At 49.7% G+C, this 57,353-nt stretch carries 55 protein-coding genes (2 of these 55 cut by a window edge); 26 read left to right on the top strand and 29 right to left on the bottom strand.

Annotated elements, in window-relative coordinates; genetic code table 11:
- On the top strand, positions 1–725 hold the 3' portion of the coding sequence (locus NT073_RS21145) for a caspase family protein (protein WP_297377414.1). Its footprint begins 139 nt before the window's first position; 725 of the gene's 864 nt are visible here — the last part of the coding sequence; the start codon falls outside the window, past its left edge; it ends in the stop codon at positions 723–725.
- A complete protein-coding gene (locus NT073_RS21140; RefSeq protein ID WP_297377412.1) occupies positions 703–2,061 on the top strand; it encodes a caspase family protein in 1,359 nt (452 codons plus the stop codon). Before NT073_RS21145 ends, NT073_RS21140 begins: the two co-directional genes overlap by 23 nt.
- Before the next feature lie 190 nt (positions 2,062–2,251).
- Here the strand turns inward: NT073_RS21140 and NT073_RS21135 are convergent, their stop codons facing one another.
- The 11 genes from NT073_RS21135 to NT073_RS21085 all read right to left on the bottom strand — a co-directional run bounded on the left by NT073_RS21135 (position 2,252) and on the right by NT073_RS21085 (position 11,888).
- Complete coding sequence (locus NT073_RS21135; protein WP_297377411.1) at positions 2,252–2,824, bottom strand: HipA domain-containing protein; 573 nt, start codon at positions 2,822–2,824, stop codon at positions 2,252–2,254.
- A complete protein-coding gene (locus NT073_RS21130; RefSeq protein WP_297377409.1) occupies positions 2,821–2,961 on the bottom strand; it encodes a hypothetical protein in 141 nt (46 codons plus the stop codon). The genes NT073_RS21135 and NT073_RS21130 overlap by 4 nt, the downstream gene beginning before the upstream one ends.
- A gap of 165 nt (positions 2,962–3,126) precedes the next feature.
- Positions 3,127–3,339 carry a helix-turn-helix transcriptional regulator gene (locus tag NT073_RS21125; RefSeq protein ID WP_297377407.1) on the bottom strand — a complete coding sequence of 71 codons (213 nt, stop codon included), beginning with the start codon at positions 3,337–3,339 and terminating at the stop codon, positions 3,127–3,129.
- A 122-nt stretch (positions 3,340–3,461) separates the two neighbouring features.
- On the bottom strand, positions 3,462–4,838 hold the full coding sequence (mnmE, locus tag NT073_RS21120) for a tRNA uridine-5-carboxymethylaminomethyl(34) synthesis GTPase MnmE (RefSeq protein ID WP_297377405.1): 1,377 nt from the start codon (positions 4,836–4,838) through the stop codon (positions 3,462–3,464).
- 48 nt (positions 4,839–4,886) lie between these two features.
- The gene (locus NT073_RS21115) at positions 4,887–5,981 is read right to left on the bottom strand and encodes an oxygenase MpaB family protein (protein WP_297377403.1); all 1,095 of its coding nucleotides are present in this window, start codon (positions 5,979–5,981) and stop codon (positions 4,887–4,889) included.
- Positions 5,982–6,084: 103 nt separating this feature from the next.
- Positions 6,085–6,846, bottom strand: a complete 762-nt coding sequence (locus NT073_RS21110; protein ID WP_297377401.1) for an MBL fold metallo-hydrolase — start codon at positions 6,844–6,846, stop codon at positions 6,085–6,087.
- Between the two features lie 110 nt (positions 6,847–6,956).
- Complete coding sequence (locus NT073_RS21105; protein ID WP_012927810.1) at positions 6,957–7,337, bottom strand: response regulator; 381 nt, start codon at positions 7,335–7,337, stop codon at positions 6,957–6,959.
- Positions 7,338–7,449: 112 nt separating this feature from the next.
- A complete protein-coding gene (locus NT073_RS21100; RefSeq protein ID WP_297377397.1) occupies positions 7,450–7,965 on the bottom strand; it encodes a GNAT family N-acetyltransferase in 516 nt (171 codons plus the stop codon).
- Positions 7,966–7,971: 6 nt separating this feature from the next.
- Positions 7,972–9,546 (bottom strand): serine hydrolase domain-containing protein, encoded by a 1,575-nt coding sequence (locus tag NT073_RS21095; RefSeq protein ID WP_297377395.1) that lies wholly within the window; start codon positions 9,544–9,546, stop codon positions 7,972–7,974.
- Between the two features lie 91 nt (positions 9,547–9,637).
- Positions 9,638–10,675, bottom strand: a complete 1,038-nt coding sequence (locus NT073_RS21090) for an SO2930 family diheme c-type cytochrome (protein WP_297377393.1) — start codon at positions 10,673–10,675, stop codon at positions 9,638–9,640.
- A 4-nt stretch (positions 10,676–10,679) separates the two neighbouring features.
- Entirely contained in the window at positions 10,680–11,888 is a 1,209-nt protein-coding gene (locus NT073_RS21085; RefSeq protein ID WP_297377391.1) for a parallel beta-helix domain-containing protein, read from the bottom strand.
- 281 nt (positions 11,889–12,169) lie between these two features.
- On the opposite strand from NT073_RS21085, the gene NT073_RS21080 reads away from it, so the two are divergent.
- Both NT073_RS21080 and NT073_RS21075 read left to right on the top strand, forming a co-directional pair.
- Positions 12,170–13,174, top strand: a complete 1,005-nt coding sequence (locus tag NT073_RS21080; RefSeq protein WP_297377389.1) for an NAD(P)/FAD-dependent oxidoreductase — start codon at positions 12,170–12,172, stop codon at positions 13,172–13,174.
- A 73-nt stretch (positions 13,175–13,247) separates the two neighbouring features.
- A complete protein-coding gene (locus NT073_RS21075; RefSeq protein ID WP_297377387.1) occupies positions 13,248–13,571 on the top strand; it encodes a 2Fe-2S iron-sulfur cluster-binding protein in 324 nt (107 codons plus the stop codon).
- A 109-nt stretch (positions 13,572–13,680) separates the two neighbouring features.
- On the opposite strand, the gene NT073_RS21070 is transcribed toward NT073_RS21075, so the two are convergent.
- A complete protein-coding gene (locus NT073_RS21070) occupies positions 13,681–14,310 on the bottom strand; it encodes a carbonic anhydrase (protein ID WP_297377385.1) in 630 nt (209 codons plus the stop codon).
- A 229-nt stretch (positions 14,311–14,539) separates the two neighbouring features.
- Here NT073_RS21070 and NT073_RS21065 point away from each other — a divergent pair, with 229 nt between their 5' ends.
- Complete coding sequence (locus NT073_RS21065) at positions 14,540–16,669, top strand: prolyl oligopeptidase family serine peptidase (RefSeq protein ID WP_297377383.1); 2,130 nt, start codon at positions 14,540–14,542, stop codon at positions 16,667–16,669.
- Between the two features lie 147 nt (positions 16,670–16,816).
- Here the strand turns inward: NT073_RS21065 and NT073_RS21060 are convergent, their stop codons facing one another.
- Positions 16,817–17,200, bottom strand: a complete 384-nt coding sequence (locus NT073_RS21060; protein WP_297377380.1) for a DoxX family protein — start codon at positions 17,198–17,200, stop codon at positions 16,817–16,819.
- A gap of 22 nt (positions 17,201–17,222) precedes the next feature.
- A complete protein-coding gene (locus tag NT073_RS21055; RefSeq protein ID WP_297377378.1) occupies positions 17,223–17,462 on the bottom strand; it encodes a hypothetical protein in 240 nt (79 codons plus the stop codon).
- 315 nt (positions 17,463–17,777) lie between these two features.
- On the opposite strand from NT073_RS21055, the gene NT073_RS21050 reads away from it, so the two are divergent.
- Positions 17,778–18,758, top strand: a complete 981-nt coding sequence (locus NT073_RS21050; protein ID WP_297377376.1) for a helix-turn-helix domain-containing protein — start codon at positions 17,778–17,780, stop codon at positions 18,756–18,758.
- 68 nt (positions 18,759–18,826) lie between these two features.
- Here NT073_RS21050 and NT073_RS21045 read toward each other — a convergent pair whose 3' ends face one another.
- From NT073_RS21045 to NT073_RS21035, 3 genes are all read right to left on the bottom strand, one after another.
- Complete coding sequence (locus NT073_RS21045; RefSeq protein ID WP_297377374.1) at positions 18,827–19,756, bottom strand: nucleoside hydrolase; 930 nt, start codon at positions 19,754–19,756, stop codon at positions 18,827–18,829.
- A 31-nt stretch (positions 19,757–19,787) separates the two neighbouring features.
- Complete coding sequence (bla, locus tag NT073_RS21040) at positions 19,788–20,537, bottom strand: subclass B1 metallo-beta-lactamase (RefSeq protein ID WP_297377372.1); 750 nt, start codon at positions 20,535–20,537, stop codon at positions 19,788–19,790.
- A gap of 99 nt (positions 20,538–20,636) precedes the next feature.
- A complete protein-coding gene (locus NT073_RS21035) occupies positions 20,637–21,707 on the bottom strand; it encodes a purine nucleoside permease (protein ID WP_297377370.1) in 1,071 nt (356 codons plus the stop codon).
- 252 nt (positions 21,708–21,959) lie between these two features.
- On the opposite strand from NT073_RS21035, the gene NT073_RS21030 reads away from it, so the two are divergent.
- The 4 genes from NT073_RS21030 (at position 21,960) to NT073_RS21015 (ending at position 25,340) form a co-directional block, all read left to right on the top strand.
- Positions 21,960–22,544: a Crp/Fnr family transcriptional regulator gene (locus NT073_RS21030; RefSeq protein ID WP_297377369.1), complete on the top strand. Its 585-nt coding sequence runs from the start codon at positions 21,960–21,962 to the stop codon at positions 22,542–22,544.
- 71 nt (positions 22,545–22,615) lie between these two features.
- Positions 22,616–23,041, top strand: coding sequence for a DUF4345 domain-containing protein (locus NT073_RS21025; RefSeq protein WP_297377367.1), 426 nt, complete (start codon positions 22,616–22,618; stop codon positions 23,039–23,041).
- Entirely contained in the window at positions 23,038–23,595 is a 558-nt protein-coding gene (locus NT073_RS21020) for a DinB family protein (RefSeq protein ID WP_297377366.1), read from the top strand. The genes NT073_RS21025 and NT073_RS21020 overlap by 4 nt, the downstream gene beginning before the upstream one ends.
- Positions 23,596–23,759: 164 nt before the next feature.
- Positions 23,760–25,340 carry a Na+/H+ antiporter gene (locus tag NT073_RS21015; RefSeq protein WP_297377364.1) on the top strand — a complete coding sequence of 527 codons (1,581 nt, stop codon included), beginning with the start codon at positions 23,760–23,762 and terminating at the stop codon, positions 25,338–25,340.
- 65 nt (positions 25,341–25,405) lie between these two features.
- Here NT073_RS21015 and NT073_RS21010 read toward each other — a convergent pair whose 3' ends face one another.
- The 4 genes from NT073_RS21010 to NT073_RS20995 all read right to left on the bottom strand — a co-directional run bounded on the left by NT073_RS21010 (position 25,406) and on the right by NT073_RS20995 (position 29,631).
- Entirely contained in the window at positions 25,406–25,594 is a 189-nt protein-coding gene (locus NT073_RS21010; RefSeq protein WP_297377362.1) for a hypothetical protein, read from the bottom strand.
- Positions 25,595–25,622: 28 nt separating this feature from the next.
- On the bottom strand, positions 25,623–26,558 hold the full coding sequence (locus NT073_RS21005; protein WP_297377360.1) for a hypothetical protein: 936 nt from the start codon (positions 26,556–26,558) through the stop codon (positions 25,623–25,625).
- A 100-nt stretch (positions 26,559–26,658) separates the two neighbouring features.
- On the bottom strand, positions 26,659–27,798 hold the full coding sequence (locus tag NT073_RS21000) for an amidohydrolase (protein WP_297377358.1): 1,140 nt from the start codon (positions 27,796–27,798) through the stop codon (positions 26,659–26,661).
- 288 nt (positions 27,799–28,086) lie between these two features.
- The gene (locus NT073_RS20995; RefSeq protein ID WP_297377356.1) at positions 28,087–29,631 is read right to left on the bottom strand and encodes a carboxypeptidase; all 1,545 of its coding nucleotides are present in this window, start codon (positions 29,629–29,631) and stop codon (positions 28,087–28,089) included.
- A 120-nt stretch (positions 29,632–29,751) separates the two neighbouring features.
- Here NT073_RS20995 and NT073_RS20990 point away from each other — a divergent pair, with 120 nt between their 5' ends.
- On the top strand, positions 29,752–31,026 hold the full coding sequence (locus NT073_RS20990; protein ID WP_297377355.1) for a M20/M25/M40 family metallo-hydrolase: 1,275 nt from the start codon (positions 29,752–29,754) through the stop codon (positions 31,024–31,026).
- Between the two features lie 288 nt (positions 31,027–31,314).
- Entirely contained in the window at positions 31,315–31,797 is a 483-nt protein-coding gene (locus tag NT073_RS20985; protein ID WP_297377353.1) for a hypothetical protein, read from the top strand.
- A gap of 392 nt (positions 31,798–32,189) precedes the next feature.
- Here NT073_RS20985 and NT073_RS20980 read toward each other — a convergent pair whose 3' ends face one another.
- Both NT073_RS20980 and NT073_RS20975 read right to left on the bottom strand, forming a co-directional pair.
- Entirely contained in the window at positions 32,190–32,627 is a 438-nt protein-coding gene (locus NT073_RS20980; RefSeq protein WP_297377351.1) for a hypothetical protein, read from the bottom strand.
- A 360-nt stretch (positions 32,628–32,987) separates the two neighbouring features.
- Positions 32,988–33,377 (bottom strand): hypothetical protein, encoded by a 390-nt coding sequence (locus NT073_RS20975; protein WP_297377350.1) that lies wholly within the window; start codon positions 33,375–33,377, stop codon positions 32,988–32,990.
- A gap of 186 nt (positions 33,378–33,563) precedes the next feature.
- Here NT073_RS20975 and NT073_RS20970 point away from each other — a divergent pair, with 186 nt between their 5' ends.
- Positions 33,564–34,475, top strand: coding sequence for an alpha/beta hydrolase (locus NT073_RS20970; protein WP_297377348.1), 912 nt, complete (start codon positions 33,564–33,566; stop codon positions 34,473–34,475).
- A gap of 43 nt (positions 34,476–34,518) precedes the next feature.
- Positions 34,519–34,974 (top strand): RidA family protein, encoded by a 456-nt coding sequence (locus NT073_RS20965; protein ID WP_297377346.1) that lies wholly within the window; start codon positions 34,519–34,521, stop codon positions 34,972–34,974.
- Positions 34,975–35,119: 145 nt separating this feature from the next.
- Here the strand turns inward: NT073_RS20965 and NT073_RS20960 are convergent, their stop codons facing one another.
- Entirely contained in the window at positions 35,120–36,217 is a 1,098-nt protein-coding gene (locus NT073_RS20960) for a GntR family transcriptional regulator (protein WP_297377344.1), read from the bottom strand.
- Between the two features lie 422 nt (positions 36,218–36,639).
- On the opposite strand from NT073_RS20960, the gene NT073_RS20955 reads away from it, so the two are divergent.
- Both NT073_RS20955 and NT073_RS20950 read left to right on the top strand, forming a co-directional pair.
- On the top strand, positions 36,640–39,066 hold the full coding sequence (locus NT073_RS20955; protein ID WP_297377342.1) for a TonB-dependent receptor: 2,427 nt from the start codon (positions 36,640–36,642) through the stop codon (positions 39,064–39,066).
- Positions 39,067–39,189: 123 nt separating this feature from the next.
- A complete protein-coding gene (locus NT073_RS20950) occupies positions 39,190–39,654 on the top strand; it encodes a 3-oxoacyl-ACP synthase (protein ID WP_297377340.1) in 465 nt (154 codons plus the stop codon).
- Positions 39,655–39,731: 77 nt separating this feature from the next.
- Here the strand turns inward: NT073_RS20950 and NT073_RS20945 are convergent, their stop codons facing one another.
- Positions 39,732–41,363, bottom strand: coding sequence for an amidohydrolase family protein (locus tag NT073_RS20945; protein WP_297377338.1), 1,632 nt, complete (start codon positions 41,361–41,363; stop codon positions 39,732–39,734).
- A 106-nt stretch (positions 41,364–41,469) separates the two neighbouring features.
- Between NT073_RS20945 and NT073_RS20940 the strand changes: the two genes are divergently transcribed.
- Both NT073_RS20940 and NT073_RS20935 read left to right on the top strand, forming a co-directional pair.
- Positions 41,470–42,858: a TolC family protein gene (locus NT073_RS20940; RefSeq protein WP_297377336.1), complete on the top strand. Its 1,389-nt coding sequence runs from the start codon at positions 41,470–41,472 to the stop codon at positions 42,856–42,858.
- 89 nt (positions 42,859–42,947) lie between these two features.
- Complete coding sequence (locus NT073_RS20935) at positions 42,948–43,640, top strand: YetF domain-containing protein (RefSeq protein ID WP_297377334.1); 693 nt, start codon at positions 42,948–42,950, stop codon at positions 43,638–43,640.
- Between the two features lie 6 nt (positions 43,641–43,646).
- Here the strand turns inward: NT073_RS20935 and NT073_RS20930 are convergent, their stop codons facing one another.
- Together NT073_RS20930 and NT073_RS20925 are read right to left on the bottom strand one after the other, a co-directional pair.
- Positions 43,647–44,744 (bottom strand): DNA topoisomerase IB, encoded by a 1,098-nt coding sequence (locus NT073_RS20930; RefSeq protein WP_297377332.1) that lies wholly within the window; start codon positions 44,742–44,744, stop codon positions 43,647–43,649.
- A 99-nt stretch (positions 44,745–44,843) separates the two neighbouring features.
- Positions 44,844–45,434 (bottom strand): hypothetical protein, encoded by a 591-nt coding sequence (locus tag NT073_RS20925; RefSeq protein WP_297377330.1) that lies wholly within the window; start codon positions 45,432–45,434, stop codon positions 44,844–44,846.
- A 162-nt stretch (positions 45,435–45,596) separates the two neighbouring features.
- Here NT073_RS20925 and sucD point away from each other — a divergent pair, with 162 nt between their 5' ends.
- The 8 genes from sucD to gldN all read left to right on the top strand — a co-directional run bounded on the left by sucD (position 45,597) and on the right by gldN (position 54,888).
- Positions 45,597–46,472 (top strand): succinate--CoA ligase subunit alpha, encoded by an 876-nt coding sequence (sucD, locus tag NT073_RS20920; protein ID WP_297377328.1) that lies wholly within the window; start codon positions 45,597–45,599, stop codon positions 46,470–46,472.
- 75 nt (positions 46,473–46,547) lie between these two features.
- The gene (locus NT073_RS20915; RefSeq protein WP_297377326.1) at positions 46,548–47,711 is read left to right on the top strand and encodes a DUF4271 domain-containing protein; all 1,164 of its coding nucleotides are present in this window, start codon (positions 46,548–46,550) and stop codon (positions 47,709–47,711) included.
- Positions 47,712–47,809: 98 nt separating this feature from the next.
- Positions 47,810–48,595 carry a uroporphyrinogen-III synthase gene (locus NT073_RS20910; RefSeq protein ID WP_297377325.1) on the top strand — a complete coding sequence of 262 codons (786 nt, stop codon included), beginning with the start codon at positions 47,810–47,812 and terminating at the stop codon, positions 48,593–48,595.
- Between the two features lie 189 nt (positions 48,596–48,784).
- A complete protein-coding gene (locus NT073_RS20905) occupies positions 48,785–49,759 on the top strand; it encodes a type IX secretion system membrane protein PorP/SprF (RefSeq protein WP_297377323.1) in 975 nt (324 codons plus the stop codon).
- Positions 49,760–50,022: 263 nt separating this feature from the next.
- Entirely contained in the window at positions 50,023–51,156 is a 1,134-nt protein-coding gene (locus NT073_RS20900) for an SUMF1/EgtB/PvdO family nonheme iron enzyme (RefSeq protein WP_297377321.1), read from the top strand.
- Positions 51,157–51,239: 83 nt separating this feature from the next.
- The gene (gene gldL / locus NT073_RS20895) at positions 51,240–52,058 is read left to right on the top strand and encodes a gliding motility protein GldL (protein WP_297377319.1); all 819 of its coding nucleotides are present in this window, start codon (positions 51,240–51,242) and stop codon (positions 52,056–52,058) included.
- 128 nt (positions 52,059–52,186) lie between these two features.
- Entirely contained in the window at positions 52,187–53,773 is a 1,587-nt protein-coding gene (gldM, locus tag NT073_RS20890) for a gliding motility protein GldM (RefSeq protein WP_297377317.1), read from the top strand.
- 56 nt (positions 53,774–53,829) lie between these two features.
- Entirely contained in the window at positions 53,830–54,888 is a 1,059-nt protein-coding gene (gene gldN / locus NT073_RS20885; protein WP_297377315.1) for a gliding motility protein GldN, read from the top strand.
- A 62-nt stretch (positions 54,889–54,950) separates the two neighbouring features.
- On the opposite strand, the gene uvrC is transcribed toward gldN, so the two are convergent.
- Positions 54,951–56,759 carry an excinuclease ABC subunit UvrC gene (gene uvrC, locus NT073_RS20880; RefSeq protein ID WP_297377313.1) on the bottom strand — a complete coding sequence of 603 codons (1,809 nt, stop codon included), beginning with the start codon at positions 56,757–56,759 and terminating at the stop codon, positions 54,951–54,953.
- 168 nt (positions 56,760–56,927) lie between these two features.
- Positions 56,928–57,353, bottom strand: the 3' end of a protein-coding gene (locus NT073_RS20875; protein WP_297377311.1) for a transglycosylase domain-containing protein. It continues 1,932 nt past the right edge of the window; 426 of the gene's 2,358 nt are visible here — the last part of the coding sequence; its start codon lies beyond the right edge, outside the window; it ends in the stop codon at positions 56,928–56,930.

Raw genomic sequence — 57,353 nt, 5'->3', positions numbered from 1 at the left:
TTCATAAGCTGACGGATGATATTGCCCGGTATGGAAATTACACCCAGCATCGGTATGAGTTTAGCGATAGTGCCGTTTTTACTCCGCAAATGCTGCGACAAACGCTGAGTAAATTCAAGCCGCAGTCGGCTGAGAATGACATGGTATGGTTGCACTATGCGGGTCGTGGGTACAGCGACGGACCTAAAGCCTGGCCTACACTCCAGCTGAACGGTGGCGACATACCCTTACGTGAACTGCTGGCCCTACTGCGCGCCAAACCTGTACGGACATTACTGGTGACCGTTGACTGTGGAAATCGGCCACGCCAAAAGATCGCATTACTTACTGATAGCAGTTCCGCAAACAAACCTGCTGCCCGCAGTACGGAAGTTGGGGCTTTAACGGCACAGGTCACCCGGTTGGCGCAGACAGACATACCGGATATGGCCATTGTTGACGCCTATAAGCGGCTGTTCAAAGCAGAAAAAGTGCAACAAATTATTGTCATGGCGTCTGCCGGTCTCAATGAGCGGGCCTATAGCGATCCGCAGCAGGGCTCAGTCTGGTTAACTGCGTTCACGAACACGATTGCCGAAGCGGTTCGTGAACAGGCTACCGTAACCACCTGGAAGCAGATTCAGGATACCGTTGTCCGGTTAACGCAAAAGCGCACCCGTAATCGTCAGACTCCTTTGTTCAACCGTCAAACCATCACCTGCTGTGAAACAGAAGTCTCTTATTAAAAAGATCGCTCGTCTGTCAGGTTATCAGGCGGTGGGGCTTATCATCTTCCTGTTTAGTTTTCAGCCTGCTTTGTATGCCCAGAATTTTCATCTGCTGGTGTTTGCCGATACAGATGACCCCGGCTTGTCGGCTCCCAACCTGATGAACATTTCCTTCCTGACTGAAATGTCGGAGACAGTCTGCCAGGCAACCGGCCTGAAAAACCGAATGGCAGTCTATAAAGGCAGCGATTTTCTGGCAACGCGCTGCGATCAGGTGCTAACTGCGCTTCGTCCTGAACCGAATGATGTTGTTTTCTTCTATTTCATGGGCCATGGCTGGAACAATTCTGAGACAGAAGAGCCCATGCTGTTATTTAAAGCTGCGGGACAAAATCCCGGCCCGGCCAATTCCCGGAACCTGAAAGCTGTATTTGAGCAACTACGCCGGAAAGGCAATCGCCTGACCCTGGCTTTTGGTGAGTCCTGCAACAGTGCCATCAATGACCGCTCGCGGGCTAAACCAGGTTCGGTACATGTCATGAATGTGTCGGTCAACAATCCTGAACAGCTAAAAAAACTGTTTCTCGAAAGCCGGATGTCCATTCTCCTGCACACGTGCAAACGGAATCAAAAATCGAACAGCAGCGAAGATGGGGGCTGGTTCTTTACCTCCTTCATGGAGCAATTTAAGCAGGTCGTTGCCAGACCCAGCCGACAGCCCGCTCAGTGGGAGTCTTTGCTACAGGCCTCGACGAAGGCCACTGTCGATTTCGCCCGTGAACAAGGGGCTGTTCAGGAACCGGTTTTTCACATACTTTCAGCCGGAACAGCCAGTGCGCCTACAGCCGTTAAGCCAAGTCGGCCTATGCCCGGTTCTGTAGCAGCAACTACTGCTTCAGGCACTTCCGCAGCGCCAGCTTCCGACAGAGACAATACAACTGGTGTTGTTGATCCGGCTAATGCGAGCGAATTGGGGAACACCTGTGCCATAAACCGTACGGCGTATAATGCCATGCGTAGTCACTTGTCTTTTCTGGAGAACTTCCGGAGTCGGGTAATGACGATGGATAGGGAGGCTGCTGCTGAAGAGTTTCGTAAGTACTACTCCACCGATCGAAAGGAGTTTTTTCACAATGCGCCCCAAAAATTGAACGTCGTTAATCTGGTTGCTTCGGAGGTAAAGTGGTTTACGGAGCGAAGTGATGAGACGGCTGAATTGCTGGATGATGTCGCCTACTATGTGAATGATGCTCAGTTCAAAACAACGGCCTACAGTCAACTTGCTATACCCATCGATAACCTTCGGAATACAGTTGAACGCGTTAAAGACCTGATCCGGCGCTGCAAAGAGTAAATGATCTCTTTGGAGCCAGCTCATGCCCACGCGCAAAGGGAAGCGTATTAAGGCCGGGCGATTCCAGCGGTAACGGAAATAAATCGGGAAAATAAGTAAGCCGTTACCAGACTTTTCGGTCAATCGCGTTTAGAAATGGTTAAGCCTAACCCATCAGCTACGTCCTTCTGCCCCCTATACATTTATTGATTCAGGTAGTTGCGTTTCGGATCAATAGCCCTATTTCCTCGTAGCTATAGGTGTACTTGAAGTTGGGGCCTGCGTTTTGGTGGGTCCGCCCCGATAAAGCCGCAAAGTCCACTACACCCCATTTGGTGCCGTCCGGTTTTACGTCGAAGCGTTTAGGCAGGTAAGCAGGGGAGCCATCCTGAAAGAAAATCAAGGCATTGGCCGCCGTGTTGATGCTATACACCTGCCGGGCAATCTGCACGGTGAGGTGTTCGTTGGCCGGTACCTGATCCACCTTTTTGACATCGCGGGGGATGGGCTTCAAAATGTAGGTTCCCTGTTCGCCCGGATGGGTGAGTCGTAAGCTGTTCTTTTCCAGCATCAGGCTTTCCTTTTCCTGCACTCCCGAGATGGAAATTCGTTTTCGATTTTCCATAAACAGCTCGGCAACGGTCTCGCTTTTCTGGGGCAGCTCGTAGGGTAGGACAGGGCTGACTTTGCGCCCATTAAATACTGTGCGCAAACAGAGGGGGCTGTAGTTGTTAAAACCTTCTGCCAGCGTAACGGGGTAATTTTTTATAACGGGTAAACTCATAAGTCAGCTGCCGGACGTAATGTGATGGCACCGATGGTATCGTATTGAGCGGTGGCCAGCAGCAGACCAAAGCTGTCGGCCTCATCTACCCGAAGCTGAATACTCTGTAACCGTCGATTCTCTCCTTCGCTCAGCATATTGAAAAAGAATGGGAACAGCTCATCACTCCGGTATTCCGATTGGGTTTATGCGGATCGGCAAGCCAACGCTCATCGTAGCGGAAAAGATAGTATCGGCGGCTTTCCTCGATGAGGTGGCCTGCTAGTTCGCCGTTTCGATAGACTGCTGCCTGACGCATGGTGTTACGGATTCGGTTGCTTAATGACCAGTGTCAATTCCATACCCAACACATCCGCCAATTCACCCAGTGTCTCGAGGGTTGGGTTGCCCTTTCCGGATTCGATCTCTTTAATGGTACGCAGGCTCACTCCCGAAATTTCAGCCAGATACTCCTGGGTAATGTGAAGGACGTTGCGACGGTTTTTGATACTGCTCAAAAGAGACGCATAGTGCATTGTTCTGCCCTTTTTTAGTAGAAGTAAGGAAAATATAGGCTAAAAAGATAACGATAGTGCAAAATAATGCACATACTGCTATTTTCTTTAGCTTGTTGTGAGGTGGTCAGGAGGTATACACCCTATTTTCCGATACAGAACTTACTGAAAATAGACGCCAGCAAATCGTCTGTCGTGATTTCTCCCGTCAACTCGCCCAAATGCTGCAGGGCTACGCGTAAATCCATGGCCAGCCAGTCGGGGGTGACGCCAGTGTCGAGGCCGTGGATGGCGCGGGCGAGGGCGTCGTCGGTGCCGGTGAGGTGGTTGTAATGGCGGGCGTTGGTGACTACGGCGCTACCCGTTTGTACGGCGGCATCGGTGCGGACACGAGACGAAAGAGCCGCTTTCAACTCGGCTAAATGCGTTTGCTTAGCCGCCGAAATCCAGACAACGGGTTCGCCCAGCATCGTTTCCAGCGACTCGCGGGTAACGTCGGTAATTGCGTCGAGTTTGTTGCCGACAAGCAGATACGGTTTGCCGGATGCCCGCACTTCGTCGACTGCCGTTAGCAAGTCGTCGGATGTTACATTTTTGGCGTCGAAGAGATAAACGACCAGGGCAGCATCGCGCATTTTTTGCTGAGTACGCTCAATGCCAATGGCTTCAATGCGGTCTGTGGCCTGCCGTAACCCGGCGGTGTCGATCAATCGAAAGCGAATACCATCGATAAAAAGCTCATCCTCAATCACATCGCGGGTGGTGCCGGGGATATCCGAAACGATGGCTTTTTCTTCGTTCAGCAGCGCGTTGAGCAGCGTCGATTTGCCCGCGTTGGGCTTGCCGACAATAACCGTCGGTACACCGTTTTTGATGGCGTTTCCGGTAGAAAAGGAGTCGATCAACGGGTGAAGCACCCGGCGGATATCGAGCATAAGCTGCCGCAGCCGGTCGCGGTGGGCAAACTCGACGTCTTCTTCACCGAAGTCGAGCTCCAGTTCAACTAGGGCCACAAAGTCGATCAGCTGCTGGCGAAGGTCTTTGAGTTGTCGGGAGAATCCCCCACGCAGTTGATTCAGGGCGGCCCGGTGGCTGGCGTCGGAGTCGGACGCAATCAGGTCGGCAACGGCTTCGGCCTGTACGAGGTCGAACTGACCGTTCAGAAACGCCCGTTGCGTGAACTCACCTGGTTGGGCCAGCCGAACACCTTCCTGTATGAGCCGACGCAGTATTTGCTGGATAATAAACTCGGAACCATGGCACGAAATCTCGACCACATCTTCTTTCGTAAAGGATTTTGGCGCCCGGAAAACGGTTGCCAGCACTTCGTCGATGATGCTGCCATCTTCATTCCGGAGAGTGCCGAAATGGGCGGTATGGCTGGACTGTTGCGTTAGGTCTTTTCCCCGAAAAAATCGGTTGGTGAGTTCTATAGCGCCTTCGCCCGATACGCGGACCACGGCAATGGCTCCGATGCCGGGTGCCGTAGCAAGAGCAGCAATGGGTTCTAATTGATACAAGTCTGTAGATTGTTATGAACGTCAGAAATCTTTACTGAACTGTATGAACTACAGACTCAATAACTGACGCTGGAAAATAGGCAGGCGATTTAATAACCCGGCCAGCCGCTTCTCAACGGGAACGTTTGGAATGCCCAGCCAGTCGGCGTATTCGTCGCCCATGAAGAAACGCATTTCACCGGCTGCGAGGTTCCGAATCGTTTCGGGGCCTATCGTTCCCTGTCGTGCTGGTGCTGCAAACTGGGCCGGGCCACCAGGTGTAAGCTGGCTGGACGATGCCGCTGCGGCTATCGCATTCAACAGCGAACGAGTTAACCCGACGCCGGCTTCGGATGGGGCAAATTGCCTGCGGGCAATGGCCGTACCAAGGTTATAGGCTTCGCGCATGTTCGTCGGAATAAGTGCTTCGGTAACGCCGTTGAGGTAGCCAATCACGTTGATATGATGCAGGTAATCCTCTTCTTCCTGCTCGGTCATGCTGACTTTCGCTTTTCGTAATCCCTGCAACACAATATAGGAAAACGACAGACTGGTACCGGCCATGTCTTCCTGATTGACGGGGTAGCCCCAGTCCATATTCCACCGACCGGAGTGTAGCGAAAACCAGCGGGCCCCGGCATGAATCAACCGGATTTTCTGAGTACGGCGAATGGCTGTTCCCCCGTTTGGGTTGGTTGTTTGCCCATTAAACGGCCACTCTCTGGCATTGTTGACCGCAAAAACCCACTCGCCGGTTTCCTGTAATCGGCGGGCAGTGTCGTTTTTGATGCGTTCGGTAAGCCACAGGACCTGCGCTCCATTAGCACCCAGGTAGGAATAGGGGAGGGAGAAAAAGCCGAGTGTCAGACCAATTTGCTGGGCGTGTTTCTTGAAAAAGGCCATACCCCGTTTCATCCGGTCGGGTTCTGCCCAGTCGGGTAAGTTGTTGTATTCAGCAAAGAAGGTCTGGATGGCAGGGGGCTGTTTCTCGGTCGAGAAATCGCTGGTATCGGCCAGCCACTGCATCAGCGAACGCAAGCCCGACGGGCCACTTGCCTCAACGACAGCCGCAATGGCCGAATCGGCGGGAGCATCGCCCTGCTGTCGGAACGTATCTAGGAGGGTATTCGAAAACGGGCGGGAGGGCTTTATCGCGGTCAGCATCGTGTATGTAAGAATCTACCGGAGTAACGATGCGTAGATGGAATTGGTTTGTCAGGCTGTAACAGGCCCTGGCTGTTGGCATTATCGTAACAGACGGGGCCTGTTACAGCCTGATCTGCAAGCCGTCGTAGCCTAGCCGGATGTTGTCTGGCAGTTCTTTTTCAACTTCCCGGTGTAAGCCAAGTTTATGGCTGATATGAATGAAGTAGGTCCTGTCGGCATTAACGCGTTTGGCAAGGGCAACGGCCTCGTCGAGCGTAAAGTGTGAAATGTGGGGTTTTACCTGAAGCGCATCGAGTACCAGGACCTTGGTGCCATAAACTTTTTCCAGTTCCTCATCGGAAATATAATTCAGATCGGTGAGATAGGTGAAATCACCAATTCGGAAGCCATAAACAGGTAGTTTATGGTGCATTACCTCAATGGGCGTGAAGCGAACGCCCAGCACGTCGAAGGGTTCGTTGGTCAGATTATGCAGTTGAACGTGGGGTGTTCCGGGGTATTTATTCTCGGCGAAAACGTACGCAAACTCACGCTGCAACTGCGCCAGTACGGTAGGACGTCCATACACGGGAATATCTTTTCCCGACCTAAAGTTATACGCCCGAATTTCGTCGAGCCCTGCCGTATGGTCTTTGTGTTCGTGGGTGAACAGAACGGCGTCGAGTTTTTGCAGGTTGAGCCGAAGGACCTGTTGCCGGAAATCGGGACCGGTATCGATAACGAAACTACGACCGTCTACGTCAATGTGAACGGAGGTACGGAGTCGTTTGTCCCGAAAGTCAACCGAACGGCACACTTCGCAGGTACAGCCAATAAGCGGCACCCCCGACGATGTTCCCGTACCGAGTAGGGTAATGACCATAGGTATTAGGTATTAGGAGTGGGGAGTGAGGAGTGAGGAGGGCTGGCGCGTCAGCAGTATACATGCGCCAGCCCTTCTCACTCCTCACTCCTCGTTCCTAACTCCTACTTTTATTTATCCGTCAGTTGATTTACTACTTCAACCAGGCGGTCGAAGTTGAGGGGTTTCACCAGTACATCGTTGAAACCGGCGGTTTTGAATTCTTCTTCGGTGTAATTTTTGGCGTTGCCGGTGATGGCTACAATAGGCACTGCGGCTTTTTCTTTTTCGGGAAGTGCCCGAACGCGCCGAACGCATTCCATACCATCCATCAGCGGCATGTTAATGTCCAGGAGAAGGATACTGAAATCTTCTTTCTCCAGAATTTGCAGCACTTGCTCACCGTTTTTTACGGCTGTGATATCGTAGTTCTGGAATTCAAGAATTTTGCGGGCCAGATTCTGGATAACAGAGCTATCTTCGGCAATCAGGACGCGTTTGGAAGCTGACATATGGCTTGAGGTATCGTGTTTTGTTTTACTGTGGTGAAATTATAGAGTTAAATCGGCAAACGCAAAAAGGGTTTACTCTCAAAACAGAATAAGAATCCTTTTCCCGTTCACGCTATACCTCCTTTTCCATAACGATGAACGCAAGCGGTTGTTTGGGTATACCGAAACGCGGGTCGTCGGGAAATGGCTGGGTTTCGCCGGTTGATCGGTAACCGCGCCGTTCGTACCAGGCAATTAGCTCGTGCCGCTGGGTGATGACCGTCATGGTCACGGCCCGGCATTTTTTTGCGATGGCTACGTTCTCTGCGGCCGTTAGCAAGTGCTTGCCAATACCGCCAGCCTGGGCCTCGGGCGAAACGGTAAGCATCCCCAGATACAGGTCGTCGCCTTTCTGCTCCAGGTAAACGCATCCCAGCAACCGGTCGGCCTGTTCGTATTTTAAAATCTGCGCGTTCGGGTTGCCTAAAATAGCCCGTAAAGACTCTTCGCTGGTGCGGATACCGTCGAGCAGGTCGGCCTCGGTGGTCCACCCTTTGCGCGAACTGTCGCCCCGGTAAGCACTATTGACCAGACGGTCCAGCGCCGGAATGTCCTGCTCCGTAGCGGTTGATGTAGTGAAAGCTGTCATGCAAAACTAGTTGGTCACTTCCCGGAAATCCAGTTGCTGGATCAGAGCGGGGTTTTCGGGGGTAAGGGTGAAAAATACGTCGATGCTGGCCTTTTCGCCCTCCATTACGAAATGGCCGCGCAACTGATTTTCGGGGATCAACTCGCCAATGCGTTTGATCGCACCGGCCTTGGCGTAAAGGTCCTGTACGGTTTTCCTGCGAATGGCGACCGAATTATCCGGGAAGAAGTTCTCCGCAAAAATGCCGCTTCGTTCCGCATTCGTCCAGTCGGGCAGGAGCTTTACCAGTTCGGCTTTTCGCTGGGCCAGAATGGGAGAAACGGGTAGCTGGCGAGGTTGTAATTTGGCCAGCGCAACCAGCGTATCGAGCACGGCAATGTTAACCCCACCCAATCCGGCATAAGTTACGTTGCCGTAGGAAATAACGCCAATGCCGTACTCTGGCAAAATGCGCCACTGGCTGCCAAAACCGGGCAATCCGCCACTGTGGCCCACACCAACCAGACCAGCACAGTTCTTATTCCAGCCCAGTCCGTAGCCATACCCACTCGTTACGGGACATACTTGCCCCGCCGGGTTTTTTGCCTGAGCAGCCAGACCCGAAAACGTCCAGGGTTGCTGCATTTCCCGAATGGAACTGCGTTTGACAGGCCCATTGTCGACATCATTCCGGGGTGGCCAGGCGGCTTCGTGAACGGCTACGTACTTGCTGAAATCCTCGATAGACGTAATCAGGCCTCCCATGGCTCCGTGCGACCCGTCGTGCAGCAGGGGTTCTTCGAGCCACTTGCCCGCTCCCGAACCATCTTCCTGCCAGCGATACCCAAGCGCGAGCCTGTTAGCCGGAACTTTGGTGTATTCCCATTGGGTATCGTTCATGCCCAGCGGTTTCAGAATGTTTTCGGTGATGTACTGTTGATAGGGTTTGCCGGACACCGTTGAGATAATGCGACCCAGCATGGCAAAGGCGAGGTTGCTGTATTCATAAGCAAAACTGGGTACGTTGGCGTTCGAGATGCCGCCTTTGATGAGCTTCGTCAGGTCGTCGTCGGTATCGGCTAGCTGACGGTCGCCCCAGGGGTTGTCTTCGGGAAAACCAGCGGAGTGTGTCAGGAGGTTACGAACCAGAATTTTAGGGGCGTCGGCGGTGAGGTATTTGTGCGACTTTAGTTCGGGGATGTAGTTTTCGGCGGGATCGTCGAGCCGGAGTTTGCCTTCGTCGCGGAGTTTCAGGACCGCCATCGAGGTCAGGCTTTTGGTCATCGACGCAATTCGAAACAGCGATTTAGGCGTTGCCGCTATCTTTTTGTCGACGTTGGTGTAGCCCAGCCCGCCGGAGTAAACCAGTTTACCGTCGAGTACAATCCCGAAAGCCATGCCCGGAATGTGCCGTTTTTCGGCAATATCGCGGAAGAGTTTTTCGACGATGGGGAAGGCCGGTTCCAGTTTTTTGAGTCGGTCGGCATCCGTAAAAACAGGGGGCTGATAAGTGGAAACATGCGCAACGGTACGACCCAATGGCGCTTGCTGAGCCAATGCCGACGAGGCTGCCAGCAGTAAAGCAGGGAGAAGGTATTTCATGAGGTAATTTGAGGCTGTATCGCGATGGTTTAGTGTTGGGGATTCGGCGGGTCAAACGCCCGCTAACTTACTAAATAACCGCTATTCTGCCTCATTTCATCGCCTTTATCCAGTCCCGCAGGAGGGCAATGCTTTCGGAATGAGTCGTTTTTCGACCGAGTTCGGGCATCATTTCGCCGGGGTCGGTTGAAGCAAGTCGGTAAATCAGGATGGATTCATCCGGTTTGCCGGGAACAATATCATACGGGTGCCCACCCGAGCCACGACCGGCGGCAACGGGTGTCTTTAAAATGCCCAGGGCGGTGGGGTCCGTTTCGGACAGGCTCAGATTCAGGCCCGAGGTCATGGCCGGGCCTTTGGGGTTATGGCAGTGGGCGCAGTTAATATCGAGCCAGATTCGTGCCCGGTCGTTTAGGGAGCCCGTTTTTGGGTCGTTCCAGACGGGGGCTTTGGGGCAGTTGGCCAACGACGGTAATCCGGTGAGCATTCCCGATTTCTGCCAGTGGGTAAGCTGGTTTTCTGCGCCGGTTGCGCCATAAGCCAGATCGCCGTTAAGCTGCCGGATCGACGGACCAATGGGCGTCATGACTTCGTTTCGGTTATGGCAGCCTTTGCATTGGTTCAGATTCGGAATAGTATACGGGTGCTGACGGGTTTGTCCACCAGCGTCTATATAACTAACGGTTTTAGTATCACCGGCTACTTCCAGAAAAGCATCGGTCTGCTCATCATTCCAGATGTAGTCCAAGGCTTTCCAGCCGTTTGCCTGATGAACCAGCAACCGGGTTTCCATCAGCCGTCGTCCTTTGGCCGGGTTTCGAAAATCGAGTGGGTAATAGAACGTCTTAATGAGTGTGGTGCCCTCCGGGAAGTTCAGTACGCTGGAGTCATTGTACGTTACCGACCGACCGGCAGGCAGTTTGACGAACCGCAACTTTTCGGCATAATCCGAAAACAAGGGCGTATTAAGCGAATAGGGGACAACCCCCGGTGCTGGTTTCTGCGCAGCCGGATTACCGGTAAAAAAGCCGTAGTCGGATAGTTTTTCGGGGATCGCATCCGACCGCCAGCTGGCCAGCGTGAGCCAGCCGACCAACAGTAAAAGCGACCAGATGATGTAAGTTCGCATACGGTTAACGGCCGTTACCAGCGGTTGTCTTCAGGGGAGCTAGCTGGCAATCGAAAGGTGCCGGGCTAAAGGAAACGTTTTTGAATTCACGCCCGGCGTCGAGGTTGACCAGGCTCTGGTTTTTATTGTTACGAATGCAAATGCGTTTGTCGGTCAGTTGTTTTCCGTCTTTGTCGAAGGTGGCGGGGTCAGCAATGCCGTCGTACAAAATGTGCGGCACTTGCTGACCTGCCTTCAGGATGGCATCGAATATTTTGCCGTAGCGGCCCCGCGAACTGGCCGGGCCGGGATTACGCTCGTAGACGTTATCGTGAATGGAAATGGCCGTCGAAAACGGGTAATAGCCTTTGTCGGTGATGGGTCGTTCGGTAATGAGGTAACTGATAATGCCGGTGCCGATAGTCTGATTACGGAGAAAGCGGTTGTTGAATACCTCTACGTTGTTGGCGGCCAGAATCAGCAGCCCAGTACCGTCCGATACACTGGCAACGATATTGCCTTCCGGGGCAAAATTCGGGAAGTTATTGTCGTGGATATAGTTGTTGAACACCCGCACATTACCGCCCTGTTTCTGAACCAGATCGGGCAGGTCGAACACCAGAATTCCGCCCGTATTTTCGTAGGATTCGTTATCGAAAACGTCGGCATTGCGGGAGTTTTCAATCTCGATACCCGCTACGTTATGGTAGGCTTTGCTGTTTTTGACGACAATGCCGCGTGACTGCCCAACGTAAATACCGGCGTCGGAAGCACCAATGGCGGTGCAACCGTCGATGAGCACATTGTCGCACTGCACCGGATACAGACCGTAGCCGCCATTTTCGGCTTTGGGTGGGCCGGTCCATTCTACTTTTACGTTTCGGAATGTGATGCCTTTCACGTTCATGGTCTTAATGCCATCGCCTTTCGAATCCTGAATGGTCAGGTTTTCGATCACTATATTTTCGGCATTGGACACCCGTAGACCTTCCGCACCGTCCGTCTGCCCTTTGAAACTAAGTATCGTTTTATCGACCCCTTTTCCCCGAATCACAATGCGTTTTTTGTCTTCCAGAGACAGGCTTCCTGTGAAGGTGAACGTACCGGCGTCGAGGTCGATCGTGCTGCCATCTTCGGCCATGATGAGCCGGGTCTGGTAGCGCTTCTGTACATCGGTTTGTGCCCATGCAGAATACGTTAACAGACAGGTAGCCAGGAGTAGAGAAAGTTTCATAAGGATAGGGATTTGGGTAAGGCTAGCCGTAAATATACTGCAAACGCTTACGTGAAAGTCGTTTTTTCATTTGCCGTGTAAACAGAAAGGCTATGCTCATTCCATTTACTAATACTTCATTACCAGATATGATTTACCTCCAGGGGGGGGCGGACTTACCTTTGTATCGCTTGCTGACCTGATTTTACTGAAAGATACTGGTCTTCAGGATGGTTCTGCCACTAGACAACACACAACCAAGACGAACGAAGACGGTAAGTCGGATTCGTTCACAACCCAACATGATAACAACCGATATGTGCATAATAGGCGCGGGGCCGGTGGGCCTGTTCGCCGTTTTTGAAGCTGGTTTATTAAAAATGCGCTGCCACCTGATCGATGCGTTGCCGCAAGTGGGCGGGCAGCTTTCGGAGATTTACCCGCAGAAGCCGATCTACGATATTCCGGGCTATCCGGCGGTGAATGCCCAAACGCTGGTCGATAACCTGATGGAGCAAATTGCGCCTTTCAATCCGGGGTTTACCCTGGGTGAGCGTGTCGATGGGCTGGAAAAACAACCCGATGGCTCCTACATCGTGACCACAAATGAGGGCACTGCTGTCCATTGCCAGGTGGTTGTCATTGCCGGTGGGCTTGGCTGTTTTGAGCCGCGTAAGCCGGAAATTGTGAATCTGGAGCGGTTTGAAGGGAAGGGCGTTGCGTATATGGTCAAGAATCCCGAGCAACTGCGCGACCGCCGGGTGGTGCTGGCCGGTGGGGGAGACTCTGCCCTCGACTGGACGGTTTTTCTGGCCAACATAGCCCGCGAAGTAACGCTGGTTCACCGAAGCGACACCTTTCGGGGGGCACCCGATTCGGCCGAGAAGGTGTTTCATTTAGCGAATCAGGGTAAGATCAATCTGGTGCTGCAATCGAACATTACCAGTATCAACGGAAATGGTCATTTGCAGGAGGTGAGCATTACGGCGAAAGATAAATCCGTAAAAACTATTGAAGCGGACCACCTGATTCCGCTCTTCGGCCTGACGCCCAAGCTCGGGCCCATTGCCGATTGGGGACTTACCATCGACAAAGCCGCCATCAGCGTTAACACGACAGATTACTCGACCGGTGTCGACCGTATTTACGCCATCGGTGATATTAATACGTATCCGGGCAAGTTAAAGCTGATTTTGTGCGGTTTTCACGAAGCCGCACTCATGTGCCAGAGTGCTTTCCGTCACGTACACCCCGACCAGAAGCTGAGTTTCAAATACACCACCGTAAACGGTGTTCCCACATTTTAATTGGCAAATGGCTGGTGCGAGTGTTGACCGCACCGGCGGCCCCGTGGCGTCAGCCATCTACCAACGTATAACCATGATCAATTTCACTATAGAAGATCGCAAGGGCGAGCGGCAGGACCTCGAAATTCCCGAAGGTATTAACCTGAGCCTGATGGAGGTGCTGAAAGCTTCCGATTACAAGATTCTGGCTACGTGCGGGGGCATGGCCCTCTGCGCAACCTGCCACGTTCAGGTACTAAATGGATTCGATGACCTGCCAGCCGCCCAGGATGCCGAACTCGACATGCTCGACACGTTACCCGACGCTGATTTCGATAGCCGACTGGCCTGCCAGATTCGGGTGAACGAAGCGATAGAAGGGGCTGTATTCCGAATCAAAAGCGATGAGCCCGACTGAAAATATAATAGTCCTGTAACAAGCCCGGTCGTCGCCTTGGCGTCAGGTTGAAGAAACTGACGCCAAGGCGACTTAGCTGACAGTAGCCCGTTTATAACGATCACTGTCGTTAATCCAGCCGGTATAACGCCAGTTCTTCCTTAAAGTTAGCCATGTTAATCTTCAGGTCGACAACGGTGCCTTGCGCAATATCATACACCCAGCCGTGAATACGGGGATAATCGCCCTTAGCTCTGGCCTTTTGTACGTACGACAGCTTCATGATGTTCAGGCATTGTTCCTGCACGTTTAATTCCACCAGCCGACGGAAGCGGGCTGCTTCATCGGGCAGGGCATCTAACTCCTGTCGATGCAGGCGATAGACATCGTCGATATTACGAATCCAGCTATTGAGCGCGCCCAAGTCTTTGTTGTCCAGAGCAGCCCTAACACCTCCGCAACCATAGTGGCCGCATATAATGATATGTTGCACCTGTAGATGCTGTACGGCATACTGTACCACCGAGTAAACGTTGGTATCGTTGTTCGGAACTAGGTTGGCAATGTTGCGGTGAACGAATACTTCACCGGGCTTGACACCCATGAAGTCTTCGGGTTGTACACGACTGTCAGAACACCCAATGTAGAGGAATTCCGGTTGCTGGCCGTCGGCCATGCGGTTGAAATAATCCGGGTCCAGTGCTAATTGGTCAGTAACCCACTGACGATTGTGGGCGAATACGCTTTCGTATAAATTCATAACGTCTCAAATTTTGTATTCAACTAATACACTTACCCGGATGTTTGGAGCCGATACCAATAAGTTGTCGAATCGTAAATTGAAAACAGATGCTAGCGGTAGTCTACTGGTATAATAAGGATGATTGGTAGAATTTTATTCTGACAGACGGGTAAAATAGGGAATAAACAGCTTATTTGAGTTTGTTTCACAAACAAGCTAACCAAGGTCTTTATCTTTTATAGCGCTCATGAAAAAATTTACGTGGCTATGCCTGCTGTTGGGGTTTTACCAGTTCGCTCAGGCGCAAACGTTCTCCCTTGAATCCATTAAAAGCTACCCTTTCCCGACGGAGTTGACCAGCGCAGCCCGGGGGTCGCGAATTGCATGGGCATTTGCGGAGCAGGGTAAACGCAACGTATATGTAGCGGAAGGACCAGATTTTGCTCCTCGAAAACTCACAAATTATACGGATGATGACGGGCAGGAGCTAACCAGTTTATCTATTTCCGATGATGGGAAATGGGTCGTTTATGTGCGTGGGGGCGACCACGGTTCCAACTGGGATGATGAACTACCGGTCAATACACTATCGTCGCCCACAGCTCCCAAAGTGCAGATCTGGACGGTGCCTTTCGCGGGTGGCGAACCCAAAGCTATTGCAGAAGGCGATGCGCCGGTTATCTCGCCGTCAAATAATCCAAACACGCCAGCCCGGATTGCCTTTATCAAAGGGGGACAGGTCTGGGTTTCGCCCGTAGATGGGTCCACTCCGGCAAAAGCGCTGTTTAACGCGCGGGGCACGAACAGCTCCCTCCAATGGTCGCCGGACGGGTCGAAACTGGCGTTTGTCTGCGACCGAAAAGATCACGCGTTTGTGGGCGTATTTACCAACGAAACTACGCCCATTACCTGGATTGCCCCATCGTTCTCCCAGGATGATTCACCCCGCTGGTCGCCGGATGGCAAGCGGCTGGTGTTTGTCCGTACTCCCGGCTCCGGCGGTGCACCCGACTCTATCCTGACCCGCAAACACCGTCCCTGGTCAATCTGGAACGCCGATGTGGCGTCGGGCACGGCTTCGCAAATCTGGCAGGCTCCCAAAACGCTGGCCGGTTCGCAACCCACTACGCACGGTGGATTCAACCTGCACTGGGCCGCTAGCGACCGGATTGTTTTCTTATCCTATCAGGATGGCTGGCCCCATTTGTATTCCATCGCGTCGTCGGGGGGCGCTCCGTTGCTGCTGACGCCCGCGCCCTTTATGGCCGAACACATTACGCTGACTCACGACCGTAAGTGGCTTCTGTTCAGTGGGAATACCGGCCCCGATAAGCTGGATATCGACCGTCGGCACGTAGTCCGGGTTCCTGTCGACAAAGCCGCCATGGAGGTGCTCACCCCGGGAGCCGGTCTGGAATGGACACCGGTGGTTACGGGCGATGGCGCTACAATAGCCATGATCAGCGCTACTGCCCAGCGCCCGCCACTGCCAACCGTTATGCCCTTCACGAAGGGCACGTCCAGGGTGCTGGCGCAGAATCTGGTGCCCGCCACTTTTCCACAAAACCAGTTGGTTACGCCTAAACAGGTAGTCTTTAAGGCACCGGACGGCATGACCGTACATGGGCAATTATTTGAACCTGCGGGTGGTGGAGCAGGCAAGAAACCCACCCTGATCTACGTACACGGAGGCCCGCCCCGCCAGATGCTGCTGGGCTGGAATTACTCGGATTATTACGCTAATTCGTATGCCCTCAACCAATACTTGGCCAGTCAGGGATTTATGGTTTTGTCTGTGAACTACCGGCTGGGCATTGGCTACGGCTACGATTTCCATCAACCAGCCAATGGCGGTGCCAATGGGGCATCGGAATACCAGGACATTCGGGCGGCAGCCGTCTGGCTTGCCGAGCAACCTCAGGTCGACGCCACTAAAATCGGTATTTACGGCGGTTCGTATGGCGGTTATCTCACAGCACTGGCCCTAGCCCGCGATTCTAAACTTTTTGCGGCTGGCGTCGATATTCACGGGGTTCACGACTGGAGCCAGCAACGCAGCGGCAGCGGTCAGACCGACCGGTTCGAGAAAATTCCTGATGCCGAAAAAGCCGCTAGAGTAGTGTGGGAATCGTCGCCTGTGTCGTCTGTAAGCAGTTGGACATCACCCGTCTTGATTATTCACGGCGACGACGACCGCAATGTTCGGTTCAACCAGAGTACCGATCTGGTTCGGCGTCTCGACAAACAGGGCGTTCCGATGGAAACACTGGTCATTGTCGACGATACGCACCACTGGATGAAACACAGCAACGCCATCAAAATGAGTGCCGCCACCGCCGACTATTTCAAGCGAAAATTAATGAAACCCCGGCAATAAGTCCAGCTCTGTACACTGGGTCGTTCCGGTCAATAGCGACGCAGCGACTCATCTCTTTTCCTTAACCAAAGATAATCAGTTAGTCGTTCAACCCTATAAAGTCCCTGAGACTTTATAGGGTTGTTGTTGATACCGGTGTCTGTGGGCTTACTTACGAGTACGGTGGTAGTATACGTACGAAACGATCAATACCATCAGACAAACAAACGGCAGACTTGCCTGAGCGGGGCCATCGACTACCAAGTTGGCGATAATGGCTGAAATCATCGAAATACCGAATCCTACATACGCCCACTCTTTAATTCGGGCCGGTATCATGGGTAGTACCAGAAGAATACCCCCAAGGATTTTTCCAAGGCTAAGTTCCACCCTGAAATAATCGGGAAAGCCAAGATGCCGGGTGCCTTCGATAGCTAAAGGCGTGTTGAAACCCAGGGCACCTACAGAATCGAAGAGAACAATCAGCAAGGTAGCTGTCCAATAAATAATCCGGTCTTTTTTAGTGCTTTTACGAATTGCCAGTGTGTTCATTTTATGTAGTTATTTATACGGTTTACGAATGCACGTTGGCTCGATTAACCTGATAATAAAGCCCAACTACGATGGAATAGGACGATTTCGCTTTCCTGAGCGTCTGTCTGATTCGCCCGGTCACATCTTTAAAGAGTGCTTTTCCGGTGCCCAGAACAATGGGTTCGAGTTTGATCCGGTTGGCAAAATCGGCCAGCTCCGGGGGATTGACGAGTTGTTGGTGATGGTCGGCCAGAAGCCCGCGAAGCCTGCTAGAGGACACGGCCAACCAGGATTGTATCGACTGTTGTCGGCAAATCCGGAACCAGGTAGCGACCCACTTCATCATCATCCATTGTCATCCGGTCCTGCTCTCCGTTGAGACCGCAGACGAAGCCGTCGAGTGAGACATGGGTAAATAAAATCTATTGATTATCATCGTTTATACTATTCAGTTTAACGCCCTGCCGGGACAGTCGGCACTACTCCTAAACCGTTTTTGTACAGACAAATGTAAGGCGGTAAGTTGGGCTTTTCCGGTGGTAAATCCGTCAAAATAAGGGTTGATTACGACAGCGGTTTTCGTTATTTTTAAGCTATGAAACACATATCCATTCTTGTACCGAAAGGGGCTATTTTAGGTAGTCTGGAAGGCACACGACAGCTATTTACCGAGGTAAATCAATTTTGTAAAATGCGGGGTGAAAAACCGTTATTTTCAGTCCAGTTAGTTGGTCTTTCGCGAAAGACGCCTGTGAGTGGGGGCTTGTTTACCGTCCATGCCGATTCGCTGATCGGGGACATAAAAAAAACAGATTTAATTATCATTCCCGCCTTGGATGGTGAACTGGAAAATGCCATTGAAAAAAACAGAGATTTTATTCCCTGGATACTTAAACAGCGCAGCAATGGTGCCGAAGTCGCCAGCCTTTGTCTGGGAGCGTTTCTACTGGCGTCAACGGGCCTGGTAAACGGCCGAAAATGCGCTACGCACTGGCTGGCAGCCAATCAGTTCCGGCAGTTGTTTCCCGAAGTCGACTTGGTGCCGGAGAAGATCATCACCGACGAACAGGGCATTTATTCAAGTGGCGGGGCATTCTCGTACCTGAACCTGATTTTGCACCTGATCGGGAAATACGCCGGTCGGGAAATTGCTGTTCTTGCGGCTAAAGTTTTTGCGATTGAAATCCAGCGGGATAATCAATTGTCGTTCACTATTTTTCAGGGACAGAAAGAGCACGAAGACGAGCCAATCCGGAAAGCGCAGGAGTTCATCGAACAGAATTTTCAGGAACGTATTTCGGTCGACGAACTCGCGTCAAAATTTGCCTTGGGCCGGCGAAATATGGAGCGCAGGTTTAAGAAAGCCACCGCCAATTCAGTCAATGAGTACATGCAGCGAGTGAAAATCGAAGCGGCTAAAAAAAGCCTGGAAAACAGCCGCAAAACGGTGAACGAAATTATGTACGACGTTGGCTATTCGGACACCAAAGCATTTCGGACAATTTTCAAACGAATTACCGGATTATCGCCGGTCGATTATCGGAATAAATACAATAAAGAGTTAGTGGATGCGTAGTACCGAGCGTTCCGGTTGGGCAGGAAATCTGTTACGAATTGCCCAACCGGGACGACCTACAAAATGGTTCACTGCTTGAACTGCGCCAGCAGGTATTCGTAAAAGTATCCGACATTGACATCCGTTGCGAAGCGTATTGTATACCCGTTTGCGTCCGGATACGTTTGGCCGGCATTGGGCGGACGCGTGCTGACATTGGCTTTAGCCGTCTCTATCGTGAACTGTTCCGGCATGGCGAGGTAGCTGGTGGCCAGAATATCCCACATGAAATAAGTGTAGTGATAACTCGGGATGGTATCCAGTGTCAGCGCCCAGAACTGACCCGTGAGGTTGGATAATTTATGGTCAATTTGACTGGCCAGCGTAGACAGGAACTTCTTTGTCACGGGAACATAGTTCGTGACATCGAGTGGAATCAGCGTAAGTGGCAACTCGTACGAGAACAGCCTTTGCGAACTGACCGGATCCCAGAATACATTCCATTCGGCGGTGCCGTCGTGCTGAAATGTCTGAACATTTCCGGTTGTCCGAAAGGCCCCACCCATCCATACGATCTCTGCAATAGCAGCTTTTAATTCAGGAGCTTTTTCCAGCGCCATAACCAGATTGGAACAGGGACCGGTCATCAAAACCGTAACCTTTTCGGTTGCCGTGGAAAGCTGCCTGATAATCAGATCCGGCGCACTCAAATACCCATAGGGATCGGGCGATTTTGGTAGATTGATAAGCAGCGGAAGGGCGTTAATGATCTCGGGACGTGCCCGCCATTCACTCGGAAACGCATTGATACCATAGTAATCGCCCCGGCCCAGTGGAATCTGCTCCCGGTCCATCAACTGGAGTAATTTATACGCTGATTCGAGAGCGGGTTCAATGTAACAATCGGCGGGTGTTACGGTGATGCCGATGAGTTCGACATCCGGCATGGTCAGGACGAGTAATTGCGATAACAGGTCGTCAATAGCCCCATCGTGATCCATTAAAAGGGGTTTAGGCATGTAGAGAACAGTTTTTGGAGTAGCGTATGGTTTACTTTTTAGCCTCACCGTGTTTCTTCAGCAGTTGTAAGGTATGAGCCAACGATTGGGTGTCGGTCCATTCCTGGTGGCCAGGTACAACAATCCGGGCCGATTTGAACTGGATCATCAGGTTCTGGATCGAGTTGCCCCATTCGTTCAGGTTAGCGTCAGTTAGGTTTCCCATGCCAAAGGCGGCCACACTTTTCACGAGGCATCCGCCGTATAAAATCTTCTGATTAGGTAACCACACCACAATGTTGTCGGGGGTGTGCCCCTGCCCCGGAAAGTAGCAGCGGATCGGTTCGTTGCCGATTGAAAAGGTCGTATCGTTCGGCAAAACTGCCTCCGGGGATTCAAACCCGAGTTTTATCGATTTCTGAGCGGTGAGGGGTGTACTTACCACCCGAACACCCGCCTTACGAAGTTCACTGATACCGCCCACCCGATCTTCGTGGGCATGGGTGACAATGCACAAACGAACTGGCTGGTGAAGATTGTTGCTGACCCATCGGAGTAGCTCGCGGGTGTTGTCTGTATTGGTGTCAGTATCCCAGCCGGTGTCGACCAGCACAATGCCATCTTCCGTTTTAATAATCAGCCCGTTGGATGGGAAAGGCGTTCCGCCGTACATGCCGTAGGTGGTATGAACAAACACCTGTTTGTTGAGTGGCGTCACTACAAGCTCCGGCCGTTGAGCCGACTGTGCCTGTAGAGACACGATGAGTCTTAAGAAAAATAAAAGGGTAAGTAGGATACGCATATGGTTACAGATTGACGATTTAGAACCACCCCCAACCCCTTCCTAAATAGGAGGGAGCTAAGACGATTCGGTTATATGGTTCCAGCTGTTAGTAAGCCCCTACTCGTTCGGTAATTTGTGTTTGTATACGGACCAGTCAGCAACTAATTTATTGACAACCGTGCTGCCTGCCTGATACGCAGCTTCGAGGGCCGGGATGTACGCCGTGTACCGCTCACCAACTTCCTTGCCGCCATTGGTCAGGTTTTGCGCAGCCGTTACGCCAGACGGCTGCATGGTATAATTGCTGGCGGTTCGGAGCACCATGTACCGATTGATGTCGGCTTTTCCGGCATTGGTCAGCCACTGCAATGATTGCCCGGTTCCCGTGTCTTCCATGGCCGAGGTAACGAAGTTTCCTTTGCCTTTTGTCCAGTAGTTCACCCAATCATTGGCCCAGTCGTTGAGGTATTTACCGTGCCAGAACGTCATGGCGGCAATATGGTCGCCCATCATAACGCGGGGTGGTTTCCGTGCTTCGGGAAAGTCGCGGTAAACGGCGCGCATTTTTTGAAGCGTTTCGGAATCGGCCAATTTTATAGTTTTGGTCTGGTCGAACGCCCAGTTGGCCAGACCCGGATTGAGGTGAATGGCCACTGTGAAATCGTTATCCTGAACGGGTTGCTCATAGGGCTTGGCCCGGCGTAACGGCAGGTAACCCGTCGACCAATCCTTAGGCATTTCTCGCGGGTCGATTTCATGCGCTAAGTCACCATCGACCAGCCATTCTGCCCAGACTGCCGAGCCCGCGCTGCCATCCTGCGGGTCGATGCCGGCAATGCCCGCCACGAGCCAGTAGGCATGAGACAGGTCGAAACGAGGGTCCATGCCCAGCGCCATGATGGAAGCCGCCGAACGAGCCGTTCCCATGCCCGTGCAAATGCCCAACACCTGCTTCTCGGGGTTGTAGCGCAGATTTCGATAGCCCTGGGGAAACGGTATCGTTTGGGATAGTGGTAACCGTTCAACCCAGTATTGAAACTCGCCTGGCCGGTCGCCGGTGTCGGCGCCAATCTCAAACATGGTCACAATAACGACCTTTACCGGAATAGGGGTGCTTGCCTGACCGTGCATGCGCAGACTAACCAAAAGTAGCCAGCCAAATAGGGGTAGTTTTTTTATCAGATACATTGTGCTGCAAAATAGGCCCTAATTCTACTGGTCACTATTGCTGTGTGTCAATTTCTTAAAAACGGTGGGGTCAGCTAACGGAAAATAACAAATTTTATCACAGAAAACGGTTTGAATGCAGATGGTGCGCATTTACCAGAAAGACGTGTCATAAATTCGTTAGAGAGATAGATTCATTTGCTTCTGTCTGGATAGACGGGGTGAAAAATCGCAACGTCAGGTTTATTTCGAGAACTTTTGATCACATTATTCATGCAGCCATCTTTACTTCGTCTAAAGCAACTTGTTGAGGCAATTCATCCGCTTTCGGAACAGGAATGGAAAGCGTTCTCCGGCATTTGGCACCCTTATTCCGCGAAGCGAAAGGAAATTCTAACGGTCGCCAATCAGCAGGAAAACCATTTGTATTTTGTGGTGGAAGGCGTACAACACGTCTATTACTTCGATGACCAAAATCGAGAAGCAACGCTAGTTTTTTCCTATCCCTCTTCATTTGGTGGGGTGGTCGATTCGTTCATGCTGCGCCAAGTTTCGCAGTACTACTACGAAACACTGACCGCATCTTCTTTTCTACGGGCTTCCTACCCCGACCTGGAAGCGGTCATGCGACGTAATCGTGGAGTAGAAACCATGGTTCGGCTGGGTATTACTGGGGCCTTGAGTGGCGTGCTGGAACGGTTAGTGGAACTTCAATGCTATTCTTCCGCCGATAAATTCAGGAAACTGCTTCAGCGCAGTCCGCATATATTACAGCTTGTTCCCCATAAATACCTAGCCAGATATATTGGCGTTGATCCGACCAATTTCAGTAAGTTCATTAACTCCATAAAGGCATGAAATCTTGGTAAATACCAACAATGGGTTGATTATGGATGCTCAACTTTGCTCCGTAATCAACGATCAAGACTATGCAAACGCAACTGGTTATCAAACGTACCGCTCAGGGATTTATCCTTGTATCGGCTCTGGCACTGCTGTCTGTCAGCCTCATGGCTTTTTGCGATCCGCAATCGGTGATGGATTTGGTTCAGGTACAACTTAACAACACAGATCCCTTCAGCTCAATTCGGGGTGTCTACGGTGGGGTGGGGCTTACTTTATGTATCACGCTGCTTTATCTAATGGTCCAGGATGTAGAGAAGGGCCTTCTTTTTCTAAGTTTGCTATGGGGCTTGTATGCCCTGTCACGAGTTATGACGGTATTAGTAGAAGGACCTCTGGGGGCGTTTGGGCGGCAATGGTTATTTATTGAGACCCTTCTCTTCATCATTGCTTTAACCCTAGTATGGGTGAGTAAACAAGTAAGGGTTTTACCAATAAAATTACTACCATGAAGTCCGTTAATAAATCGGTCTTGCTGATTGCATTGGGTCACCAGATAGAGGGGCATATTCAGCAGGCCGTCGTTCACTTTCAAAACATGGACGAGGTTACCCTATGCCAGCCCTCACCAAGTGGTGGTTGGAGTATCGCCCAATGTTTGGACCATCTTAATAGCTATGGACGTTATTATTTGCCCCGTTTAAACCAGGGGCTGGCTAGTCGACAGCATAAACCCACAACAGATCGGCTTGAAAGTTCATGGTTAGGGGCCTTCTTAGTCAGATTGATGGACCCTAAAACAGGCACGAAGAAGTTCAGAGCCGTTAAACGGCATCAGCCCGCCAATGACTTGCCTGCTCACCAGATAGTGGCTGAATTTATTGAGCAGCAGGAGCAACTGCTGGATGTGCTGAAACAAGTAGAAAATGCAAATGTCGACGGTATTCAAATCGCATTGTCAATAGCTTCGTGGCTGCACTTGCCGATAGGGAATGTACTGCAATTTCTGGTTATTCATACCGAACGGCATATAAGACAGGCTAATCGAAATTTACCTTCTGTATGACCTGCCCCTGAAGGTAAACACTTACTAAGAAGCCAGTATTCAGTGAAACCCTCACTTTTTACCGGAAAATCGTCTATTTATACCGTTTTGACCAAGGTTACAGGCTGTAGGTTTGTTCATCGACCCATGGCATGAATGGGTTAGCTACGTAGCATAAAAACGGAATGCATCCACTGGAGACGGTTCTTTTGCTGTTGATTTTTGTTATTGGACTGGCAGTCATCGCCCGTCGGCTTAACCTGGCCTTTCCAATATTGCTGACCATTGGTGGACTTTTGATCAGCTTTTTCCCCGGATTACCAAACATAGACCTGGATTCGTCGGTTGTGCTGGTGGTTTTTTTACCACCTCTTCTTTACAGTGCGGCCTGGTATACGAATTGGAGCGACTTTCGTCGGAATCTGGAGCCTGTTGTTGTCCTCGCCCTGGGATTGGTGCTGGTGACCAGTCTTGGCATTGCCTACGTTGCCAGCCAGTTTATTCCGGGCTTTACGCTGGCAACGGGTTTGTTGCTCGGTGCCGTCGTCTCACCTTCCGATGCCGTGGCGGCAACGGCTGTGATGAAGACGCTGTCGGTACCCCGGAAAATTGCGATTATCCTGGAAGGAGAAAGCCTGGTGAATGATGCCACGGCTTTGGTAATCTTTCAGTTAGCCTTAGTTGCTGTTGGTACGGGCCACGTTTCGTTGGCGGGTTCGCTGCTTGATTTCGTATGGCTGGCCGGTGGGGGTGTTGCTGTTGGATTAGCCGTGGGCTACCTCTCGTTTTGGCTGCATAAATACGCCCGCCTGGAACCGGCACTGGAAACGGTGCTGACATTTGTAACTGCCTATTCGGCTTATCTGGCTGCCGAACACCTTGCTTTGAGTGGTGTGCTGAGTGTGGTGTCGGCGGGGCTGGTTGTAGGTCACAAACAGTCAAGAGTACATAGTCCAACGACGCGAATGCAGGCGGTGGCAGTCTGGGATTTTGTGGTTGTGCTGCTGAACGGGCTGATCTTTATCCTGATCGGCTTGCAGCTGCCCGATATTGTGGCCGACATTCAGGGGCAGTCTCTGGAACAGCTGATCGGGATCGGCCTACTCATCAGTTTAACGGCAGTTGTGATTCGGTTTGTGTACATCTTTCTGGCTGATACCGTTTCGAGTCAGGTGCGCAGAGTGATGCATAGCCCTCCGCTTTTCCCTTCCCATAAGCACACAACATTGCTGGCTTATATCAGCATGCGGGGCATTGTTTCGCTGGCCGCGGCCTTGTCGATTCCGGAACGGCTCGCCAACGGCATCCCCTTTGCCGAACGTAATCTGATTGTGTTTATTACGTTTTGCGTCATTCTGTTCACCCTGGTGGGGCAAGGGATTTTTCTGCCAGCGTTTATTCGAATCTTGCACTTCGGTCAGCCAACTACCGATTATCTTTCCAAGAGAGAAGTGCGTCAACGGCTGTCGAAGCAGGCGCTAACTGCTATTCAGGGAGTGGTCGACCGGGAGGGGCTTACCGGAGAGGTTGTCCAGAAAATCGTTGATCGGCACCGGGCACAGGTCAATGAATTTGAACAGGGCGACGCCGTAGCGGTCATGTCTCAGCATCAACTCCGTCAGAAATTGCTATTGTCGGGCATTCAGGCGCAACGGACGGCATTGCTGGAGCTGCGAGATACACAGCAGATCGACGTCGACTTGTTTCATGAACTGGAAAACGAACTGGATCGGGAAGAAATACAGCAGCAGAAAGTGGATGAGTAAAATCATGCTTACTTTATCGCCAGCCTTCACCAGTTTATACGCCTGTTGCACTCGCGCCCGGCTCATCAGCGCATCAAAACGCTGCCATCCAGCTTATACAGACTCGCCATATAGCCATCTTTGCCCGGCTCGATTTGTTGAACTATGCCTGTTCTGGAATAAGGCTTAGGATTGGCACAGGAGGTGAAGACCGTTAGTGTGACCAGCGTTGTCAGACATGGGAAACGAATGATAGACAATGGTCTGTAATACATACGTAGGTATTTTGCTCATAAAAAGGGCTTAACGTTGCTTCGATAAGCTGAGGTGTAAATTCTGCAAATCCACGTAAAAAAGGCGGACTTCTGCCTGAAGCTGGTTCAGCATTTCGGCCCGTGTCAACAGATTATCGCTCCTGTATTCGCCTTCGGGCCCGAAATAGAGCTGTTCATCCAACGTCGAGGCTCCTGCTAAACTATAGTTTAGCCAGCGCTGTCGAGTATTAAAACTGATTGAATGCTGACTACCATAGCTCAATGAGTGCTCTGTTAGCATTCGCCAGATAAACGGCGGGTGAAACGTTGACTGTTGAGGCTGGTCCCAGATGTCGGTGAGTAAATAGCGTTCATCCACCAGATGAATGGTCCGCTTTGAGGAAACCGCAGCTTTACCGGCCAGAAAAGCACTCGCCACACCGCCACCGATGCTTACCGTTTTGCTGGGTGTGTCAGCTTGGATAAACGCGGTTACTACAGTTGTCAGGGCACCCACCACCACCGAAAGAATGGTTAGCTGCTGGATGCGTTTGCCATCAAGTTGTTGCAGGTAGGTTGCCAGTCGGTTCGCCCGCTCAGCCTCACAATCGAGTTCGCCTGCAATACCCGATACCTGCATGGAAGCCAGCCAAAGTCGGTCATTAATTTGTTGCCGGTTAGCAGAACGTTCCTGATCACTACTTGCCGAACGAGCTTTCTTTAGCCTGATAAAGTCCTGAAGCAAAGGCAAAATGCCCGCAGCATTGGCCACGAGCAGATCATGGATTGAAAAGCGATTGGTCAGGCTCGTGTCAGTCTGTAAAATGGACTGAGTATTCGGAATGGGCAAGTAGCTCGAATCATAATCCAGCCTAACCGTTGGCTGACAATATTTTTTTTGATGACTCAGGCTGGTTATAGTCGTTTTTTGAGAGTGGCATGATGCCAGCAGCAGGCCGATAAGCAGGAGAATAGTCGAGCGCATGGTTTCCAGACAATTGCCGGGACAAACCTAGGCCTAGGCAACGTGATGGCAGCGGTATAAATCGGCGGTCTTGCAGTAAAAGAGTAGGTAATACAGCGTCTCAACCATGCTCGCCCCGGATCAATTCAAAGAATAGCCGGGCGGCTGGCTCAATAAGGATATCGTTGAAATCGTAGTCGTCGTTATGCAGGGCGGGAGAGTCTTCGCCGTTGCCAATGCCAAACATAGCTCCTTTAAGTCGTTGGGTAAAGAGTCCGAAATCTTCACCCCATTTAAAAGGAGCTGCATTTTCGACATACGGATAGCCCAGCTTCAGCGAACTTTGCTTAATCTGCTCGACGGCATCTTTATCGTTTTCATTGGCGTAGAACGCTTCGGTATAAGCGGTCTCGACGGCAATTCCACTCTCCGCCGATAAGTTCGCGACAAGTTTCAGGAGTTGAGCCGTCAGCGCTTCCATTCGTTTGGCATTCCGGGTCCGAAGCGTCAGATGAACCTCACCATACCCAGCCGATATGCCGTAAGACGTCTCACCCATCGTGGTAAACACCGGTGTGATTAAGGCAAAATCTTCTGACTGCGGGTCAAGATGCTGAATCTGTTTCGTTTGTAAAATAAAATCGGCCATCACATAAGCTGGATTAAGACCCTTTTCGGGTTCGGCCGAATGCGAAACTTTGCCAGTAAACGATACGATCAGGCTAAGTACCGACGAGGTAAACGAACCCGGTCGGCAAACAATAACGCCCTGTTTGTAGCCGGGTAGATTATGCAGCGCGAAAGCCCGGTCGGGTCGAATATTGGCGAAGGCCGGGTCGTTGAGGACGGCTTCGGCCCCTTTACCATTTTCTTCAGCAGGTTGAAAAATCAGGTACACTCGACCACGGGTAACGGGCTTTTCGGCTAATAAAGCCGCCAGTCTGGCCAGGATAGCGGTATGGCCATCGTGCCCGCATTTGTGCGAAACCCCGTCAATGCGCGATTTATGACCAAACGTGTTGACTTCCTGAATGGGCAGGGCATCAATGTCGGCCCGGATCAACGTAACCGGCTCGGCCAAATCCTGCCCGTATTGAAGCAGCAATCCTGTTTGGGCTACCTCTGTGATACGCGTTGGATTGAACTGGCTGACAAAATTCTTTATCCGTTTTCGGGTTTCTACTTCCTGCCCCGACACTTCGGGAAATTGGTGAAGCTCGTGCCGGAATTGGGTGAAAATATCGGGTTGCTCTGAGGTCATGTCTATTGGCTGACGATGCTATTTACATGCTGAGCCATTCCCGAAACGTAGCTGGTCGGTGGCCTATACAACTATAATATGCTGCTAAGATGCCATTAATAATCAGGCAAATTGAGACAGTGGCAAACTGACCCCGGCCGCTTTTCATGGGAATAAGCATGGCGAACATAACAAACCAAACAATCACCATTAGGGTACTCACAACTATTTTTTTGATTTTCACCATAAGAATGATTGGTTGACCGTGGGTGCTGGTACGGACCGGCCCGTGCCAGCACCCACGGTCAGCTACCGGCTTCCCGAATACTTGGCGGGTTCGCTGTTTTTTGGTGTGCTTTTCTGGATGAACTTGCGGAGGTGTTCGTTACTGGTGGCGAGGTCTTCTTTACGGAGGTACATCATGTGCCCGCTCCGGTAGCCTTCCCAATCCATCCGGTCTTTCAGCTTGCCGCTGGCGTCCATTTGCCACATATTGTATTTGGCGTTGAAATAATCGCAGGCTCCATCGTAGTAACCCGACTGAACCAGTAAATGCAGGTACGGATTCTGTGCCATGGCTTGTCGCAGATTTTCGCCGGTTTTGTTATTGCTGTTGTCCCAGGGGAAGGTAGGTCCAAACATGTAATATTTGAGATCGGTCTTGTAGTTCAGCTCATCGCGCATGAACATGTTGATGGCGGGTGTAAACGAGTGCAGCCAGGAGGTCAGCTCAGAGTTATAATCGGGCGCAATACCAGCGTCTTTGCTGTCCATACCCAGATATCGGGAATCCAGCCGTCCGACCGTCTGGCTCTTGTCGCGCAGTAGCTCTTTCCAGAAGAAATTGGTGGGCACGTCCAGATTCTGCTGCATGACCGCCGTTTCCGATAAGCCGGAGTACCGCGCTACTTTAGCCGCTATCTCTTTTCGTTTCTGATCGCTGATGGAGCCACCCAGTGCCAGCGCGGGCAGGTATTCCTGAATGGTAAATTTCTCGACTTCGGGTAAAATTTCGGTCAGATCTTTCTTCTGCAAATCGGCGGGGAGTGCCTTATGATACCAGGCCGTAGCCGTAAAATAAGGCAGTTTCAATACCCCTTTTGCGGGGCCATCCCGCTCAATACCCAGATCGGTTGGCGATACGAGAATTACGCCGTTGAGGTACATCCAGTGGGCATTCTGTAATTCCAGCGCCAAACCCGACACGCGCGTGGTGCCGTAACTTTCGCCAATCAGGTACTTCGGCGATGCCCAGCGGTTGTAGCGACTGACGAAGGTGTTGATCCAGTCGGCCAGGTATTTAATGTCGGCGTTGACGCCGAAAAACAACTTGGCTGCTGGAACGTCTTTGTTGACCGGACGCGAGAAACCGGTATTAACGGGGTCCACGTAAACAATGTCGGCAACGTCCAGAATCGAGTTCGGATTGTCTTTGATTCCGTACGGCTGAATGGGGTAACCTTCGTCGTCAATTTTCAGGATGCGGGGGCCGGTATAGCCAATCATCATCCAGACGGATGCCGTACCGGGGCCACCGTTAAAGGAAATCACCAGCGGACGAGCCGCTCGGTCGGCTACGTCGGAGCGCTCGAAGTACGTAAAAAAGACCCCGGCAACGGGTTTACCTTCTTCGTCCCAAACGGGAATGGTACCCACAGTGGCTTTGTACGGCACGCGCTGACCTTTGATCGTGACCTGCCCATTGGTTACTACCTGCGAGTCAATGTTGAGGCTTCGGCTGAGCGAGGCCGGTTTGTCTTCTTTAGGTTGTGCTTTGTCGGTGGTGGGTTTCTGTGCGTAACTGCCGATCAGTGTTTGGCAGCAGATAAGCAGTAAAAGGGAAATCTGTTTCATGGATGTAGGGATGAGTGTGCTGTATAAAAACGTCGTCCGGGCGTTTATTTTTCGACCGAAGATAGTGAGAATAACAGAATAGTATTCCGTATTTTGGCCCGGTACCTGACTAAACTATACATGAAACAGCTCTTCATCTTTTTACTGCTCGCCGGTTACGGCGTGTCGGCCCAGTCACTGTCGAAACCCGAAGCGAGTGTTATTGCCACCGTTAAAAAGCAGCTGTCGGAAACGGAGGCCTTCCTCGAAAAGGTCGTCAACATCAACAGCGGTACGCTAAATAAAGAAGGTGTCCGGACGGTAGGCAAGCTCATGGCCGACGAACTGGATAAGCTTGGCTTTAAAACGGAGTGGGTTACTCTGCCCGATTCACTCAACCGGGCCGGGCATCTGGTAGCCACAAGGCAGGGTAAGAAAGGCAAAAAACTGTTCCTGATCGGGCACCTGGACACCGTCTTCGAAAAGAGTCTGCCGATGGAACCGTTTACCCGAATCAACGACTCGACAGCCTCCGGACAGGGTGTCAATGACATGAAAGGGGGCGATGTGCTGATCATCGCAGCCCTAAAAGCCTTACATACTCAAAAACTGCTCGACGATACCTCCATTACCGTTTACTTTACGGGCGATGAAGAGAGTGGGGGAGGGGCCGGCAGTCGCACCGATTTCATCGAACGGGCGCGAAAATGCGACATCGCACTGGCTTTCGAAACTGCGCAGGGGCTGAACAGCGTAACAACCGGACGCCGGGGTGCCAGCGGCTGGACGCTGAATGTGAAAGCCCGCACCGGTCACTCATCCCGGGTTTTCAGCGAAATGGGCTACGGGGCTATTTATGAAGCCGTTCGGATTCTGAATGAGTTTCGGCGCACGTTGGGGCAGGAACAGTACCTTACGTTCAACCCTGGCCTGATTGTGGGTGGCTCTGAAGTGCATTACGACGACAAGACCGCTAAAGCCGAAACCATCGGCAAAACCAACATTGTGGCTGGAACGGCTTTGGTACAAGGCGACCTGCGTTTCCTGACAGAAAGCCAGAAAGAGAACGCCCGCGCCAAAATGCGCGAAATTGTCGATAAAAGCTTACCCCAGACAAAAGCCACGATCTCGTTCTCCGACGGTATCCCGTCTATGGAGCCAACCACTGCCAACGACGATCTGCGGAAGCAACTGGACAAGCTCAGCCGGGATATGGGACTAGGACCGGTAAGCGCCTTCGACCCCGGCGCACGCGGGGCTGGCGACGTGTCGTTCGTAGCTCAGTACATGCCCTGCCTGGATGGCCTGGGCGCATCGGGCAAAGGGGCGCACAGTATCGAAGAAACGATGAACCTTAAAGAATACCCGTCGCTAATTCAACGCACGGCTTTGTTCATTTATCGGCTAACGCGCTAGGGGCTTAGTTGTCTGATGCATAGTTAGTTTGGTGGTGTGAGAGTGGATGTGTTCTTTTGTTGATAATGCATGTGTTTAAAGGGGCTGCTGGGCCAAAGGTGGTTAATAAGATGGATAACAAAGTTCCGCGTTGTTGCGTACAATAGTATATTGGGTGGCCCGCCCATGATGTGAGTTCAAGGCGGGTCACCTGTGACAGTGTTCACGTCTCGTCAGGACAACTTGGGCGTACAGGGGCGGGTCTAGGCTTAGAAGGCAAGCGTCGTAAAAAACGGTTTTAATTTAAGAATGATAAGGTTTTTACTTGATTTTCAAACCACCGATATTATTATAATTACGGATAATTCAATTCAAAAAGCGGATTTCTCCTATGTAGCCAATTTCCTCGAAATCAAGAAAAATGAGAATACTGGGTATGAATTATCAGTAAAGGCTATTTTTAGAGATTTGCTGAATTATTGGAAGGCTCTTGTGGAGGAAGATTCGAGCGAGTTATTTTTAATATATGACTTATCTGATCAATACATTTCAGCTTTTCACTTGGAAAAGTTTAAGTTTAAGGGTCGACAGTATTTGAAGATTACGAAAGAATACACTCAAGACCTGTCTGGTTGGACAGTAACAAAAAATACAAGTCTCTCAGACTTAAAAAGTAAAAATTGGGAGGTTGACAACGATTTCTCTATGCAAGTTAATCGCGAAATTATTTTACGGGGTATTAGATGGAGCTTAGAAAACTTACGAATCAATACTAATCTCGTTAACCTGTAAAGAAAAAAAGGCAGCTTCCCGTCAACAGAAAGCCCATCCCGAAGGAGATTTTGCAGTCTAATATGATGAGTGTGTAAAGATGTAAGCTCTTGTTTTAAGGGGGGGCTCACTATCAATACTCATAGTCGTTGGGTAAACTAGCAAAAGCCGAAAACAACGTAGTGAATTAGCATCGGCCGACACGAGATACGACTCGCATGAACACTTTGGGCTTCCATTTCCGGGTCTCCACTAACAGCACAAACACCCCGGTCAGATGGTTTAGGTTCGTTAATTAATTCCGGTCGACACAGGAATGGACCCGATTGAGTATCTCAATAAAAAGGTTTGCCAGCTTTCGTCTGACAAGCCACGCTACTTAATAGGCCAACCAAATAAGCCTGCCAATTCCCCTATTTCTGCTCAATTAAATGCATCTGGTCGGCTTTCCCTTTAAGTAGATAACCGCTTGGCGTTTTTATAAGGTAATACTTTATTGGATCACGCTCAATTAGTTGTGTCTTTCCGTCTGCTTCCAGTGAAATTGGGCTGGGTTGCAACCAGAGTGAGTCTCCTGTAAATCGCCAACTAAGCGGACTGTCTTTAATAATAGTATTACCTCTTTGGGTTCGGAATGTAGCGCGACCTTCCTTGTGAAAGAGGAAAAAAAGGTGCAAATCTTTTCCGGCCTCACTAGTATCTCCTTCCTCGCCCATAAGAAATACCTTATTGGTGAGGTCGATTGCGTTTACTTTGGTTGCCAATTTTGTGTTGGCTACTTTTTGTGCTGATGCCAGAAAGGGGGCAGAAAGTAGCACAACTAACAGGTAAATAGTTTTATCGGCAGACATAGAACTGAGTTGTTGGCAAAGACAAAACCGCGTTTGGTTTGAAGTTTGTATTCAATACTAAGCATAATGTTACCTAAAATCTTAATTAAGTCGTTAGGAAAGTGGATTTATTGCGCCCTCATCGCTTCGCGTAGGGCATCCCGTCTGTTGGCCCGAACCAACTCCGAACTGATCAAGTAGACTGGTCACCCGACGGTCAGTCGGTCGTTGTTTCTTTAGAAATACCCTGACAGGGCCAAGTAGGACCCCAACTGCTGCGCGACTGTTTTACGATAGGGTAATAATAATGAATTACTACTGTGTGTTTGCTGAAGAGTAGTGGCTGTAGCACCGATTATAACCGCTCCGTCAACCCAGCCGTCACTTCTTATTCTTAATGGCGTTTTGCCAGACCGGTACGAAGTCATAAGTGGGATAAAACTCGGTGTTGTAGGCACCCCAGGCTCCATTCTCGATGGTCAGGTTGAGGGTCCTCAGATCTTTGGCAGGAATGCGGACGGTGACCACCTGCCCGATGCCCATCATGACGTACCACGAAATCACACGGGCTTCTTTGGGCGGAAACATCTCCAGAAACTTGTTCTGATTCTGTATTTCCTGAATCTGCTTCAGGCTTTTGTCCTGCTGATGCTTTAGGAAGATCGTTATCATAATGCTGTCCGACGACGTTTGAGCACGTTGAGGGGTCTGAGCTTGAGAAAAGCGCCAGCCGAAGAAGGCGATACTGAACAGGAGGATGCGTTTAACCATGACGTTCGTTGAATTGGGGTTGATTGTACCTGTAAGTTAGCTTGCTTTAAGTGCTGTAAAGGGTAGCGAAACACCGACTATTGAACTTTCTGGAACAAAAGATGAAAGAATTCTGGAAAGCTGTCCGGATTCCGTTTAAGTGGTTATTTTTACCCACGTACCTTGTCCTTCATTTTTGTGCTTTCTATGGAAAAACGATTACTTTGGTTTGTTCCCCTTCTCCTGATCGCAGGCATTTACCTGTATCCTGTTCCTGAAAAAGATGCCCTTACTTTATACACCGGAATCGATAAAGCTCCCATCGATGGTCTGGCGGCTTTTCGAAAGCTGCCCACGTCAACCATAAACACCCAGGGTTACGACTGGACCTATGCTGTGTTAGGGAAAGGACCCGAAACAATCCTTTTTTTGCACGGTATGACGGGTGGCTACGACTTCTGGTGGCAGCAGATGAACGAATTTAGCCCCACCTATCGCGTCATCAGTGTTACCTATCCACCCATTGATAACCTCGTTACCCTGGGTAAAGGTATTATCGACATTCTTGATAAAGAGAATGTCGATTCGACAATTGTGGTGGGGAGTTCGCTGGGTGGTTACCTTACACAGTATTTGGCCACAGCCTATCCGCAACGGGTTACGAAGGCGGTTTTTGGGAATACCTTTCCAAAGAACGATCTGCTGGAAGAAAAAAATAAGGGGAAGGTAGCCGTAGCGGCCTGGTTACCCGAATGGCTTGTAATGGGTGGGTTGCGGCAAAATTTGACGGATGTGGTTATTCCTGCATCAGAGAACAATCCGCTCGTCGGGGCGCAGCTGCTCGAAAACACGTATGGGCGGATGTCGAAGGGGCAGTTTCTGGCTCGCTATCATTGCGTGGTGGATAAGTTTAAGCCAATCGACGGAAATCAAACCAAAATTCCGTTGCTTATTCTGGAGTCGGACAACGACCCGCTCGTGCCCGCCGAACTGCGAACGCAATTGAAACAATATTACAAGGCGGCACGGGTGCACACTTTTCACGAAAAGGGACATTTTCCTTACCTCAACGCAAAAGATGAGTACAACACAATTTTGCGGGATTTTCTGTCGAAATAAAGAGCCTATTTAATTTATTACAACCTATAAATCATTCTCTACTATGAAGTATTTATTCCTTTGCCTCTTGGCGGTCAGTGTAAGTTTTTCGGTGTCCGGTCAGCACAAACAGATCGTAAAAGCGCGGGTTGCGCCCGCAACGCCTTATCCCTTTAGCCCGGGGGTGATAAGCAATGGATTTCTGTTCGTATCGGGTCAGGTAGGAACAGATCCGCAAACCGGTAAACTGGTAGAGGGCGGTGTTGAAGCAGAAACGGTGCAGACTATCAAGAACATCAAGACCATTCTGGAAGATGCCGGGGCGTCTCTCGATGACGTGGTCAACGTGACAGTTTATCTGAGCAACATGGACGATTTTCCAAAGATGAATGCCATTTACAAGCAGTATTTCAAAGAAGGATCGTACCCTGCCCGAGCTACTATTGGGGCAGCCAAACTGGTTTTCGGGTCCAGTGTCGAGATGACCATGACAGCCGCCATGCCTCAGAAAAAGAAGTAATCTGTTGCCGAGGTGACCTGCATAATGTTTAAAATTAGAGTATTAAACTATTCAGCTGGTGGTGTCGGGTTGAAGAACCCGACACCAAACAACAACCTCTGGTTTTTCACTATACGTACTTCACCACTCCACATACCTTACCAAATCACAACGACCCGCGCCGGATCATATAAAACGGATTTTTGACTTTAATCCGCTTGTTGTCGAGTAAGAGGGAGGCTGCAGTGTAGCCCATTGCTTCGAAGTCGGTGGTGATGACTGTGATGTTCAGCAACTCTTTAAGCGTTGTTTCATTGAAGGAAATAATGCCAATTTCCTGACCGAGTTCGTAGTTGGACTGGCGGACTTTCTTTACTAACTCCGATAGGTCCGTTTCTTCCACAACTACATAGGCTGTTCCCGGCTGAATGGTTTCATCGATGGCGTTCTCCTTGATGCTGAACTCCTTTTCGTAATTGATGCAGAACGAACGGAACCCATGCGCTATTTCGGAAGGGTAATTGCCATCGCTGGGCAGTGTGAGTACCATTCGGCTGTATTTTTTCAGCAAATCCTGCGCGTTTTCCAGTGCTTCGCAGATGTCTTTGTCGAAGTTCTGGTAAACACTAAGGGGAGAACTTCCTAATTCCGAAACGTCCTTGTCGAGCAATACCAATTCATTGGCGGGTATGGATTCGAGAACGTCCAGATAATTGGCTTTATCCAACTCTTGGGTGAAGTGCGGCATAACAACATAATAGTTGTATTTACCTAAATTCTTCTCAATTATCTCTTGGAAATGACGCGCGTTGTAATGGTGAATCTGAAGATCAACCGTTGCTTTGTCGCCGAGTGCTTTTAGGAAAGCGTAATAGATTATTTTCTTGTACGAGCTAAGCTTATTAAAGACCAGCAGAATCTTAAGTTTGGTAGTCGACTGACTCTGCACATAATAACCCTTTCCCTGCACCGACGTGATGTAGCCACGCTCCCGGAGTTCTCGGTACGCTTTCTCAACGGTATCGCGGGCCAGATAATATTCAACGCTCAATTCACTGATCGAGGGCAACTGCTCATTGTTTTTCAGAACACCCCGCTCAATATCTGTGATAACAGAGTGGACAATCTGCTTGTACTTAGGCGTTTTATCTTTTGGGTTGAACTGAAGCTTGTAAACCGGAGAAAAGGTGCTGCAATAGACATCAACAAAGCTTCCGTACGGTTGACGACGACCCTGATTCTGCGTAACCATTTTATCAACCATGCTAATACTGTTTTATGTATTTTTCGGAGAGAAGGTATGCCTCTACCTCTAATACATTTACTTCTGTGGTCTATAAGTTTCAAAATTAAACTAGAAATAAAGAAATAAATCGCTCACTATTTTTATGCAAACGTTGCCGAAAGTTATTATAAAGGGTATTTAAGCAATAAATTATTGTAAATAATGAAGTGAATAAGTATTCTTTTTTTGTAGAAAAGAATAATAGGCGGGGGTTTGTGTTAAGCTGAGAAATTATACTTATCCAAGAAATAGAAATCAAATGAGCCATCATCTTCACCGGTATTCTTTATTCTACAATTGATTACTGGTAGATGCGCTGATTATTCGCCTTTATGTGATAAGTACGGTTTAAACAAATCTCTTACGCTCCTCCCTTGCTTTTACGCGTTGGCTACTCAACTATGCATCGAACGTCTACACACCTTATTGTTCTCTTCTTCTTTTTGTTGCCAATTCTGTCTGTTGCCCAGGCTGTTGATAACCAACGCCAGGCCTGGGTGCGAGGTACCGTTATTGACGAAAAGAAAGCGCCCATTCCCTTTACAACCGTTGCTTTGCATCGATTGGCAGACTCCGTACTGGTGAAGGGAGTAGTGGCCGATGAAGCCGGTATGTTTGCGCTGCAAATCAAACCGGGAAACTATTTTTTGAAAGTGAGTGCCGTATCTTTTCAGGAGAAGATTAGTCCGGGGTTTGCGCTAGGTGATCAGGATAAGCAACTAGGCACTGTGACCCTGACGGCAACGGCAAAACGACTGGATGAGGTGGTGGTAATGGGCGAGAAGAGCCAGATGGAACTAGCCCTCGACAAACGGATTTTCAACGTCGGTAAAGATCTGGCAAACGCCGGTGGAACCGCATCGGATATTCTGAAAAACATACCCTCGGTGGCCGTTGATGGAGAGGGTAATGTAAGCCTTCGTGGCAGCAACAGCGTTCGTATTCTAATTGATGGTAAACCCTCCGGTCTGGTAAGTTTCAAAGGCGGTAGCGGGCTTCAGCAATTGCAGGGCAGCATTATTGAGCGGGTTGAGGTCATTACGAATCCATCAGCTCGTTACGAAGCCGAGGGAATGGGAGGTATCATCAACATCGTGCTCAAGAAAGAGCGGAAAGAAGGTATCAACGGTTCGTTCGACGTAATTACGGGCTATCCGAGCAATTTCGGAGCTGCCGCCAACGTCAACTACCGACGTAAGAACCTGAATTTTTTCGTCAATTACACGGCTTCATTCCGGAATACGCCCGGCCGCAGTTCGCTGTATCAGGAAGTGTACGATAGTGCTTCAACTTTTGTCTATCGGCAAAATTCGACCAATAACCTTAAAGGCCAGAATAACAATGCCCGTGCTGGGATCGACTATTATTTCAGTCCAAAGAGTATCCTTACGGGGTCATATACTTGGCGACTCAGCAAGGGCAAGCGCTTCGCAGACATTCAGTACTTGGACTATCTGCCCAACTCAAACCATACCGTTCAGGCAATTACGAACCGAACGCAGGATGAAACCGAGACAGAGCCAAACTCGGAGTATGTAGTGAGTTATAAGAAAACGTTTGCCCGGCAGGGACATGAACTTACCGCCGACATTCGCTACCTCGATAACTGGGAAAAATCGGACCAGTTCTTTACCCAGAAAACGCTCCAGCCAGATGGGAAACCCTCGGCCATACCGGATGTGCTCCAGCGTTCGATTAATGACGAAACTGAGAAACAACTGCTGATTCAGGTCGATTATGTGCAGCCGTTCGCCAAAGATGGTAAACTGGAAGGCGGGATGCGCCTAAGCTCGCGGGATATGACCAATGATTACACCGTTACGCAGCAGACTCTGGGTGGACCCTGGACACCCTTGCCGGGCCTGACCAATGATTTCCTGTACGTTGAAAAGATCAATGCACTCTACGGAATTGTGGGCAACAAGATTCGTAAATTTTCGTACCAAATGGGGATTCGGGCGGAGTGGACCGACGTGACAACCACCCTCAAGCAAACCAACGACGTGAATCCGCGCAGCTACGCCAACCTCTTCCCGAGCGTGCACGCTACCTACGATCTGCCCCACCAGCATGCTTTACAAGTCAGTTACAGCCGACGGGTGCGCAGGCCGCAGTACAACGATTTGAGCCCGTTTATGACCTTCAGCGATAACCGTAACTTCTTCAGCGGGAATCCCGATCTGAATCCCGAATTCACGAATGCGTTCGAGATTGGCCACATCAAGTATGTCGAAAAAGGGTCGATGAGTTCATCGATTTATTACCGGCACACAACGGGTAAAATCATTCGGATTCGGCGGGTTAGTGAGCAAGGGAATTCCACCACCCGCCCCGAAAATCTTGCTACTGAGGACTCGTACGGCGCAGAATTTACGGGCTCTTATGCGCTCTATAAATGGTGGAAGCTGGACGGAAGCGTCAACTTTTTTCGGGCTATTACGAATGGCGGAAATCTGGACGCGAGTTACCAGAGCGATACGTACAGTTGGTTTACCCGGTTGTCGTCTCGTTTCACCGTGATGAGAAACACGGATATTCAACTGCGGGGCAACTATGAGGCACCACAGAAGACGCCCCAGGGGAGCCGAAAAGCCATCGCCACGCTGGATCTGTCGTTCAGCAAAGACATTCTTAACAGTAACGGAACGCTGGTATTCAACGTGATCGATGTGTTCAACTCACGCCGGTATCGCTCCATTACTGAAGGGGCCAACTTCTACACAGAAAGTAGCTCACAGGGGCGCTTGCGTCAATTTAACCTGACATTGAATTACCGGCTGCATCAGGCCAAAAAGAAGATGAAAGAGCCCGGCGAAGGAGAGTTCTAAGGTCCGTCCGTAACGCTGTTTCCGGGTGCGGCTATGAACCTGTTTGCGGTTTGGCGAGTTGTCATTCTCGCGTAAGTTTAACCGCCGGTCGGGAATGGTACTGACTAACTAATCGACATCAACTTGACAGATACACACCACCAAATTAAAGCAGGGCTTTGGGCGTTATGCCAGAACTACGTTCAAAAACGTATCGACACCGCCCGGCAGGCTATGGAAGCCGCTCAGGAAGCCGCTAATTCAGAATCAAAAAGCAGTGCGGGAGATAAGTACGAGACGGGTCGGGCAATGGCTCAACTCGAGAGAGATCGACACGCGCAACTACTGGCCGAAGCCGTAAAGATTGAGCAGGAGTTGATGCAACTGGCTATCGAAAAAATCTATGAAAAAGTGCAGCCTGGTAGCGTAGCCGTCACTAACCGGGGTCTGTTTTTTATCAGTATAGGTGCCGGAAAGATTACTCTTGATGGAGTAGATTACTTTGCTGTATCGTCGGCATCACCCATTGGGTCACTGCTGGCAGGACATAAAGTAGGCGATGCCGTCACGTTTAATAAGATGGCCTATCAGATACAGGAGGTTTTCTAAAGAGTTCTGAGACAAACTATTTTTTTGCAGGATTAGCAGGATTGATGTCGCCCAATCCTGCTAATCCTGTCAAACGATCAAAACACGCGCTCGCCACTAATCCAGGTCTGCTTTACTTTGGTAGCCCGAAGCTCGGGAGCGGGGGCAGTCATGATGTCGCGGTCGAGAATCACAAAGTCGGCTTGCTTACCAGGTGCAATACTGCCGCGCAGATGGTCTTCGAAACAGGCATAAGCTGCCCAGCGCGTCATAGCCAGCAATGCGGACTTCCGGTCAACGGCGTTTTCCATCTGATATCCCCCCTTCGGGAAGTTTTTCGCATCCTGACGGGCTACCGCCGAGTGAAAGCCGAACAAGGGGTTCACTGCTTCTACCGGGAAATCGCTGCCAAATGCAATCAGGTTGTTCTGCTTCATCAAGTCCTTGAACGCATAGGCACCTTTCACCCGGATAGGTCCCAGCCGCTCGGTAGCCCAGTACATATCAGAAGTGGCGTGCGTTGGCTGAACGGATGGGATGATCGAGTACCGCCCAAACTTCCAGAAATCATCGGCCGATACAACCTGAGCGTGTTCAATGCGCCAGCGTCGGTCGTTTTTGCCTTTCAGCAATTTACCGTACAGATCAAGCATAAGGTGGTTTGCCGAATCGCCAATGCAGTGCGTGTTGGCCTGGAATTTTGAGTCGTACAGTAGTTTCGTGACCCGTTCCAGTTCAGATGGACCAAGGAGCAGAAAGCCGCCGGTTTCGGGCCGGTCGCTGTACGGTTTCCGGAGGCAGGCCCCCCGCGAACCCAATGCGCCATCGGCATAGAGTTTAAATGAACGAACTGTCAGCCGGTCGGTTTGGAATGGGCCGCGTTTCAGGAAATAATTCAGGTTTGGCTCGCCAAGGCTAACCATCGCGTAATCCCGAATTTTCAGTTTATTTGATTTGTGGAGGCTGTCGATCAGGTTGATTTCGTCGGGGCTAATACCCGCGTCGGAGATACTGGTCAGGCCCAGCGACACGCAAACTTTTTCAGCAGCCAGTAACATGTTCGCTTTATCGGAGAGATCGGGCTGGGGAATTACCCGCTTGATAAGCTGCATGGCATTGTCGACTAAAATACCGGTTGGCTGTCCATTGGCAAGAATAATTTCGCCACCCGGCAGTTTCGAGCCCGCCGTTACCTGAGCCAGCCGGAGCGCCTTTGAATTGACAAACAGGGCATGGCCATCCACCCGCATCAGCGCTACCGGAACATCGGGAAAGGCCGCGTCCAACTTTTCTTTGGTTGGAAACGTTTTTTCGGGCCAGTCATTCTGATCCCAGCCCCGGCCGGTAAGCCAAAGGGCATCGGGGTGCTGTTTGCGGAATACTTTCAGCCGTTCGAGCAGTTCATCATACGACTCAGCGCCTACCAGATCGGCCTGGCTAAGTACTTGGCCCAGCCCCAGAAAGTGAGCATGTGGGTCATAGAAACCTGGATACACAGGCTGGCCGCCGAGGTCGGCGGTACTATCGGCTTCATACTCGTTTTTCAGGGTAGTTGCCGGGCCAACGGCTATAAATTTACCGTCTTTAACCACAAAGGCATCGGCAACGGAGAAGCTGGAATCGGCGGTATAAATGTGGGCATTGGTAACGAGCAGATCGGCTTTTTTTCTGGACGAACAGCCGGAGATCAGGGTAAGTAGTACGGGAATGAGCAGTACGAGTCGGTTCATAATGGACGGTTTGGAAAACTGCAAGTTAGGAGAAAGTTAATAAGCCAACCAGCTAATCGCAGATTCTCGTAATTTTGTCCTAACAGTCCTAGATAACCTTAATTCAATGAAGCTCAGTAGCTGGATATTTTTTACCTGTATCTCCTTTTCTGCCCTCGCTCAACAAACTCCAAATGCCATACAACGTGCTCAGCAACGAACGTTCACGGTAGCCACAATTCCGCAACCTGGCGAAGTGCTGACACTGCAACAGGCTATTGCTCAGTCCATTGAGAAGAACTATCAGATTCAAATCAATCGCTCTCAAGAGGACATTGCCCGAAACAACTTTACTAAGGGTAATGCTGGCTATCTGCCCGTGTTGACGTTTAACGGTACTTCAAACGGTGGGATACAGAATTTTCGTCAGACCTTCATTGATAACATTCGTCCCCCTCAGGAAGCACGCGGCATCTTTAACCGGACCTCTAATTTGGGTGTCAACTTAAATTATACCGTTTTTAATGGCTATGCCCGCTCAACTTTATACAATCAATTAGCCCAATTAGTAAAAATCGGGACGGTGAACACGCGGGCCAACGTTGAAGCTACTGTTGCCAGCATCGCCACCAGCTATTACGACGTTGTGCGGCAGTTGCAGCGTCTGATTGCCTTTAGTCAGGCACTCGACATCTCGCGTGAACGGCTCGAACTGGCCCGTGCCAACTACGAAGTTGGCACGCGCTCGAAAGTTGATTTTCTGAGTGCTCAGGTCGACTACAATACCGATAGTGCTGCGCTTATTTCGCAGGAACAGGCACTTCGTAACGCCAAGACCTTACTGAATTCGCAACTCATCCGAGACCCACAAGCCGAGTTTGCCGTACGGGATACGATCATTGTTCGGCCAACGCTCCAGTTGGAGTCTCTTCAGCAATCGCTGAGCACCAACAACCCGCTTCTGGCAGCCGCCGTACTGAACCGGACAATTGCAGATCTGAATGTTCGACTAGCCAATGCTGCCCAATTACCGCTGGTGTCGGCTACGACGGGCTACAATTACCAGTTTCAGGACAACCAGGGCGGTTTTGGGGTAGCAACCGGCCGTACCGGGGCACTGACCTACAACATAACGGCAACGATTCCCATTTTCAATGGCTACAATCTGAAACGGCAGATTCAGAACGCCAGAGTAAACACCCTGATCGCACAAAATCAGGAAAGTAATCAACGGCTTCAGCTGCAGCTGGCATTGGTGCAGACCTATCAGGCTTATCAGACGAGCATTCGTCTGCTAACCCTTGAAGTGCAGAACAACCAGCTGGCTAACCAGAACGTCGATATTGCGTATGATCGTTACCGGATCGGGAACTCCACATTTGTTGAGTTTCGCGATGTGCAGCGTAATGCCATTGATGCCCAGACGCGTTTGATCGAGGCCGAATTCAACGCGAAAGCCGCCGAGATCGAACTGCTTCGCCTGAGCAGCACCATCACCCAGGAGTTAGGGCAGTAAGAGCCGATGGCAAACAGTTATCGCTGAATGTGGGTTACCAACTCAGCGCAGGATAGTACCTGTTTGCCACTCTTCTCTTATACTCAACCATGTCAGAACCTGTTCAGCCCTTCGACTGGGGGCGAATGTTTATCCACGATCTTCCGTGGACGTATCTCGGCGAAGTAGCCTTCCGGACAGCTTTCATGTTCATTATCCTGTTAACTGCCCTTACTGTATCAGGGAAACGGGAAGTACGACAGCTGTCAATTTACGAACTCGTTCTGGTTATCGGACTGGGTTCCGCAGCGGGCGATCCCATGTTTTATGATGATGTTCCAATGGCTTCGGCCGTTGTTGTTTTCATCGTCATGATGAGTTGTTATAAACTCGCGACATACATCAGCGACCGCAACAAGACTGTTCGCAAGGTACTTGAAGGCAAAGCCGTCTATGTTGTTGAAAACGGCTGTATTTTTACCGAAAATTTTGACCGGGAAGATTTAAGCCTGGAGGAACTGTTCTCCGACTTACGCGTTGCGGGCGTTGAACATCTGGGGCAGGTACGTGTCGCTATTCTGGAGCATAACGGTCAGCTAAGTGTTTTTCAGTTTGAGCCCGATGAGGTCAAAGCTGGACTTCCCATTTTGCCCAACGAACTGAAAAAGGACATCGAGCAAATTGAGGAGCCGGGTAAGTATGCCTGTTGCAACTGCGGATATGTGGAGTCGTTTACCGCAACTGTCGGTCTGCAAAACTGCCGCCGATGCAATCAGACAAAGTGGGTAAAAGCGGTACAGTAAATTGGACTAGGCTACTAGCTTCTTCGCTGCCGGGGTCTTCACGACTGTTTTAATCTCATCTTTCAGAAATTTCAACAACAACTTTTCGATACCGTCCAGTCCGTAAGGGCTGGTTTGCTTGAAGCGAGCTTTTTGCTTGATGTAGGGGTTCAGGTCCTGGCATTCATAAGCCTCCAGAATCTGCGGATGGACATAATGCTTTCGGCAAACGGTGCGGGTGTTTCCTAACTTATGGGAGACCTCATCCAGCACTGTATTCACATTTTTCTTCAGTTCTTTCTCCGTTTCGCAAGGTTCCAGTTCGGCCAGAAGCCGCAGAGCGTTCACGGTACCGGCCCAGGTCCGGAAATCTTTGGCCGAAAAATCTTCGCCCATGGTTCCGTGCAGATAGGCATTGACCATACCCGAGTCGATAGGGTGGCGGTCGCCGTTTTCATCGAAATACTGAAACAGTTCTTTACCGGGAATGTCGCGACAGGCCTTTACCAGACGGGAGAGTCGACGGTCGTGAAGGGTAATATCGTGATAAACGCCTTTTTTACCTTTAAAGCTGAACCGGACCTCGGTACCTTCCATTTTTACGTGCCTGTCTTTCAGCGTCGTCAGGCCATAAGAGCCATATTCTTTCTCATAAGCCGCGTTGCCAACCCGGATCAGGGTTTGTTCCATAACACTCAGCGCAATAGCAATGACTTTCTCACGGGTTAATTCGCTTGTTTTTAAGTCTTTGGCTAACCGTTCGCGCAGCAGGGGGAGGGCTTCGCCAAAAGCAACCATCCGAAAAAACTTCGTCTGGCTTCGAATGGCGTTCCATTTCGGGTGATAGCGGTATTGTTTGCGGTTTTTGGTGTCGATCCCCGTGGCCTGTAAGTGCCCGTTTACTTTGGAACTTATCCAGACATTTTCCCAGGCAGGTGGCAGGATGAGACTACGAATACGGGTCAGAATCTCGGGCGCGTCTACTTCATTGCCCTTGTGGTCGAAGTACCTGAATTCGTCACCAATGCGCTGGCGTTTGATCCCTGGCATCGTATCGCTCATGTAAACCAGTCGGGCGGCCCGGGCTGCTTCGGCAGGGTCGTGTGTTAATTCAAGTAAGTCCACGTTCGTTGAGTATTGAGAAATTTAGTCAAAGAGTAACTGCTTTGCGAAGGCATTGGTTACCTGTTTGACAAACTTTTTAAACGAACGGATGGGCTACGATTACCGGGTACCGGTGCGCCAATCGGAAGCTTTCCCGAAAAACCAGAGAGCTAAGGTGGTGGCGTAGTGATAAAAATCCGTTGGATGAATCAGACTGTTGAACGAGTCGGCTTTGGTGGCTAACCCCATCATCATGGCGGCCATGACAACCCAAAGGCCCCGTTTATTTCGCTGGAGTAACGAAAAAACGGCAAGCAGCATCAATATCAAAATTCCCATTGACGGTACAATGGGCGTGAAAACGCGCACCTCCGGCAAAAGAAGAGAAATAAAAAGAAACAGGCCAAACAGAACCGTCGTCACGAAGGAAATCAGGGTGAGTGTCCGCTGGTTCAGCAGCGCATAAACTGCCGTTACCACGCATACAACCCCCAGTGTATCAGAGAGGACGATCATGGACCGGTGAAGCGGTTCCAGCGATTTATTACCAGCGAAAAGGGCCACTCCAATAAGGGCCGCTACTGACGTTGTCAACAAAAAGAACCCCCATAAAAGTCGGTTGAAGAGGGAAATGCGTCCAAAAAAGTGCCAGAACACCCCGACGCCCGCCCCGGCTAAAATGGAGCCGGAAAGGATGTGCGAAAAAATCATCACGTAATTTACGAAGTTTCGGCTACTTTTGCCCAACTTTTTAAAAGATACAGGCCTACTCAACGAAAGAAGAAAGAAGGTGACCGTTTTCTGAATCTCTGCTGCTTTCGTTGTTTGTTTCTGTACATAATTAACCGTATCGCCAACGATTTACAAACCGTCATGAGTGTTTTAGTTAACAAAGACTCCAAAGTTATCGTCCAGGGCTTTACTGGCTCGGAAGGCAGTTTTCATGCCCAGCAGATGATCGAATACGGCACCAACGTCGTTGGGGGCGTAACGCCTGGCAAAGGTGGTCAAACCCACCTCGACCGGCCCGTATTTAACACCGTTCAGCAAGCTGTTGACCAAGCCGGGGCCAATGTCTCTATTATCTTTGTTCCGCCCGCTTTTGCCGCCGACGCAATCATGGAAGCGGCTGAAGCCGGTATCAAAGTTATTATTTGCATAACCGAAGGTATTCCGACGGAAGATATGGTAGCCGTAAAAAACTACCTTTCCGACAAAGATGTTCGCCTGATTGGTCCCAACTGCCCTGGTGTAATGACCGCCGAAGAGTGCAAAGTAGGCATCATGCCAGGTTTCATCTTTACCAAAGGAACCATCGGTATTGTATCTAAGTCAGGGACATTGACTTATGAAGCCGTTGACCAACTCACAAAAGCGGGTTTGGGCCAGTCGACAGCCATTGGTATCGGGGGAGATCCGATCATTGGTACTACAACCAAAGAGGCCGTTGAGCTACTCATGAACGATCCGGATACGGAAGCGATTGTGATGATTGGTGAAATTGGTGGAGGTATGGAAGCCGAAGCCGCCCGCTGGATCAAAGCCGATGGAAACCGCAAACCCGTCGTTGGATTCATTGCCGGTCAAACCGCGCCGAAAGGTCGCCGGATGGGCCACGCCGGGGCTATCGTCGGCGGTGCAGATGATACTGCAGCGGCCAAAATGGCTATCATGCGTGAATGTGGTATTCACGTCGTCGAATCTCCAGCGCTTATTGGCGATACTATGCTAAAGGCATTAGGAAAATAAATTAAGTAACGAGTGAAAGAGCGAAAGAACGAGAGAGTGAAAAAGTATATGCCAAGTTGGGTACATATCCATCCGATGCCACTTTTTCACTCTCTCGTTCTTTCGCTCTTTTTCGTTTTGTCCGTTACGGCTCAACCTCGCATCACAGGTATTGGGCCCAGCGGCCGCTATTACCCTATCCATGATTTTCGGGATGACTTTCTGGTCTACGATGAGGGAGCCAGAGCCTACATTCCCTACGTAACGGAACAGCATACCGATGAAACAGCCTTAAGCGCATACATCGACCTCGAAAGCAACCGGCACTATAGTTTGCTGATCTCCACCCGACGGGATGGTTACCTTTTTATCAACGCGGCACTCAAACGTAAACTCCGCGCCAATGAATGGCAGGTGTTAAACATTGACAGTTTGTTCCGAGTCTATCGTCAGCCCGAGATATTCCTTACGATCTACGGGGCTCCCGGTCTTACTGATAAGCAGCTTTATATCGGCTATCCAAAATCGGCTACCCAGAAGCAGGTTGTTCTAAGCGACGATAATCTGAGTATCCGGCCTCGTCCACGAACGCTTTACGATAATTTTTTAAGCCTGGGGCTGGTGTTTTTGCTGGCAACCCACGCGTTCCTGTTTACATTTTATCAGCGAGCTTTTCAACGGTACTACAGCCTTGGCGATCTACTGTCGCTTCGTGCGCAGGAAGAGTCTTTTTTAATAAACAGGCCTTTGAGTAGTACCAACCTGCTGTTTACGCTGAACCTCAGCTTTGTTATTGCTTATCTGATTGTCTTTGTCCAAAGCCGTAACCTTGATGTATTCGATTCCAGGTCCTTGTTGCTTGGTAATCAGCAGTTTGGTTGGCTGGCTGGTGAGTACTTCCTGGTGAGCGGGCTGGTGTTTGTGAGTTTAATCAGTAAATATTTTCTTCTGGAGGTAATTGGAGGTTTATACAAATTGCAGGACATTATCTATGTGCACTATTTTAAAGTACTTCAATCATCTCTTCTGTTCTTCACTACCTGTGCGCTTGTTTTAACGATCATTGCCTATAATGTGCATATGATAACGTTAGAGCCTAATATGCTTCTATTACCACTGGTTGGTTTCTATATAGCCCGATTAATGTTACTGTACTTCGCCATACGGAGTCTGGAGCCTATCAAGAATCTTTATTTATTTTCATACCTTTGCATCGTTGAATTGATTCCGCTGATCATTGGTTTGCGTTTCGCACTTTGATGGTCAACGGGGCAGTGATAAGTTAGCCTTTCTCAATAGCAAGTGCTTAGTCAAGTACTTATAATTGATAATCAGCTGTTGAACCGAGTAGAGATTCAATGAACGAAACAAGCATGCAATCCACAGAAAACCGGCTCACGAAAGTAAACCGGCTGTTAGTGACCCAATCCCGACCCGCCGACGAAAAATCTCCTTATTTTGATTTGGTTAGCAAGTATAATCTTCAGATTGACTTTCGCCCGTTCATTCAGATACAGGGAGAATCATTCAAGGATTTTCGGCGTCAGAAAATAAATATCCTGGCACACACGGCTATCATTTTTACCAGTCGGAATGCCATTGATCATTTTTTTCGGATTTGCCAGGAAGGTCGAATTGAGGTGCCAGCTGATATGAAGTACTTTTGTATTTCGGAGCAGACAGCTAATTATCTTCAGAAGTACATTGTTATCCGGAAGCGCAAAATCTTCAACGGAACAAAAACAGCAACCGAGCTTTTCGATTTGATCAAAAAGCACAAGAGCGAGAAGTTTTTGTTCCCCTGTTCCAACATTCGCCGGAATGACATTCCGGAGTTTATGGATACCAGCGGCCTTCACTTCACCGAGGCAGTTATGTACGATACGGTACCTACCGATCTATCAGATCTTGACATTGAAAGTTATGATATCATAGCTTTTTTCAGTCCTTCGGGCGTTAGCTCGTTAATGAGCAATTTCCCCAACTTTAATCAGAACGGGACCCGGCTCGCGGCTTTCGGCCCTACAACGGCCAGAGCCATTGTAGAAGCGGGTTTAACACTCGATATTGAAGCCCCCTTGCCCAATGCACCGTCTATGACGGGTGCGCTGGACCTGTACTTAAAAAAGGCTAACAATTTATAAACGATAGCCGTTATCAATAGGCTAGATGCCGGAATCGAGCGCTTCACCTCATTTCCGGCATTTAGCTTTTATTTTGGGGTCAATAATTTGAATAATTTGGTGTTGCGGGCGTTTACTTGTAAACTGTGGTATTGTTTATAAGAACGTTGCTCCAGTTATCAACAGCTGTTCTGAATTCTGGTAGGTCGTATGATTCGCACATTCTACGTTTTTGCTTTTTTACTACTGACGATTGCAACGCAAAACGCCTTTGCTCAGGGGGATCCGCAACTCAGCCTGTACATGTACAATCCGCTCTATTATAACCCGGCAGCAGCTGGGTCGGAGGGCGTATCACGAATGCAAATCACGCATAGAACACAGTATTCCGGGTATCAGACAATGGGTACTGGCGATGGAAGCGCTGCTCAAAGCACACAGGTTCTGTCATTTAATATGCCACTGGCTAAAATCAAAAGCGGGATTGGAATTTATGCTATGAACGATAAATACGGACCGTCGATAAATCAGTCGGTACAGGTTTCGTATGCTTATCGGATGACTTTGAAAAACGGAACGCTCGCTTTAGGCGTACAGGCAGGCATGTTTAATCGGGGATTTGATTTCGATCAGTTTCGCCCCGGCGATCCCGGCGATCCATTATTGACAACTGGTCGTATCAATCAATTTAAGCCTGACATTGGCGCTGGCATTTATTATAACACAACGGATTACTGGCTGGGAGTAAGTATGACGCACTTAAACGGTGCCACTTACAGTTACCTCGCCGACCGTTCTACGGATGTGGCTAACAGAAAGGCTTACCTGACCGCAGGATATAGGCTTGGTATCGGATACAACATTGACGTTCAGCCGTCCGTTTTAGTGCAGTACAGCACAGACGAAGGTATCAAAGGTTCAACCGCTACTGTCAACTTGGTAGCTACCTACGACAATCGTATATGGGGCGGAGTAGGCTATCGACTGAAAGACGCGGTTATGGTTACTGCCGGTATTAACCTGATGCGTAATAACGCACTGCGTCTGGGATACGCCCTGGATATAACAGCAGGAGGTACACAGGTAAAGAGTCCGACATCGCACGAAATCTTGTTGTCGTATGCGTTGCCTGCCCCCGATGTTCGCCGGAAGCCAATCATCAGAACACCACGTTTCAGGTACTGATGGCTCATGAAATACATAAATCAGCACAGAATTTAAACAAAATTGCTTTTTTGGCAATATTCTTGTTAGGCTGTTTGCAGCGGAGGCCTTATTTTTGAGGAAGTGGAGTTTAGAAAGAGTACACGTATAATGCCATAAACAAACGTATGTTCGTAAATAGGTTGTAGGAAAATACGCTGAACCTGAATTTAACATACAATAACCAAACAGATTTTCGTTTTTAGTCTGGTCTCGCACAAGAAGAAGGTAAAAGTTCGATAACGATGAAGTATAACTGGTTAACAGTCAACGCAACCCGGGTAGTGACGGTCGCAGCAGTAGTACTGCTTTTGCAAGGTTGTGGGTTTCTGAAGTCAAAATTTGGCGGTAAAGGCGGTAATGGTGGTGAAGTAGGCGTTACGAATGGTGAGATTACCGCTACCGGACGTAAAGGCTGGAAACAACCAACTCCCTTTGGCATGGTACTGGTACCGTCAGGTTCATTTATTATGGGACAGGCTGACGAAGATGTAGCCGCTACCCAGATCAATATGAACCGGCAGGTAACGATTAGCTCGTTCTACATGGACGATGCTGAAATTTCCAACCATGAGTATCGTCAGTATGTAAATGCCTTGCTCGCCGACTCCGTATCGACGTTGGGAGAGGAGGAAATTATGTCTAAGTACTATCCTGATACAACTGTCTGGAAAAACGACTTTACTTACCATAATGGTGATCCTATGCTGGAACACTACTATGCTCACCCTGCCTTTGATACATATCCGGTTGTTGGTGTAAGTTGGGTGGCTGCTAAACATTTTTGTAAGTGGCGTACCAATACGCTCGACGATTTCCGTACGAAAGATGGCGGTTACCGGTCGTTTGGTTTCCGTCTTCCTTCTGAAGCAGAATGGGAGTGGGCAGCACGAGGTGGTAAAAACGGAGCTAAATATCCCTGGGGTAACCCATACGTTGCCAATGGTAAAGGATGTTACCTGGCAAACTTTAAGCCCCAGCGTGGTAACTTCGATGCAGATGGTTACCCGTATACAGCTCCGGCAACGGCTTATAACCCCAACGATTATGGTCTGTATAATATGGCTGGCAACGTAGCGGAGTGGTGCCGGGATGCATACGCCGATAACACCAATGCCATCGTGTGGGATATGAACCCAGATAATCAAAATGCAGATGAGCCTCGCAAAGTGGTTCGGGGCGGGTCCTGGAAAGATATTGCATATTACCTCGAAACGGGTACACGTTATTACGAATATGAAAATGAGAAGCGTTCATACATTGGCTTCCGTTGTGTAATGGATAATCTGGAAGGTCGGACTGCGTCGGGTCGTGTTGGAGGGGGGAAGAGCAAGAGTAAAAGCGCCAGTACCAAGAAAGCATCAGCCAAAAAGGCATAATTTAAATTCAGAAATGCCTGTAAGGGCAATAAAGTAGTACCCGCACACAGTTAATTACCTATTCCAACCAACAATAGCTTATCATGGCAGCAGCAAAGTCCTCAAGTTTCTTTTGGGATCGTTTAGTACCAACTATTTATAGTGCCGGAGCCGCCGTCGTAATTGCCGGAGCCTGGGCTAAGATTACACACAATGAACAATTCGGCTGGCTTTTAACAGCCGGCTTATTAACAGAAGTTGTCATTTTTGCCTTATACGCTGTTCAAAGTTTTACCATGCCCGCTGCAACGGACGATGGCTATGCCTGGGAACGGGTTTACCCTGAATTGGCAGACGATTATAAAGGAGAAGCCCGCAAACCGACTCCGCAGGCGAATGGCCTGACTGGAAACCTAGATCAAATGTTGGCACAGGCCAAAGTTACTCCTGATGTCTTCGAGCGTTTGGGCTCCGGCTTCCGCAACCTGAATGAAACAGTAACGAAACTTACCGACCTGACCGATGCTACGGTAGCTACCAACGATTACGCACGTAATGTGAAATCGGCGGCAAGTTCGATCAGCGAAATGAATAAATCCTATGGTACGGCCATCACCGCCATGAACTCAATGGCCGATGCAACAACCGATGCCAAAGATTACCGTGATCAGTTTCAAAAAGTTACCAAGAACATGGGTGCTTTGAATGCTGTGTATGAACTGGAATTGCAAGACACAAACAAGCATCTGAAAGCCATGAATGCATTCTATGGTAGCCTGACGGCCGCAATGGAAAACATGAGTGATGCCAGCCGCGATACCCAGCAGTTTAAAAACGAACTGGCTAAACTGACTGGTAATTTAGCTTCCCTTAACAACGTATATGGTAGTATGTTGACTGCCATGCGGGGTAACGGAAAATAAGTAATTCAATAGTGTACCTGTGTCAGTTATGGAGCTAAGCTCTGTAACTGACATGGTAAACACGCCACTCTCATAACATAACCGCTAAGGCGGCCTTTCCACAACTTTTATTATCACTACCATAGTTTATGGCAGGCACAAAAGAGACACCCCGTCAGAAGATGATCGGGATGATGTATCTGGTTTTGACCGCATTACTGGCTCTGCAAGTCACGTCGGCCATTCTGGAGAAATTCGTTTTAATTAACAACAGTCTGGAACAATCGATTGGGGCCGTTAGCAAGGTAAACCAGTCGACGTTTGATAACATCCGGGGAACAGTTGAGAAGTCCGGTAACCGGGCGGCTGATTTAGCCATTGTTAAACAGGCCGATGAAGTTCGAAAACTGTCGGCTGAAGTAAGTGGTGAACTTGACAAGCTAAAGGAACAAATTGTTGAATCAAGCGGTGGCCGGGATGAATCCGGGAATATCAAAAACCTAAGCGAAGAAGAATCTGTAGCTCAACTCATGATCGGTACAAACCGCAATGGGGCTGCGTTTAAGTTGAAAGATCAGCTTAACAAGTATGTTGAAGAGCTTTCCAGACTTTCTGGTAACAAGTATGGCCCAATGGCGCTGGATGGTAAAGACGATCCTATCGCCAGCCTTTCGCCTGATCAGAAGCGCAAAGATTTTGCCGAACTAAACTTCGCTCAAACGCCGGTGCCCGCAGCATTGGCTGTGTTGAGCCAGAAGCAGGCAGATGTTCGTCGACTTGAAGGTGAAGTACTGGATGTACTTGCAAGTAAAGTAGGTGCTCAGGATGTTAAGTTCGACAAGATCATTGCCATGCTCAGCATGGATTCGAAAGTGGTCGTTGCCGGTACGAAGTTTAAAGGACAAATGTTTCTAGCGGCATCTTCATCTGGTATTCAGCCCCGGATGAGCCTGAACGGAGCAGCTGTTCGTATGCAGGATGGTCAGGGAATCATTGAGTTTACGGCTCAAGGTGGGGCTTATGACAAAAATGGTCTTGCCCGTCGTACACTCACCGGTTCCATTGCTTATCAGACAGCAGCGGGTTTAAAAACCGTACCTCTCACAGCTGAATATTTTGTAGCAAAACCATCATATCAGATTGAGACGGGTACAATGCCTCCTCTGTATCTGGGCTGTGCTAACAAACTGAGTATTCAAAGCCCTCAATTGGGTGCTTTATGGAATCCAAGCTTCTCGGCCGATGGGGCTGCCGTCGTTCAATCAGGTGAAAAGGGTAAAATTACCATTGTACCGAGTTCAGCTAACGTATCGCTTAACATCAGCAACTCGGGTAGCTTACTGGGCACGGAACGATTCCGCGTCAATAAAGTACCTCGCCCAACGATTGAAGTTTTCGTAGGTGGTACTCGTGCTAGTGATCCTCGTGGTGTTCCTGTTTCTTCGGCGCGTAGCGTACGGATTCAGGCAGTTTCCGATCCAAGCTTTGCTGCTTACTCGCCAGATGATGCCAAATTCCGCACAACCGGAGCAACTGTATCGCTGGTGCGAGGCACCAAGCGCGTAACATTTGTTACTGTAGGCGCTGGTGGTGGATCAATTGGTACGCTGGCTGCTGAAGCACAACCCGGCGACCGTCTTGTTATCCAGATTGAAGGCGTACAGCGGCAGAATTTCAGAGGTGAAGTTAGTGATGTGCCAATGGGTAGCTTACTTCAGCAGGTTTCGCTGTATTAACGCACTAAAGCGGTTTGCTGACCGTTAACATACTGAATTGACAACAAATAGTAGCCATGACACAATTTAGAACGATAGGATATGCTGGTGTGCTGGCCGTAGCTACGCTGGCGCTGGCAGGAGGGGAGGCCCTGGCTCAGGAAAAAGCAAGTAACGGTACAAACGCGCTATCGGTTCGTGCTATAAATGAGAACGACATTATGATGAAGAAGACCCTTTGGCGTCGTATCGACCTGAAGGAGAAGCAGAATCAATCGATGTTCTCAAAGAACAACGAAATTTCGAAATACCTGATTGATGCCGTCAAAGCTGGTTTGATCGATGCTTACGCGAATGATTCGTGCACGACAAAAATCTCGATTGAGAAATTTCATGAAAACATGTTGATCCCGAACACGGGAGGAGGCTTATCTGCTGAAGAAAAAGCCGCTGGTTTTACCGAAGATGGTAAGGCAGCCGGTGCTAACGACGGTTGGGATGCGCCCGCAAAGGATAAAAAGAAACCAGCTGATGATGGCTGGGGAACCCCTAAAAAAGCAGCAGAGCCCGCCGTTGCGGATGATGGTTGGGGAGCGCCCAAAAAGAAAACTGCAGTAGCCAAAAACGCAAAAGGTAAAAAAGGTAAAGGCAAAGTAGCGGCTCCCGTTGTAGAACCTAAGAAGGATTCGGTTGTTGTAGCGGCTGCCCCCACTCTTTCGGGAGACGAGTATTTTCCGAAAGAACTGAACATACTTGAAGTGAGAGAGGATTGGGTTTTTGACCGGAAACGTTCGCGCTTGTATTATGACGTTCAAACGGTAACGCTTTTACTGCCTGCTGATAAAAACCAGGCCGGTTATGAAAAGCCAATTGCTACGTTCAAATATAAAGACCTCGACAAGCTGTTCCGCAGCGACCCGAAGAAGTTTATCTGGTATAATCCGCAAAACCAGGCTCAGCACAAAAACCTGGCCGATGCCTTCGATCTTCGTCTGTTCTATGGCCGGATCACGAAAGTAGCTAACCCAGGAGATACGGATCTGGTAGGTATGTACGGTGACCGAGAAGGCCTACTGAAATCATACCAGACTGAATACGAACTAATGGAAACAGAGCATAGCCTCTGGGAATATTAAAAAAAGAGCGGCTCAACGGCCGCTCTTTTTTGTGGTTTGAAGCGGCCGGGAAGCCGCTTTACTTATTGTTCAATAGTGTCGAAGTACTGCTTAAGTTTAACGGCACGGTCTTTCCCCACAACTTCAGCCACCTCATCAAAGCTGGCCTCCCGAATTTTGGTGACGCCTTTGAAATGCTTCAAAAGCTTGGCCGCAGTTTTCTTGCCGACACCTTCTACATTCTCCAGCTCGCTGATCAGGCTGTTGCGGCTGCGTTTATCCCGATGATAGGTAATAGCAAACCGGTGAGCCTCATCGCGTATGCGCTGGATAAGCTTGAGTGACTCGGACTTTTTATCGATGTACAGCGGTAAGTTGTCTTCCGGGAAATAAATCTCTTCAAGTCGTTTGGCAATACCGATGATCGGTACTTTACCGTATAAATCGAGGTCTTTCAGGGCATCGCAGGCGGCACTAAGCTGCCCTTTGCCACCGTCAATGACTATCAAGTCTGGCAGGCCGGTATCTTCCGTTAAAACGCGTGTATATCGTCGCGTAACGACTTCATACATACTTGCGAAGTCGTTCGGTCCTATAACCGTTTTAATAGAAAAATGGCGATATTCTTTATTTGCGGGTTTTCCGCCGATAAAGCATACCATTGCCGATACAGGATTTGTGCCCTGAATATTTGAGTTGTCAAAGCATTCAATACGGTTCGGCAATGTTTTTAATTGCAAATCCTGCTTTAACCGAATCAACACACGATCCTTTTTACTAGCGTTGGCCGTTGCTTCGGCGGCGGCCCGCTCTTGTCGCTCGCGCCGGAAGTAGAGTACGTTTTTAAGCGACATGTCCAGCAGTTTCTTTTTGTCGCCAATCTGCGGAACGGTTACTTCAGCTTTCAGGTCAATATCAAGCGGGATGTTTGATATGATTTCTTTCGCCTGGCTACCGTACTGATCCCGGAACTCAATAATCATCATAGCCATTAAATCCTGATCCGTTTCGTCGAGCTTTTTCTTGATTTCTACGGTGTGCGTCTGAACGATAGTTCCGTTAACCACTTTCATGAAGTTGATGTACGCCGAAACCTCATCTGAGGCAATGGAGAACACATCCGCATCGGCAATTTTCGGATTAACAACGGTCGATTTACTTTGAAACCGCTGTAGCACATCCATTTTCTCTTTATACTTCTGTGCCTGCTCAAACGCCAATTCATTAGCTGCTTCAACCATCTGGTTCTTAAAATACTCCTGAGCAGGCTTTAGGTTGCCTTTCAAGATATGATGAACCTGCTCAATATCTGAATTGTAGTCTTCTTCAGCCTGTTTGCCTTCGCATGGGCCTTTGCAATTGCCTATGTGGTATTCCAGACAAACCTTATACTTCCCGGCTTCGATGTTCTCGGGGGCGAGGTTGTAATTACACGTTCGGATCGTAAACAGCTGGCTAAACATATCCAGCACCGTGTACATAGGCTTTAAGTTCGCAAAAGGGCCATAAAAAGTGCCAAGTTTACGGTCGATTCGCCGGGTCGTTACAACCCGTGGAAAGTGTTCATTTGTGACACATACAAATGGATAAGTCTTATCGTCGCGCAGTAAAATGTTAAACTTGGGCTGATACCGCTTGATTAGCTGATTCTCGAGCAGCAATGCGTCAAACTCTGTGTTAACGATGGTAAACTCAATCTTTCGAATCTGGCTTACCAGCCGCAGGGTTTTTCGATCGTGCCCTTTTGAATTGGTAAAATAACTGCTGACCCGATTCTTCAGGTCTTTGGCTTTACCCACATAGATTACCTCGCCCGTTGCGTCAAAATACCGGTAGACGCCCGGTTCGTGTGGTACTTTGGCTAACTCTTGCTTGTAATCAAATTCAGGCATACCGTGGTGCCAACCATCTGGGTCGGCAGGTTATTGTATTTATTGGGACGAGCAATCGGAACGTAGCCTAAACACCCGTTAGGACGTACTACAAAACAAGCGACAAGGCCTAAAGGTTGCCTGTTTTAACCGACTAAAAAAGGCCAGCAAATGCTGGCCTGACTTATTTTATTGAAGTATTTCATCTTCATCTTCCGGCACTACCTTAGGCGGGGTATATCGCTGAGAAGAATCTATATGATAACCACCACAATCAATCTTGAAGTTGTTCGGTTTCCGGAAGGGTTCAGGGCGGTATTGAGTTAGGGTTGGGTCTTTGTAAATCTTCTGCATATACATAGCCCAGGCAGGCATAGCCTGTCGGCCACCCTGACCTAACTCAATGGTTCTAAAGTGAATTGGACGGTCGTCGCCACCTACCCAAAGACCTGAAACAAGGTGCTGGGTCATACCCATAAACCAAGCGTCGGAGTAGTTAGAAGTCGTTCCGGTTTTAGCTGCAATTTCGTTGCCTCCGTCCAGCAATTTGTATTGTGTCCGTAACCGTTGAGCTGTGCCGTTAGGGTCTTCGACGGCCCCGCGCATCAGATGGAG

It is taken from the genome of Spirosoma sp. (assembly GCF_026391055.1).
Lineage (GTDB): Bacteria > Bacteroidota > Bacteroidia > Cytophagales > Spirosomataceae > Spirosoma.
This window is presented reverse-complemented; position numbering and strand designations above follow the sequence as displayed.

Excerpts from the sequence above, each read along its gene's own strand:
- NT073_RS20980 (WP_297377351.1), bottom strand. The coding sequence starts at position 32,627 with ATGTCTGCCGATAAAACTATTTACCTGTTAGTTGTGCTACTTTCTGCC.
- NT073_RS21135 (WP_297377411.1), bottom strand. The coding sequence starts at position 2,824 with ATGAGTTTACCCGTTATAAAAAATTACCCCGTTACGCTGGCAGAAGGT.
- NT073_RS21025 (WP_297377367.1), top strand. The coding sequence starts at position 22,616 with ATGCAAACGCAACTGGTTATCAAACGTACCGCTCAGGGATTTATCCTT.
- NT073_RS20960 (WP_297377344.1), bottom strand. The coding sequence starts at position 36,217 with ATGGTTGATAAAATGGTTACGCAGAATCAGGGTCGTCGTCAACCGTAC.
- NT073_RS20915 (WP_297377326.1), top strand. The coding sequence starts at position 46,548 with ATGCCACTTTTTCACTCTCTCGTTCTTTCGCTCTTTTTCGTTTTGTCC.
- NT073_RS21080 (WP_297377389.1), top strand. The coding sequence starts at position 12,170 with ATGATAACAACCGATATGTGCATAATAGGCGCGGGGCCGGTGGGCCTG.
- NT073_RS21030 (WP_297377369.1), top strand. The coding sequence starts at position 21,960 with ATGCAGCCATCTTTACTTCGTCTAAAGCAACTTGTTGAGGCAATTCAT.
- NT073_RS20965 (WP_297377346.1), top strand. The coding sequence starts at position 34,519 with ATGAAGTATTTATTCCTTTGCCTCTTGGCGGTCAGTGTAAGTTTTTCG.
- NT073_RS21075 (WP_297377387.1), top strand. The coding sequence starts at position 13,248 with ATGATCAATTTCACTATAGAAGATCGCAAGGGCGAGCGGCAGGACCTC.
- NT073_RS21060 (WP_297377380.1), bottom strand. The coding sequence starts at position 17,200 with ATGAACACACTGGCAATTCGTAAAAGCACTAAAAAAGACCGGATTATT.
- NT073_RS20990 (WP_297377355.1), top strand. The coding sequence starts at position 29,752 with ATGAAACAGCTCTTCATCTTTTTACTGCTCGCCGGTTACGGCGTGTCG.
- NT073_RS21070 (WP_297377385.1), bottom strand. The coding sequence starts at position 14,310 with ATGAATTTATACGAAAGCGTATTCGCCCACAATCGTCAGTGGGTTACT.
- NT073_RS20900 (WP_297377321.1), top strand. The coding sequence starts at position 50,023 with ATGAAGTATAACTGGTTAACAGTCAACGCAACCCGGGTAGTGACGGTC.
- NT073_RS20905 (WP_297377323.1), top strand. The coding sequence starts at position 48,785 with ATGATTCGCACATTCTACGTTTTTGCTTTTTTACTACTGACGATTGCA.
- NT073_RS20945 (WP_297377338.1), bottom strand. The coding sequence starts at position 41,363 with ATGAACCGACTCGTACTGCTCATTCCCGTACTACTTACCCTGATCTCC.
- NT073_RS21015 (WP_297377364.1), top strand. The coding sequence starts at position 23,760 with ATGCATCCACTGGAGACGGTTCTTTTGCTGTTGATTTTTGTTATTGGA.
- uvrC (WP_297377313.1), bottom strand. The coding sequence starts at position 56,759 with ATGCCTGAATTTGATTACAAGCAAGAGTTAGCCAAAGTACCACACGAA.
- NT073_RS21000 (WP_297377358.1), bottom strand. The coding sequence starts at position 27,798 with ATGACCTCAGAGCAACCCGATATTTTCACCCAATTCCGGCACGAGCTT.
- NT073_RS20975 (WP_297377350.1), bottom strand. The coding sequence starts at position 33,377 with ATGGTTAAACGCATCCTCCTGTTCAGTATCGCCTTCTTCGGCTGGCGC.
- NT073_RS21010 (WP_297377362.1), bottom strand. The coding sequence starts at position 25,594 with ATGTATTACAGACCATTGTCTATCATTCGTTTCCCATGTCTGACAACG.
- NT073_RS21085 (WP_297377391.1), bottom strand. The coding sequence starts at position 11,888 with ATGAAACTTTCTCTACTCCTGGCTACCTGTCTGTTAACGTATTCTGCA.
- gldN (WP_297377315.1), top strand. The coding sequence starts at position 53,830 with ATGACACAATTTAGAACGATAGGATATGCTGGTGTGCTGGCCGTAGCT.
- NT073_RS20995 (WP_297377356.1), bottom strand. The coding sequence starts at position 29,631 with ATGAAACAGATTTCCCTTTTACTGCTTATCTGCTGCCAAACACTGATC.
- NT073_RS21110 (WP_297377401.1), bottom strand. The coding sequence starts at position 6,846 with ATGGTCATTACCCTACTCGGTACGGGAACATCGTCGGGGGTGCCGCTT.
- NT073_RS20935 (WP_297377334.1), top strand. The coding sequence starts at position 42,948 with ATGTCAGAACCTGTTCAGCCCTTCGACTGGGGGCGAATGTTTATCCAC.
- NT073_RS20970 (WP_297377348.1), top strand. The coding sequence starts at position 33,564 with ATGGAAAAACGATTACTTTGGTTTGTTCCCCTTCTCCTGATCGCAGGC.
- NT073_RS21095 (WP_297377395.1), bottom strand. The coding sequence starts at position 9,546 with ATGAAATACCTTCTCCCTGCTTTACTGCTGGCAGCCTCGTCGGCATTG.
- NT073_RS21035 (WP_297377370.1), bottom strand. The coding sequence starts at position 21,707 with ATGTATCTGATAAAAAAACTACCCCTATTTGGCTGGCTACTTTTGGTT.
- NT073_RS20940 (WP_297377336.1), top strand. The coding sequence starts at position 41,470 with ATGAAGCTCAGTAGCTGGATATTTTTTACCTGTATCTCCTTTTCTGCC.
- NT073_RS21050 (WP_297377376.1), top strand. The coding sequence starts at position 17,778 with ATGAAACACATATCCATTCTTGTACCGAAAGGGGCTATTTTAGGTAGT.
- NT073_RS21105 (WP_012927810.1), bottom strand. The coding sequence starts at position 7,337 with ATGTCAGCTTCCAAACGCGTCCTGATTGCCGAAGATAGCTCTGTTATC.
- gldL (WP_297377319.1), top strand. The coding sequence starts at position 51,240 with ATGGCAGCAGCAAAGTCCTCAAGTTTCTTTTGGGATCGTTTAGTACCA.
- sucD (WP_297377328.1), top strand. The coding sequence starts at position 45,597 with ATGAGTGTTTTAGTTAACAAAGACTCCAAAGTTATCGTCCAGGGCTTT.
- NT073_RS20955 (WP_297377342.1), top strand. The coding sequence starts at position 36,640 with ATGCATCGAACGTCTACACACCTTATTGTTCTCTTCTTCTTTTTGTTG.
- NT073_RS21125 (WP_297377407.1), bottom strand. The coding sequence starts at position 3,339 with ATGCACTATGCGTCTCTTTTGAGCAGTATCAAAAACCGTCGCAACGTC.
- NT073_RS21045 (WP_297377374.1), bottom strand. The coding sequence starts at position 19,756 with ATGCCTAAACCCCTTTTAATGGATCACGATGGGGCTATTGACGACCTG.
- NT073_RS21100 (WP_297377397.1), bottom strand. The coding sequence starts at position 7,965 with ATGACAGCTTTCACTACATCAACCGCTACGGAGCAGGACATTCCGGCG.
- gldM (WP_297377317.1), top strand. The coding sequence starts at position 52,187 with ATGGCAGGCACAAAAGAGACACCCCGTCAGAAGATGATCGGGATGATG.
- bla (WP_297377372.1), bottom strand. The coding sequence starts at position 20,537 with ATGCGTATCCTACTTACCCTTTTATTTTTCTTAAGACTCATCGTGTCT.
- NT073_RS21090 (WP_297377393.1), bottom strand. The coding sequence starts at position 10,675 with ATGCGAACTTACATCATCTGGTCGCTTTTACTGTTGGTCGGCTGGCTC.
- NT073_RS21020 (WP_297377366.1), top strand. The coding sequence starts at position 23,038 with ATGAAGTCCGTTAATAAATCGGTCTTGCTGATTGCATTGGGTCACCAG.
- NT073_RS21065 (WP_297377383.1), top strand. The coding sequence starts at position 14,540 with ATGAAAAAATTTACGTGGCTATGCCTGCTGTTGGGGTTTTACCAGTTC.
- NT073_RS21115 (WP_297377403.1), bottom strand. The coding sequence starts at position 5,981 with ATGCTGACCGCGATAAAGCCCTCCCGCCCGTTTTCGAATACCCTCCTA.
- NT073_RS21005 (WP_297377360.1), bottom strand. The coding sequence starts at position 26,558 with ATGCGCTCGACTATTCTCCTGCTTATCGGCCTGCTGCTGGCATCATGC.
- NT073_RS20910 (WP_297377325.1), top strand. The coding sequence starts at position 47,810 with ATGAACGAAACAAGCATGCAATCCACAGAAAACCGGCTCACGAAAGTA.
- NT073_RS20985 (WP_297377353.1), top strand. The coding sequence starts at position 31,315 with ATGATAAGGTTTTTACTTGATTTTCAAACCACCGATATTATTATAATT.
- NT073_RS20925 (WP_297377330.1), bottom strand. The coding sequence starts at position 45,434 with ATGATTTTTTCGCACATCCTTTCCGGCTCCATTTTAGCCGGGGCGGGC.
- NT073_RS21130 (WP_297377409.1), bottom strand. The coding sequence starts at position 2,961 with ATGCTGAGCGAAGGAGAGAATCGACGGTTACAGAGTATTCAGCTTCGG.